At 72.6% G+C, this 56,640-nt stretch carries 46 protein-coding genes and 4 pseudogenes (2 of these 50 cut by a window edge); 26 read left to right on the top strand and 24 right to left on the bottom strand.

The genetic code is table 11. The annotated features are described in order from the left end of the window. The 3 genes in view from meaB to A8W25_RS00960 are tightly spaced (at most 6 nt apart) and all read right to left on the bottom strand, a layout consistent with a single transcriptional unit that may run on beyond the window. On the bottom strand, window positions 1–866 hold the 5' portion of the coding sequence (gene meaB, locus A8W25_RS00970; RefSeq protein WP_067154203.1) for a methylmalonyl Co-A mutase-associated GTPase MeaB. It extends 127 nt beyond the left edge of the window; the window shows 866 of its 993 coding nt (coding positions 1–866); the start codon lies at window positions 864–866; its stop codon lies beyond the left edge, outside the window. Window positions 867–872: 6 nt separating this feature from the next. Continuing rightward, on the bottom strand, window positions 873–3,062 hold the full coding sequence (scpA, locus tag A8W25_RS00965) for a methylmalonyl-CoA mutase (RefSeq protein WP_067154200.1): 2,190 nt from the start codon (window positions 3,060–3,062) through the stop codon (window positions 873–875). Next, window positions 3,059–4,909 carry a methylmalonyl-CoA mutase family protein gene (locus tag A8W25_RS00960; RefSeq protein ID WP_067154197.1) on the bottom strand — a complete coding sequence of 617 codons (1,851 nt, stop codon included), beginning with the start codon at window positions 4,907–4,909 and terminating at the stop codon, window positions 3,059–3,061. The genes scpA and A8W25_RS00960 overlap by 4 nt, the downstream gene beginning before the upstream one ends. Before the next feature lie 273 nt (window positions 4,910–5,182). On the opposite strand from A8W25_RS00960, the gene A8W25_RS00955 reads away from it, so the two are divergent. From A8W25_RS00955 to A8W25_RS00940, 4 genes are all read left to right on the top strand, one after another. Next, window positions 5,183–5,869, top strand: coding sequence for a FadR/GntR family transcriptional regulator (locus A8W25_RS00955; protein ID WP_067154194.1), 687 nt, complete (start codon window positions 5,183–5,185; stop codon window positions 5,867–5,869). After that, complete coding sequence (locus A8W25_RS00950; protein ID WP_079125724.1) at window positions 5,866–7,239, top strand: hypothetical protein; 1,374 nt, start codon at window positions 5,866–5,868, stop codon at window positions 7,237–7,239. The genes A8W25_RS00955 and A8W25_RS00950 overlap by 4 nt, the downstream gene beginning before the upstream one ends. Then, on the top strand, window positions 7,236–8,498 hold the full coding sequence (locus tag A8W25_RS34630) for a right-handed parallel beta-helix repeat-containing protein (RefSeq protein WP_234386086.1): 1,263 nt from the start codon (window positions 7,236–7,238) through the stop codon (window positions 8,496–8,498). Before A8W25_RS00950 ends, A8W25_RS34630 begins: the two co-directional genes overlap by 4 nt. Window positions 8,499–8,666: 168 nt before the next feature. Further along, the gene (locus A8W25_RS00940; protein WP_067154190.1) at window positions 8,667–9,239 is read left to right on the top strand and encodes a dihydrofolate reductase family protein; all 573 of its coding nucleotides are present in this window, start codon (window positions 8,667–8,669) and stop codon (window positions 9,237–9,239) included. Window positions 9,240–9,309: 70 nt separating this feature from the next. Here the strand turns inward: A8W25_RS00940 and A8W25_RS00935 are convergent, their stop codons facing one another. Continuing rightward, window positions 9,310–9,774, bottom strand: a complete 465-nt coding sequence (locus tag A8W25_RS00935; RefSeq protein WP_067154187.1) for a Crp/Fnr family transcriptional regulator — start codon at window positions 9,772–9,774, stop codon at window positions 9,310–9,312. A 279-nt stretch (window positions 9,775–10,053) separates the two neighbouring features. On the opposite strand from A8W25_RS00935, the gene A8W25_RS00930 reads away from it, so the two are divergent. After that, entirely contained in the window at window positions 10,054–10,596 is a 543-nt protein-coding gene (locus A8W25_RS00930) for an RICIN domain-containing protein (protein WP_234386083.1), read from the top strand. Window positions 10,597–10,660: 64 nt separating this feature from the next. Here A8W25_RS00930 and A8W25_RS00925 read toward each other — a convergent pair whose 3' ends face one another. Both A8W25_RS00925 and ppk2 read right to left on the bottom strand, forming a co-directional pair. Beyond that, entirely contained in the window at window positions 10,661–11,368 is a 708-nt protein-coding gene (locus tag A8W25_RS00925) for a response regulator (RefSeq protein ID WP_067154183.1), read from the bottom strand. A 243-nt stretch (window positions 11,369–11,611) separates the two neighbouring features. Next, the gene (gene ppk2, locus A8W25_RS00920; RefSeq protein ID WP_067154180.1) at window positions 11,612–12,415 is read right to left on the bottom strand and encodes a polyphosphate kinase 2; all 804 of its coding nucleotides are present in this window, start codon (window positions 12,413–12,415) and stop codon (window positions 11,612–11,614) included. A gap of 51 nt (window positions 12,416–12,466) precedes the next feature. Here ppk2 and A8W25_RS00915 point away from each other — a divergent pair, with 51 nt between their 5' ends. Beyond that, entirely contained in the window at window positions 12,467–15,469 is a 3,003-nt protein-coding gene (locus tag A8W25_RS00915) for a phosphoketolase (protein ID WP_267890358.1), read from the top strand. On the opposite strand, the pseudogene A8W25_RS35385 reads toward A8W25_RS00915, so the two are convergent. The 4 genes and pseudogenes from A8W25_RS35385 to A8W25_RS00895 form a co-directional block, all read right to left on the bottom strand. Continuing rightward, a pseudogene (locus tag A8W25_RS35385) lies at window positions 15,409–16,260 on the bottom strand (PLP-dependent cysteine synthase family protein); the annotation flags it as partial. The gene A8W25_RS00915 and the pseudogene A8W25_RS35385 sit on opposite strands and share 61 nt — an antisense overlap. Window positions 16,261–16,345: 85 nt before the next feature. Further along, a complete protein-coding gene (gene melC2 / locus A8W25_RS00905; protein ID WP_067154175.1) occupies window positions 16,346–17,170 on the bottom strand; it encodes a tyrosinase MelC2 in 825 nt (274 codons plus the stop codon). A 49-nt stretch (window positions 17,171–17,219) separates the two neighbouring features. After that, a complete protein-coding gene (melC1, locus tag A8W25_RS00900) occupies window positions 17,220–17,648 on the bottom strand; it encodes an apotyrosinase chaperone MelC1 (protein ID WP_067154172.1) in 429 nt (142 codons plus the stop codon). A gap of 487 nt (window positions 17,649–18,135) precedes the next feature. Then, window positions 18,136–19,179, bottom strand: coding sequence for a zinc-binding dehydrogenase (locus tag A8W25_RS00895; RefSeq protein ID WP_067154168.1), 1,044 nt, complete (start codon window positions 19,177–19,179; stop codon window positions 18,136–18,138). Window positions 19,180–19,404: 225 nt separating this feature from the next. Here A8W25_RS00895 and A8W25_RS00890 point away from each other — a divergent pair, with 225 nt between their 5' ends. Further along, window positions 19,405–20,037 (top strand): TetR/AcrR family transcriptional regulator, encoded by a 633-nt coding sequence (locus A8W25_RS00890; RefSeq protein ID WP_067154165.1) that lies wholly within the window; start codon window positions 19,405–19,407, stop codon window positions 20,035–20,037. Window positions 20,038–20,066: 29 nt separating this feature from the next. On the opposite strand, the gene A8W25_RS00885 is transcribed toward A8W25_RS00890, so the two are convergent. Beyond that, the gene (locus tag A8W25_RS00885) at window positions 20,067–21,392 is read right to left on the bottom strand and encodes a CAP domain-containing protein (RefSeq protein WP_067154162.1); all 1,326 of its coding nucleotides are present in this window, start codon (window positions 21,390–21,392) and stop codon (window positions 20,067–20,069) included. 259 nt (window positions 21,393–21,651) lie between these two features. On the opposite strand from A8W25_RS00885, the gene A8W25_RS00880 reads away from it, so the two are divergent. Next, a complete protein-coding gene (locus A8W25_RS00880) occupies window positions 21,652–21,852 on the top strand; it encodes a hypothetical protein (protein ID WP_067154159.1) in 201 nt (66 codons plus the stop codon). Between the two features lie 31 nt (window positions 21,853–21,883). Here the strand turns inward: A8W25_RS00880 and A8W25_RS00875 are convergent, their stop codons facing one another. After that, the gene (locus tag A8W25_RS00875; protein ID WP_067154157.1) at window positions 21,884–22,303 is read right to left on the bottom strand and encodes a CBS domain-containing protein; all 420 of its coding nucleotides are present in this window, start codon (window positions 22,301–22,303) and stop codon (window positions 21,884–21,886) included. Window positions 22,304–22,510: 207 nt separating this feature from the next. Between A8W25_RS00875 and A8W25_RS00870 the strand changes: the two genes are divergently transcribed. The 3 genes and pseudogenes from A8W25_RS00870 to A8W25_RS00860 all read left to right on the top strand — a co-directional run. Continuing rightward, window positions 22,511–23,689 carry an acyl-CoA dehydrogenase family protein gene (locus tag A8W25_RS00870; RefSeq protein ID WP_067154155.1) on the top strand — a complete coding sequence of 393 codons (1,179 nt, stop codon included), beginning with the start codon at window positions 22,511–22,513 and terminating at the stop codon, window positions 23,687–23,689. A gap of 27 nt (window positions 23,690–23,716) precedes the next feature. Beyond that, window positions 23,717–24,631 (top strand): oxygenase MpaB family protein, encoded by a 915-nt coding sequence (locus tag A8W25_RS00865; protein ID WP_067154146.1) that lies wholly within the window; start codon window positions 23,717–23,719, stop codon window positions 24,629–24,631. Window positions 24,632–24,649: 18 nt separating this feature from the next. Beyond that, window positions 24,650–25,726: pseudogene (locus A8W25_RS00860) on the top strand (serine/threonine-protein kinase); the annotation flags it as partial. A 287-nt stretch (window positions 25,727–26,013) separates the two neighbouring features. Here the strand turns inward: A8W25_RS00860 and A8W25_RS00850 are convergent. Beyond that, window positions 26,014–28,320: a family 20 glycosylhydrolase gene (locus tag A8W25_RS00850; protein ID WP_067154144.1), complete on the bottom strand. Its 2,307-nt coding sequence runs from the start codon at window positions 28,318–28,320 to the stop codon at window positions 26,014–26,016. A 289-nt stretch (window positions 28,321–28,609) separates the two neighbouring features. After that, a complete protein-coding gene (locus A8W25_RS00845; protein ID WP_067154141.1) occupies window positions 28,610–29,230 on the bottom strand; it encodes a TetR/AcrR family transcriptional regulator in 621 nt (206 codons plus the stop codon). A gap of 127 nt (window positions 29,231–29,357) precedes the next feature. Between A8W25_RS00845 and A8W25_RS00840 the strand changes: the two genes are divergently transcribed. Next, entirely contained in the window at window positions 29,358–30,416 is a 1,059-nt protein-coding gene (locus A8W25_RS00840) for an aldo/keto reductase (protein ID WP_067154139.1), read from the top strand. A 30-nt stretch (window positions 30,417–30,446) separates the two neighbouring features. Here A8W25_RS00840 and A8W25_RS00835 read toward each other — a convergent pair whose 3' ends face one another. Next, on the bottom strand, window positions 30,447–31,043 hold the full coding sequence (locus A8W25_RS00835; RefSeq protein ID WP_234386075.1) for a nucleosidase: 597 nt from the start codon (window positions 31,041–31,043) through the stop codon (window positions 30,447–30,449). 228 nt (window positions 31,044–31,271) lie between these two features. Here A8W25_RS00835 and A8W25_RS00830 point away from each other — a divergent pair, with 228 nt between their 5' ends. After that, window positions 31,272–31,742: a Dps family protein gene (locus tag A8W25_RS00830; protein WP_067156515.1), complete on the top strand. Its 471-nt coding sequence runs from the start codon at window positions 31,272–31,274 to the stop codon at window positions 31,740–31,742. A 9-nt stretch (window positions 31,743–31,751) separates the two neighbouring features. Here A8W25_RS00830 and A8W25_RS00825 read toward each other — a convergent pair whose 3' ends face one another. Next, a complete protein-coding gene (locus A8W25_RS00825) occupies window positions 31,752–32,015 on the bottom strand; it encodes a DUF6479 family protein (RefSeq protein WP_067154133.1) in 264 nt (87 codons plus the stop codon). Window positions 32,016–32,247: 232 nt separating this feature from the next. Between A8W25_RS00825 and A8W25_RS00820 the strand changes: the two are divergent. Continuing rightward, window positions 32,248–32,520: pseudogene (locus tag A8W25_RS00820) on the top strand (FAD-binding protein); the annotation flags it as partial. Between the two features lie 68 nt (window positions 32,521–32,588). After that, entirely contained in the window at window positions 32,589–32,978 is a 390-nt protein-coding gene (locus A8W25_RS00815) for a hypothetical protein (protein WP_067154127.1), read from the top strand. Between the two features lie 180 nt (window positions 32,979–33,158). Here A8W25_RS00815 and A8W25_RS00810 read toward each other — a convergent pair whose 3' ends face one another. Continuing rightward, a complete protein-coding gene (locus A8W25_RS00810) occupies window positions 33,159–34,169 on the bottom strand; it encodes an SDR family oxidoreductase (protein WP_067154124.1) in 1,011 nt (336 codons plus the stop codon). Between the two features lie 215 nt (window positions 34,170–34,384). Here A8W25_RS00810 and A8W25_RS00805 point away from each other — a divergent pair, with 215 nt between their 5' ends. The 3 genes from A8W25_RS00805 to A8W25_RS00795 all read left to right on the top strand — a co-directional run bounded on the left by A8W25_RS00805 (window position 34,385) and on the right by A8W25_RS00795 (window position 37,880). Next, the gene (locus A8W25_RS00805) at window positions 34,385–34,546 is read left to right on the top strand and encodes a hydrophobic protein (RefSeq protein ID WP_067154121.1); all 162 of its coding nucleotides are present in this window, start codon (window positions 34,385–34,387) and stop codon (window positions 34,544–34,546) included. Between the two features lie 150 nt (window positions 34,547–34,696). After that, window positions 34,697–35,053 (top strand): PRC-barrel domain-containing protein, encoded by a 357-nt coding sequence (locus A8W25_RS00800; RefSeq protein ID WP_067154118.1) that lies wholly within the window; start codon window positions 34,697–34,699, stop codon window positions 35,051–35,053. Window positions 35,054–35,483: 430 nt separating this feature from the next. Next, window positions 35,484–37,880, top strand: coding sequence for an ATP-binding cassette domain-containing protein (locus A8W25_RS00795; RefSeq protein ID WP_067154115.1), 2,397 nt, complete (start codon window positions 35,484–35,486; stop codon window positions 37,878–37,880). 48 nt (window positions 37,881–37,928) lie between these two features. Here the strand turns inward: A8W25_RS00795 and A8W25_RS00790 are convergent, their stop codons facing one another. Continuing rightward, window positions 37,929–39,020: a carboxylate-amine ligase gene (locus A8W25_RS00790; RefSeq protein ID WP_067154112.1), complete on the bottom strand. Its 1,092-nt coding sequence runs from the start codon at window positions 39,018–39,020 to the stop codon at window positions 37,929–37,931. 177 nt (window positions 39,021–39,197) lie between these two features. On the opposite strand from A8W25_RS00790, the gene A8W25_RS00785 reads away from it, so the two are divergent. The 5 genes and pseudogenes from A8W25_RS00785 (at window position 39,198) to A8W25_RS00765 (ending at window position 45,943) form a co-directional block, all read left to right on the top strand. Beyond that, complete coding sequence (locus A8W25_RS00785; protein ID WP_079125720.1) at window positions 39,198–39,833, top strand: 2Fe-2S iron-sulfur cluster-binding protein; 636 nt, start codon at window positions 39,198–39,200, stop codon at window positions 39,831–39,833. After that, on the top strand, window positions 39,830–40,816 hold the full coding sequence (locus A8W25_RS00780; protein ID WP_067154110.1) for an FAD binding domain-containing protein: 987 nt from the start codon (window positions 39,830–39,832) through the stop codon (window positions 40,814–40,816). The genes A8W25_RS00785 and A8W25_RS00780 overlap by 4 nt, the downstream gene beginning before the upstream one ends. 22 nt (window positions 40,817–40,838) lie before the next feature. Beyond that, window positions 40,839–42,921, top strand: a pseudogene (locus A8W25_RS00775) (xanthine dehydrogenase family protein molybdopterin-binding subunit). A gap of 140 nt (window positions 42,922–43,061) precedes the next feature. Then, window positions 43,062–43,565, top strand: coding sequence for a DUF6328 family protein (locus A8W25_RS00770; protein WP_067154108.1), 504 nt, complete (start codon window positions 43,062–43,064; stop codon window positions 43,563–43,565). A 122-nt stretch (window positions 43,566–43,687) separates the two neighbouring features. Then, window positions 43,688–45,943 (top strand): SpoIIE family protein phosphatase, encoded by a 2,256-nt coding sequence (locus A8W25_RS00765; protein ID WP_067154105.1) that lies wholly within the window; start codon window positions 43,688–43,690, stop codon window positions 45,941–45,943. A 22-nt stretch (window positions 45,944–45,965) separates the two neighbouring features. Here the strand turns inward: A8W25_RS00765 and A8W25_RS00760 are convergent, their stop codons facing one another. After that, window positions 45,966–48,914 carry a HAMP domain-containing protein gene (locus A8W25_RS00760; protein ID WP_067154102.1) on the bottom strand — a complete coding sequence of 983 codons (2,949 nt, stop codon included), beginning with the start codon at window positions 48,912–48,914 and terminating at the stop codon, window positions 45,966–45,968. 166 nt (window positions 48,915–49,080) lie between these two features. After that, on the bottom strand, window positions 49,081–49,497 hold the full coding sequence (locus A8W25_RS00755) for an ATP-binding protein (RefSeq protein WP_234386047.1): 417 nt from the start codon (window positions 49,495–49,497) through the stop codon (window positions 49,081–49,083). Between the two features lie 169 nt (window positions 49,498–49,666). Here A8W25_RS00755 and A8W25_RS00750 point away from each other — a divergent pair, with 169 nt between their 5' ends. Further along, window positions 49,667–50,611, top strand: a complete 945-nt coding sequence (locus tag A8W25_RS00750) for a SigB/SigF/SigG family RNA polymerase sigma factor (RefSeq protein ID WP_079125718.1) — start codon at window positions 49,667–49,669, stop codon at window positions 50,609–50,611. 6 nt (window positions 50,612–50,617) lie between these two features. Here the strand turns inward: A8W25_RS00750 and A8W25_RS00745 are convergent, their stop codons facing one another. Continuing rightward, entirely contained in the window at window positions 50,618–51,070 is a 453-nt protein-coding gene (locus A8W25_RS00745) for an ATP-binding protein (protein WP_067154098.1), read from the bottom strand. Between the two features lie 11 nt (window positions 51,071–51,081). Beyond that, a complete protein-coding gene (locus A8W25_RS00740) occupies window positions 51,082–51,483 on the bottom strand; it encodes an STAS domain-containing protein (RefSeq protein WP_067154096.1) in 402 nt (133 codons plus the stop codon). A gap of 269 nt (window positions 51,484–51,752) precedes the next feature. Between A8W25_RS00740 and A8W25_RS00735 the strand changes: the two genes are divergently transcribed. Continuing rightward, on the top strand, window positions 51,753–52,034 hold the full coding sequence (locus A8W25_RS00735) for a hypothetical protein (protein WP_067154095.1): 282 nt from the start codon (window positions 51,753–51,755) through the stop codon (window positions 52,032–52,034). 160 nt (window positions 52,035–52,194) lie between these two features. Further along, entirely contained in the window at window positions 52,195–54,276 is a 2,082-nt protein-coding gene (locus A8W25_RS00730) for a SpoIIE family protein phosphatase (protein ID WP_067154093.1), read from the top strand. Between the two features lie 24 nt (window positions 54,277–54,300). Here the strand turns inward: A8W25_RS00730 and A8W25_RS00725 are convergent, their stop codons facing one another. Together A8W25_RS00725 and A8W25_RS00720 are read right to left on the bottom strand one after the other, a co-directional pair. Beyond that, on the bottom strand, window positions 54,301–55,989 hold the full coding sequence (locus tag A8W25_RS00725; protein WP_067154091.1) for a sigma-70 family RNA polymerase sigma factor: 1,689 nt from the start codon (window positions 55,987–55,989) through the stop codon (window positions 54,301–54,303). Between the two features lie 163 nt (window positions 55,990–56,152). Next, on the bottom strand, window positions 56,153–56,640 hold the 3' portion of the coding sequence (locus A8W25_RS00720; RefSeq protein WP_067154088.1) for an ArsR/SmtB family transcription factor. It continues 379 nt past the right edge of the window; 488 of the gene's 867 nt are visible here — the last part of the coding sequence; its start codon lies off the right edge, out of view; the stop codon is at window positions 56,153–56,155.

The raw sequence follows: 56,640 nt of genomic DNA, 5'->3' as shown, positions 1-56,640 counted from the left end.
CGCAGCCGGTCCAGCAGCTCGTCCTGGACCATCGTCCACGTCCAGTCGACCTGCTGGTCACGACGTTTGGCGGCGAGCCGTCCCGTGGAGTCCAGGAGCGTACGGTGCTGGTCGATGCGCTCCCAGACGGTGTCCAGGCCGCTGGACTCGCGGGCGCTGCAGCACAGGACCGGCGGTGTCCAGGCCGCGTCCGCCGGGTGCATCAGCCTCAGTGCGCCCGCCAGTTCGCGCGCCGCCGACCTGGCGTCGCGCTCGTGCGGCCCGTCCGCCTTGTTGACGGCGATCACGTCGGCCAGTTCCAGGACGCCCTTCTTGATGCCCTGGAGCTGGTCGCCGGTGCGCGCGAGGGTGAGCAGCAGGAACGAGTCGACCATGTTGGCGACCGTCGTCTCGGACTGGCCCACCCCGACGGTCTCCACCAGGACGACGTCGTAGCCCGCCGCCTCCATCACCACCATCGACTCACGGGTCGCCTTGGCGACGCCGCCGAGGGTGCCCGCGCTCGGTGAGGGCCGCACGAACGCCGCCGGGTCCACCGCCAGGCGCTCCATCCGCGTCTTGTCGCCGAGGATGGAGCCGCCGGTACGGGTGGACGACGGGTCGACGGCGAGTACCGCCACCCGGTGGCCGAGCCCCGTCAGCATCGTGCCGAAGGCGTCGATGAAGGTGGACTTGCCCACCCCCGGCACCCCGCTGATGCCGATCCGCCGGGCGTTGCCGGTGTGCGGCAGCAGCTCGGTGAGCAACTGCTGCGCCAGCGTCCGGTGGTCGGGCCGGGTGGACTCGACGAGCGTGATGGCGCGGGCCACGAAAGCCCGCTTCCCGTCGAGCACACCCTTGACGTAACTGTCGAGATCGATGCGCACGGGCGGCTACAGCTCGTCGTGGCCCAGCGCCGCGCCGAGCCGCGTCACCAGGTCGTACGCCGCGTCCGGGATGACCGTCCCCGGCGGGAAGACCGCCGCGGCGCCCATCTCCAGGAGGGTCGGGACGTCCTGCGGCGGGATCACACCGCCCACGACGACCATGATGTCGTCGCGGCCCTCGGCGGCCAGCTCCTCGCGGAGCGCCGGTACGAGGGTGAGGTGACCGGCGGCGAGCGAGGACACCCCGACGATGTGCACATCCGCCTCGACCGCCTGGCGGGCCACCTCGCCCGGCGTCTGGAACAGCGGGCCGACGTCGACGTCGAAGCCGAGGTCGGCGAAGGCGGTGGCGATCACCTTCTGGCCGCGGTCGTGGCCGTCCTGGCCCATCTTGGCGACCAGGATGCGCGGACGGCGGCCCTCCGCCTCGTCGAAGCGGTTCACCAGGGCGCGGGTGCGCTCCACGGAAGGCGACTCTCCTGCCTCGTTGCGGTACACGCCGGAGATCGTACGGGTCTGCGCCGCGTGGCGTCCGTACACCTTCTCCAGGGCGTCCGAGATCTCGCCGACCGTCGACATGGCGCGGGCCGCGTTCACGGCCAGCTCAAGGAGGTTGCCGGTGCCGGAGGCGGCGGCGTCGGTCAGCGCGCGCAGCGCGTCCTGGCAGACCGCCTCGTCGCGCTCCTCGCGCAGCCGCCGCAGCTTGGCGATCTGCTGGGCGCGCACCGAGGAGTTGTCGACCTTGAGGACGTCGATCTGCTCGTCGTTCTCCACCCGGTACTTGTTGACGCCGATCACCGGCTGGCGCCCGGAGTCGATGCGCGCCTGGGTGCGGGCGGCCGCCTCCTCGACGCGCAGCTTCGGGATACCCGCGTCGATGGCCTGCGCCATACCGCCGGCCGCCTCGACCTCCTGGATGTGCTGCCAGGCCCGCCGTGCCAGGTCGTAGGTGAGCTTCTCCACGTACGCGCTGCCGCCCCAGGGGTCGATGACCCGGCAGGTGCCCGACTCCTGCTGGATGAGCAGCTGGGTGTTGCGGGCGATGCGCGCCGAGAAGTCGGTCGGCAGGGCCAGCGCCTCGTCCAGGGCGTTGGTGTGCAGCGACTGGGTGTGGCCCTGGGTGGCGGCCATCGCCTCCACACAGGTGCGCGTGACGTTGTTGAACACGTCCTGCGCGGTCAGCGACCAGCCCGAGGTCTGCGAATGGGTGCGCAGCGACAGGGACTTGGTGTTCTTCGGGTCGAACTGCTTGACCAGCCGCGCCCACAGCAGCCGGGCCGCCCGCATCTTCGCGATCTCCATGAAGAAGTTCATGCCGATCGCCCAGAAGAAGGAGAGCCGGGGCGCGAACGCGTCGACGTCGAGACCCGCCTCCTGCCCGGCCCGCAGATACTCCACGCCGTCCGCGAGGGTGTACGCCAGCTCCAGGTCGGCCGTCGCGCCCGCTTCCTGGATGTGGTAGCCGGAGATGGAGATCGAGTTGTAGCGCGGCATCTTCTGCGAGGTGTACGCGAAGATGTCGGAGATGATCCGCATCGAGGGCTTGGGCGGGTAGATGTAGGTGTTGCGGACCATGAACTCCTTGAGGATGTCGTTCTGGATGGTCCCGGCCAGCTTCTCGGGCGGTACGCCCTGCTCCTCGGCCGCCACGATGTAGAGCGCCAGAACGGGCAGCACCGCGCCGTTCATCGTCATCGACACCGTCATCCTGTCCAGCGGGATACCGTCGAAGAGCTGACGCATGTCGTAGATGGAGTCGATGGCCACGCCCGCCATGCCGACGTCGCCGGTGACTCTGGGGTGGTCGCTGTCGTAGCCGCGGTGGGTCGGCAGGTCGAAGGCGACCGAGAGGCCCTTCTGCCCGGCGGCGAGGTTGCGCCGGTAGAAGGCGTTGGACTCCTCGGCCGTGGAGAACCCGGCGTACTGCCGGATCGTCCAGGGCTGGTTGACGTACATCGTCGGGTAGGGGCCGCGCAGATACGGCGCCACGCCCGGGTAGGTGCCCAGGAAGTCCAGGCCCTCCAGGTCGCGCTCGGTGTAGAGCGGCTTGACCGCGATGCCCTCCGGGGTCTCCCACAGCAGATCGCCGTCGGCCTTCCCGGTGGACTCCTTCACGGCGGTGCGCCACTGGTCTTCGGAGCCGTCGGCGCCGGCGCCCGGAGCCAGCGGCAGCTCCGAGAAGTCGGGGATCGTCATGACGCCACTCCCATGCGGTCGAGGGCGGAGGAGAGCACGGCCACCGCGTCGCAGCCGGCGAAGACACCACTGTCGACACCGGTGTACTCGCCGCGGCCGGCGAGGTGGACAGTGCGCGCACCGGCCGACTTGAGCGCGGCGGCGACCGCCTCGGCCTGCTCGGCGTAGAGCGCGTCGCTGGAGCACAGACAGGCGATGGTGGCACCGCTCGCGGCGAACGCCTCGGCGGCCGTGGCCGCGTCCACCGACACCGGGTCGTGCACGGGCTCGATGCCGCCGGCCTGGAACAGGTTGGAGGCGAAGGTCGCCCGGCCGGTGTGCGCGGCGGCCGGGCCGAGCGCGGCGAGGAAGACCCGCGGGCGGGTCCCGGTCGCGGCGAGGTGGGCGTCCGAGCGGGCGCGCAGCTCCTCGAACGCCTCGTCGCGCCGCACCTTCGGCAGCCCGCCCGAGGGCTCGGCGGGGGCCGCCTCGCGCTCGACGGGACGCTCGGCGAGGTGCGGGAACTCGCTGACACCGGTGACCGGTTCGCGCCGCCGCGCGAGCTCGGCGCCGCGCTCGGCCCAGGTCGCGGCGAGCCGCTCGCGGATCAGCCCGGAGCGCAGCGCGGCCGCCTGGCCGCCCGCGCGCTCGATCGTCCGGAAGAACTCCCAGGCGCTGTGGGCGAGTTCGTCGGTGAGTCGCTCCACGTACCAGGAGCCGCCCGCCGGGTCGATCACCCGGGCCAGGTGCGACTCCTCCAGAAGGATCGAGGAGGTGTTGCGCGCGATACGGCGAGCGAAGCCGTCGGGCAGGCCGAGGGAGTGGTCGAAGGGGAGGACGGTGACGGCGTCCGCGCCACCGACGCCCGCGCCCAGACAGGCCACCGTGGTGCGCAGCATGTTCACCCACGGGTCGCGGCGCGTCATCATCACCGGCGAGGTCACCGCGTGCTGGCGCTGCGCTCCGGCGGCGGGGGCCCCGCTCGCCTCGGCGACCCGCGCCCACAGCCGCCGCGCGGCGCGCAGCTTGGCGATGGTCAGGAACTGGTCGGCGGTGGCCGCGTAGCGGAACTCCAGCTGGGCGCAGGCCGCCTCGACGGACAGGCCCGCCTCGGTGAGCGCACGCAGATAGGCGACACCGGTGGCCAGCGACGCGCCGAGCTCCTCGGCGGCCGAGCCGCCCGCCTCGTGGTAGGGCAGCGCGTCCACGGTAAGGGCGCGCAGCCGCGGGAACCGCTCGTCGCAGAGCCGGGCGAGGCCGACCGCGGGGGCCGGATCGAGCGCCTCGCCGGTACGGGCCTCGTGGCCCAGCGGGTCGGCGCCGAAGGAGCCGCGCGCGGAGTCGGCGGGGACGCCGCGCTCCTCGTACAGCCGGAGCAACTCGCGTGCGGCGGGCTCGAATTCGGCGCCCGCGTCGAGGACGACGGGCGCGAGGTCGAGGTAGACGCCGTCGAGGGTGCGGGCGAGCGAGGAGACCGGCACACCGCCCTGGCCTACGGCCAGCCAGAGCGAGGTGACGCCGTTCTCCAGATCGGCCAGCACGGCCTCGTTGACCCGGGCGGGGTCGGTTCCGGCGTGGCGCTGTCGTACGCCCCAGCCGTCCGCCGCGCCGCCCTCGGGCCGGCTTCCCCGGACAAAGGGGGCGAAGCCCGGATAACCGGCATCGGGCGCGGAGTCTCGCGCGGTGTACAGGGGCCGGGTGGTGAGCCCGGACTCGACCGGGGTGGACAGTGCCTCCTCGGCAGCCGTGCCCGAGACATCTTTACCCGATTTGCGCAGCACGCCTTCCACGAGGCGCTGCCACTGCTCATGGGTTGCATCAGGGAACTCGGCGGCCAGCGAAAGCCCGTCGTCAGGCAGGACCGTCATGCTCAGATGCTAGGGCAGTGGCGCAAAGGTGCAGCAGGGGGAAGGGCTGTGACCTTGCCCTCTCCGGAACGCTCTTGATCCTTTACGGGCGGTGCCGTATCCGGCGCGGACACGGGGGCGCGTTCGTGGTCGCAACGGTCCGTATCGGCCTCTCCGGACGTATCGGCCCGTCTCGGCGCACGCCTCTTGACGGTGCCGGAAGGCCACTGGTTCAGTGGCTCAGCCACTGAACCACATACCTGCTTCGGTACCGCCACCCTGGGGAGGGACTTCGTGGAGACGCTGCCCCGCGAGACCATCGTCGACGTCCTGGAGAACCGGCTGCGCGAGGACATCCTCACCGGCCGCCATCCGGCGGGCAGCTATCTGCCACCCGAACGCAGCCTCGCCGACGGCTACGGCGTCACCCGGACCACCCTCAAGCACGCCTTCGGCCGACTCGTCCAGGCCGGGCTCCTGGAGACCCGCCACGGTGTCGGCACCCGGGTCCGTGACTACGCGCGCCTGGGCGGCGCCGATCTGCTGCCCATGCTGGTGCGCCACAGCCCCGACTGGATCGGCGAGATCTTCGAGGTGCGGCGCGGCATCGGCGCGCTGATCGCCGAGCGCGCGGCGGCCCGCCGCGACGACCGGGCCGTCACTGAGCTGCGCCGACTCCTCGATGCCGTACGGGAGTCGGAGGGCGGTGACGCGGTGCAGCTGGCCGACGCGGAGGTGCACCGGGCGCTGGCCCGGGCCACCGGCAACCGGGTCTACGGGCTCCTCACCAACACCCTCTTCAACGCCTATCTGCCCGTGCGGGCCGCCCTGGTGGGGCCGTTCACCGATCCCGAGGCGGCGTACGCGCGGCTCGCCCCGGTCGTCGAGGCGGTCGCGGCGGGCGACGGCGCCGCGGCACACGCGGCGGCGGACGCCTATCTCACCGCCACCGAGCGGATCATGCTGGAAGGCCTGGTGTGAGCGGCCGGGGCACGGAGTTCCGGGAGACCCTGCTCGGTACGTTCCGGCTCGACGGCGAGGGCCGCACCCGCGCGGCCCGCCTCGGCCTTCGGGCCTTCGCCGACACCGTCCTGCGCCCGGCCGGCACGACCGAGGCCCGCCTCACCGGCCGGATCCGGATCGAGGGCTGGGCCGACGACCCCTGCGCGGTGGGCGAGTTGGAGATCTCCCCGCTGGCGCGCCGCCGCATCCGCTACCGCCTCGCCTTCACTGTGGACGGACGCCGGCTGACCCTGGACGGCTGGAAGTCCGTCACCCCGCTGCGCCCGGTCCGCTCGATGACGGTCCTGCCCTGCACCCTGTACGAGGAGGGCGAGCGGGTCGGCGTCGGCGCCCTGCGCTTTCCCCTGGTCACGGGCCTGGCCCCGTTCCTGGCGAGCTTCCGCTTCCCGCGCCGCGAGGACGCCGACGCCCTGGCCGCGCCGCGCTGGAAGGGCGAGCCCGGCCGTACCGAGGTCTGGTACACCACCGCGACCGACCCGGCCACCGGCGACGGCCTATGGCTCCACCACGAGCTGGTCGCGCCCACGGACGGCTCGGGCGCCCACGCCCACGGCTGGGTCGCGGTGTTCCCCGAGGACGGCCCCGTCGAGTACGCCCGCTTCGGCCCCGAGCCCTGGAAGGGCGATACGGACGGCTTCAGCGCCGAGGGCGTCTCGGTCCGGCCGGGCCGACTGACCGGAACGGCGGGCGCGTTCACCTGGGACCTGGCCGAACAGGCCCAGGACACCCCGCTGTTCACCTTCCCGCGCTGGTCCTGGCGCCGCCCGCTGCTGCCCGCCGCCCAGATCCTCCCGGCGGCCCGCGCCACCTACGACGGCACGGTCACCCACGGCGGGCGGACCCTGACGCTGAAGGGCGCGCCCGGCGCCTCCGCCCGTATATACGGGCACGGCAACGCCCGCCGCTGGTCCTGGCTGCACGCGGACCTCGGCGGCGGTGACGTCCTGGAGGTCGTGGCGGCGGTCTCCACGCGGCCCGTGCTGCGCGCGCTGCCGCCGCTGGTCTTCCTGCGGCTGCGGCGGCGCGGTCGCACCTGGCCCCGGCGGGCCGAGCGGTCGGCCCTGGGCCGTTTCCGGGCGGAGATCGGGCTGCCGGTGTGGACGGTGACCGGACGCGCGGGCCTGCGCCGCATCCGGGTCGAGGTGACCCAGCCCGAGGAGCGCACCCTGACCCTCGGCTACACGGACCCCGACGGGAGCGAGGCCGTCTGCCGCAACAGCGAGGCGGCCGACGCGGTCGTCCGCCTGGAACGCTGGTGGGGGCGATGGCGGCCGGAAGCGCAGTGGACGCTGGAGGGTACGGCCCACGCGGAGGTGGGCGGCCGATGAGCCGGGACGGCAGCCGGACCGCGTCCGGCCTTGTGGCCGCGCTGCTCGCCGACGACGGCACCCGGCCCTGGACGGCGACCGTGCCGCGCAGGCTCGACGACGTCCTCGCCTCGATGCCGGCGCCGGCCCGGGCGGGGCTGCGGGGGGCCGCGGCGGCCGTGGACGCGTACGCGCTCGCCCGGACGGGACGGCGGCTGGCCGCGCTCGGCACCGGGGAGCGCGAGCGGGTCATGGCGGCGCTCGGCGCCCGCCCCGCCCTCGCCCCGGTCCTCGACCTGCTCAAGGTGCCGGTGCTGCTCGCCGCCGGAACCGAGCGCATGCTCCACGAGGGCGCGCGGGGGCCGCTCCTGGCGCCGCCCGACGATCCGCCGCTCGACTGCGTACCGGCCGAGGAGTGGCCCGCGCGGACGACCGCCGACGCCGTGGTGATCGGGTCCGGCGCCGGGGGAGCGATGGCCGCGCGGACGCTCGCGCGGGCCGGGCTGCGCACGGTCGTCCTGGAGGAGGGGCACCACCACACCACCGCGTCGTTCGGGCGCCGCGCCCCGCTCGACCGGTTCGCCGAGCTCTACCGCGACGGCGGGGCGACGGTGGCGGCGGGCCGCCCGCCACCGCTGCTCCCCACCGCGGACCCCCGCAAGAACGGCGAGAGCGCGGACGGGCTCGCGATCAAGGAGGGCAGCGGTACGGGCAACGTGGTGCGCGGCGCCCGGCTGTGGAACAACGTCGACGACGGCTTCGACGCCTGGAAGTTCACCTCCCCGGTCCTGATCGAGAACACGATCGCGTACGGGAACGGATTCAACCGCTGGAACTTCCCCGACTTCGCGGGCGACGGCAACGGCTTCAAACTCGGCGGCGGCACCCCGGCCCCGGCTGCCGCGCACACGCTGCGCACCACCATGGCGTTCCGGAATGCCGCCAAGGGCATCACCGACAACGGCAACCCGGGCGCGATCGCCGTGAGCCGGAGCACCACCTTCCGCAACAAGGAGACGGGCTTCGACTTCGACACGGCCTCGGCCCGCGCCACGCTCACCGCCAACCTGTCCGTCGCGGACGGCCGTCCTGCCACCGTCGGAAGCGGCACGGTCGCGAGCGGCAACTCGTGGAACCTGGGCGGGACATGGGGCGAATCCTCCGTCCGGAGTACGGACCCGAGCACGCTCACGGGCCCGCGCGCTCCCGACGGCTCCCTCCCGTCCGCCCCTGCCTTCCTCACTCCGCGCGACGGCACACCGGTCGGTGCCCGCATGTGACATCACGCGCTTCCGGAAAACGTTTCCAGGAAATCGGACGATGACCGATGAGTTTCCTCGTGGCCCCCGGTCAGAGATCATGGTTGGTGCGCCGCGGCCGCGCGTGTGGCGGATGCGCGCACCGACCTGACCTGCCGAGAACGCGTTACCGAACACCGAGGAACTCAGATGCGTACCCTGATCAGCACTGCTTTCATCTCGCTCGACGGCGTTGTCGACTCCCCGGGCGGTGAGCCCGGATACCGCAACGCCGGGTGGACCTTCAAGGACATCGAGTTCCTCCCCGAGGCGTTCGACATCAAGGGCCGCGAGCAGCAGGAAGCCACCGCGATGCTGCTGGGCCGGACCAGCTACGAGGCCTTCAGCCAGGTGTGGCCCGACATGGCGGAGTTCGCCGACTACAAGGTGATGCCGAAGTACGTCGTCTCCACCACGCTCACCGAGGACGACCTGGTGACGAACTGGGGCGAGACCACGATCCTGCGCTCGCTCGACGATGTCGCCGCCCTGAAGGAGACCGAGGGCGGCCCGATCATCGTCCACGGCAGCGCCGGCCTGAACCGGAGCCTCGCGGACGCCGACCTGATCGACCGCTACCACCTGCTCGTCTTCCCCCTCCTGCTGGGTGCGGGCAAGCGCCTGTTCAGCACCACGGACAAGGACACCCAGAAGCTGAAGCTGGTCGAGCACGAGGCCTACGCCAACGGTCTGCAGAAGAACGTGTTCGACGTCGTCCGCTGACGCAGCTCCCGCCCTCGTACGGCCACCGCCTCAGGGACGCGCGAGGGGGTGGCCCGCGAGGCCGACGGGGTCACAGGACGCTGTCGCTGCCACTGCCGTGCGGGGCGTACAGGTCGAGCAGCCGGATACGGGCCGCGTGGAGGCGGTGCGCCAGGACGCGGCCCACCCAGGAGGAGATCGCGGCGCTGAAGGCGGGGTCGCCGTCCATCATGGCCCGCACGGCCGCCGCGTCGAACTCGTACGTCCGGACCGGTGTCATCGCCTCGGCGCCCAGCTGCCACACGAACGGCCGGAACATCCACGACCAGCCGACCAGCTCACCGGAGCCCAGCTGCCCGATCACGGCCGCGCGTCTGCCGGGGACGTGCATGTCGAGGGTCACGGTGCCGGAGCGCACGATCCAGAACCGGTCGGCGTGGCCGCCCTCGTTGAAGAGCCGGGTTCCGGCGGCGAAGTTGATCTCTTGGGCGATACCCATGAGGCGGTCGCGGTAGTCGACCGGAAGTGCGGTGGTGATCGAGGTCGGATTGCTCATGGAGGGCCTCCTTGTCCGGGTCCCCTTCCAGTGTCGCCCAGCCGCCGCTTCCACGCGGGATCGGCATGTGCATGGCGGCTCGTACAGTCGGCCTTCGCCGGAGGCTCGGCTTCCTTGTGCGGACGCTGTCGGGGGTGCCAGGTTCCGAGTAGCGTGGCGTGCTGCTCCGCCGTGCCGATGACGGAGTTCCGTACCACCTGGACGACTGCCCTTGCCACGGAGTGGCAGCCAGGGGGGCGCCTTCCCCCGGGACGCCACGCTGACCCGGAAGGAATGCCAGTGATCCTCGAACGAGACACCCGCAGCAGACCCAGGTCCCGAAGACGAGGCCTGCTCGGGCTCGTCACCGCCGTTTCCGCGGTGCTGGTGACCGGCCTGACCGGCCCACCCGCGCAGGCCGTGGGCTTCACCCGGATCAACGTCTGGAACTCGACCCACTGTCTCGACAACGCCACCCAGAACGCCGCGAAACTCCAGATGTGGTCGTGCGGCAGTGGTTCGGAACAGAAGTGGCTCGAAGGGTTCAACACCCAGACCGCTCTGTTCACCTTCACCAACCAGCGCACGGGACGGTGCATCACCGCACCGGCCTGGGGGCCGGGGACGGTCACCGTGCAGTTCTGCAACGCGGCCGACCCCACCCAGCAGTGGCGCGTCTTCGCCGCGGACAACCCCAACGGGCCGCCCTCGGGCTGGTACGACGTCTGGCAGAACGCGTCGAGCGGGTACTGCCTGTCCACGCCGAGCGTGGGCAACGGCACGCTCGTGCAGACGACGGTCTGCGATCCCTCGGACCAGTACGACAGGTGGCATACGCAATAGCCCCTCGTCCCGCCGGGCCGCCCGCCCCGGGCGGCCGGCTGATCCTTCACGGCCTCGCCCTTCGTCACGTTGTCGGGGGTTCGCTCTTCTCCGGCTGTTCCAGCTGCGAGGCGAGGACGGCGGCCTGGACCCGGCGCTGTACGCCCAGCTTGGCCAGCAGACGGGAGATGTGGTTCTTGACGGTCTTCTCGGACAGATAGAGCCGCCGGCCGATCTCGCGGTTGGTGAGCCCGTCGCCGATCAGCGCGAGGATGTCTCTCTCCCGCGGTGACAGGCTCGCCAGCTCGGACGGCACGGCGGGGCTTTCCACGGGGTCCGCCCGCAGCGAGCGCATCAGCCGGGCCGTGGTGGCGGGGTCCAGCATCGACTGGCCCGAGGCCACCGTGCGTACCGCCGAGACCAGGTCGGATCCCTTGATCTGTTTGAGGACGTACCCGGACGCGCCTGCCATGATCGCGTCGAGCAGGGCCTCCTCGTCGTCGAACGAGGTCAGCATCAGGCAGGCCAGCTCCGGCATCTGGTCGCGCAGCTCCCGGCAGACCGCGATGCCGTTGCCGTCCGGCAGCCGTACGTCCAGGACGGCGACGTCGGGGCGCAGGGCTGGGCCTCGCGCGAGCGCCTGGTCGACGCTGCCGGCGTCACCAACCACGCGGATGTCCGGCTCGGCGTCGAGCAGATCGGCCAGCCCGCGGCGAACGACCTCGTGGTCGTCCAGCAGGAACACACGGATGGGGTTCTGCTCGGTGAACGTGCGTGCGGCTGACTCTGGCATGGCGCCCCTTCGCTGCCCGGCGGAGGACGGCCCGCAGACCACCGCGGACAGTCCTTGAGCCGATCATCACGTGCCCGGGGCCGAACGCACTAGGGCCGACAGGCCCTACTCGGACCGGGGCAGCGGCCCTGTCGGCCCCGGCTCGGGACCTGTGGCCCCTGCCCGGCGCACCCCTTCGCCGACGACGCTGGAACCGGACCCCTCGCGCCCCGGAGGCGCGATGTCCGGGCCATGGCCTGCTGGTCAGAGGCTCGCCGCGTGGTCGGGGACGTAGCTCTGCAGATTGCGCGGCGGGCGCTCGTAGCCGGTCGACGGCGGCCGTCGCGGCAGCCGCAGCACTTGCGGTGCCGCCTCCTCGTACGGAACGGAGGACAGCAGGTGGGCGATCGTGTTCAGCCGCGCCCGGCGCTTGTCGTCGCTCTCCACGACGTACCAGGGCGCCTCGCGGATGTCGGTGTGGATCAGCATGTCGTCCTTGGCCCGGGAGTAGGCTTCCCAGCGGGTGATCGACTCCAGGTCCATCGGCGAGAGCTTCCAGCGCCGCAGTGGATCCTCCAGTCGGCGCCGGAAACGTTCCTGCTGCTCGGTGTCGCTCACCGAGAACCAGTACTTGCGCAGCAGGATCCCGTCCTCGACCAGCATCCGCTCGAAGATCGGACACTGACGCAGGAAGCGCTGGTACTCCTCCTGAGTGCAGAAGCCCATGACGTGCTCGACCCCGGCCCGGTTGTACCAGGACCGGTCGAACAGCACGATCTCCCCGGCGGCCGGCAGCTGCTCCGCGTAGCGCTGGAAGTACCACTGGCCGCGCTCGCGCTCGGTCGGTTTGGGAAGCGCGACGATCCGTGCGACACGCGGGTTGAGGTGCTCGGCCACCCGCTTGATCGTGCCGCCCTTGCCGGCCGCGTCCCGCCCCTCGAAGACCACCACGAGGCGGGCGCCGGTCGCCCGCACCCACTCCTGCAGCTTCACCAACTCCGTCTGCAGACGCAGCAGTTCCTTCTCGTACGCCTTGCGCGGCAGCGCCGCCTTCTTCTTGTCGGCCATGCCGCCTCCACCGCCCGATGACCCGTCCCGACGACTCATGGAGTTCCACCCATGTCCAAGGTCGAACACCAGGACGCCACCGTACTTTCCGACGACGAGCTGCGCACCCTGGACGCGCACTGGCGCGCCGCCAACTACCTTGCGGCGGGCCAGATCTATCTGATGTCCAACCCGCTGCTCACCGAGCCGCTCAGGCCCGAGCACATCAAGCCCCGGCTGCTGGGTCACTGGGGCACCTCGCCCGGTCTCAACCTCGTGTACACCCACCTCAACCGGGTGATCAAGGCGCGCGGGCTCGACGCGCTGTGCGTCTGGGGGCCGGGGCACGGCGGGCCGTCCGTGCTGGCCAACTCCTGGCTGGAGGGCAGCTACAGCGAGACCTGTCCGGACGTCCCGCGTGACGGGGAGGGCATGGCCCGGCTGTTCCGGCAGTTCTCCTTCCCCGGCGGCGTGCCCAGCCACGTGGCCCCGGAGACCCCCGGTTCCCTCCACGAGGGAGGCGAGCTCGGCTACTCGCTCTCCCACGCGTACGGCGCCGCCTTCGACAACCCCGGTCTGCTGGTCGCCTGTGTGATCGGCGACGGAGAGGCGGAGACCGGGCCGCTGGCCGCCGCCTGGCACTCCAACAAGTTCCTCGACCCCGTGCACGACGGCGCGGTGCTCCCGATCCTGCACCTCAACGGCTACAAGATCGCCAACCCGACCGTGCTCGCCCGTCTCCCGGAGGAGGAACTCGACGCGCTGCTACGGGGATACGGGCACGAGCCGGTCCACGTCAGCGGCGACGACCCGGCCCAGGTGCACCGGGCGATGGCCCACGCCCTCGACGTCGCGCTGGACCGGATCGCGTCGACGCAGCGGACCGCCCGTGAAGAGGGTGTCGCCGAGCGTGTGCGCCGGCCGGTGATCGTCCTGCGTACGCCCAAGGGCTGGACCGGCCCCGCCGTGGTCGACGGCCTGCCCGTCGAGGGAACCTGGCGCGCCCACCAGGTCCCGCTGGCCGGTGTGCGCGAGAACCCCGAGCACCTGCGCCAGCTGGAGGTCTGGCTGCGCTCGTACCGGCCCGAGGAGCTGTTCGGCCCGGACGGGCGCCCCGTCGCCGATGTGCTCGCCTGCGTCCCCGACGGCGCCAGGAGGCTCGGCGCCACCCCGCATGCCAACGGCGGACTCCTCGTCCGGGACCTGCCCCTCGCCTCGCTCGACGACTTCGCGGTGCCCGTCGACAAGCCCGGCACGACGTCGCACGAGCCCACCCGCGTCCTCGGGGACCTGCTCGCCCAGGTGATGAGGGACACCGCCGGGCGCCGCGACTTCCGTCTTGTCGGCCCCGACGAGACCGCCTCCAACCGGCTCCAGGCCGTCGTCGACGTCACCGGCAAGGCCTGGCAGGCCCAGCGTCTGCCCGTCGACGAACACCTCGACCCGCACGGCCGGGTCATGGAGATCCTGTCCGAACACACCTGCCAGGGCTGGCTGGAGGGGTATCTGCTGACGGGGCGGCACGGACTGTTCTCCTGCTACGAGGCGTTCGTGCACATCGTCGACTCGATGGTCAACCAGCACATCAAGTGGCTCAAGACGTCCCGCGCGCTGCCGTGGCGCGCCCCGATCGCCTCCCTCAACTACCTGCTGACCTCGCACGTATGGCGCCAGGACCACAACGGCTTCTCCCACCAGGACCCCGGCTTCGTCGACCACGTCCTCAACAAGAGCCCCGAGGTCGTACGGGTCTACCTGCCGCCGGACGCCAACACACTGCTGTCGGTGGCCGACCACGTCCTGCGCAGCCGCGACTGCGTCAATGTCGTCGTGGCGGGCAAGCAGCCCTGCTTCGACTGGCTGTCCATGGACGCCGCCCGTGCGCACTGCGCCCGGGGCGCGGGAATCTGGGAGTGGGCGGGCACGGAGAACGGCGGCGAGCCGGACGTCGTCCTGGCCTGCGCCGGCGACGTGCCCACCCAGGAGGTGCTGGCCGCCGCGCAACTGCTGCGCCGACACCTCCCCGACCTCGCCGTCCGGGTGGTCAACGTCGTCGACATGGCCCGGCTCCTGCCGCGCGAGGAACACCCGCACGGGATGAGCGACTTCGAGTACGACGGGCTGTTCACCCGGGACAAGCCGGTGATCTTCGCCTACCACGGCTATCCGTGGCTGATCCACCGTCTCGCGTACCGCCGCACCGGCCACGCCCAGCTGCACGTACGCGGCTACAAGGAGTCCGGCACCACGACCACACCCTTCGACATGGTCGTCCGCAACGACCTGGACCGCTACCGCCTGGTCATGGACGTCGTCGACCGCGTCCCCGGCCTCGCCGTGCGCGCCGCCGCCGTACGCGAGCAGATGGCCGACGCGCGCACCCGCTGCCGCGTTGCTGCTCGGCTTCGGTCTGCCGGGTGTCTAGGACGGGCCCCGGACGCGGGGGCCGGGTGTCACAGCAGAGCCCGAAGCGCGGAGCGCCGCACAAGACCCACCGCGTGCCCGTCCCGGACCGCCACGGCCAGTTCCCCGCCGCGCTCCTCCAGCTCGGCGAGCGCCGTGTCCGCCCGCTCGCCCACCCCGAAGTGGGGGAGCGGCGCGCCTAGGTGGTCGCGTACCGGGTCGTCCGGCTTGAGCGTGCCGTCCTCGACGGCGGCGGCCAGCGCGTCCAGGGAGAGCGAGCCCGCCAGCTCCGGGACGGTCGGCGCGCGGTCCGGGCCCACCGGGCACGGCCCGGCCGGGAGGAGCGGCGGCAGTCCGAGGTCGCGCCGGGCCCGCAGCGCGGCCAGTGCCTCGGCGGCCGTGCTGAGCCGGTTCACATACGGCAGCGGCTCGGATCCTGCCGTCGACGCCACCGTGTCCCCGACCCGGGCCCCGCCCTCCTCGCCGTCGAGGAACCCCAGCCGCAGCAGCCATGCGTCGTTGAAGTACTTCGAGAGGTACTGGCGCCCCGAGTCCGGCAGGATCACCACGACCAGTGCGTCGGGGCCGAGTCCGGCGGCCACCCGCTGTGCGGCCGCCACCGCGAGACCGGCCGAGCCGCCGACCATGAGGCCCTGCTCCCGAGCGAGTTGACGGACCGTCAACAACGCGTCGCGGTCGCTCACCGAGAGGAGCTCGTCGACCACGTCCTGCTGGTAGGAGGTGGGCCAGACGTCCTCCACCGTCTCCGGGTGGCGCACATGTCCGGTCGCCTCCACGAAGTACGGACGGCCGTCGCCGCCCGAGTACACCGACGCCACCGGATCGGCGCCGGTCACCCGCACGGCGCCCCCGCTCACCTCCTTGAGGTAGCGGCCCGTACCGCTGATCGTGCCGCCGGTGCCCACGCACGCCACCAGATGCGTGACGCGGCCGTCCGTCTGGCGCCAGATCTCGGGGCCGGTCGTGGCGTAGTGCGCCCCGGGGTTGGCCGGGTTGTCGTACTGGCCGGCGAGCCAGCTGCCCGGCCGCTCCTCGGCGATCCGCGCCGCCGTGTTGAACACGTTGTCCGGGTCCTCGGCGGTCAGCCCGCTGCGCCGCACGACCACCTCCGCGCCGAACCCCCGCAGCGTGGCGATCTTCTCGGTGCTCGTCTTGTCGGGGACGACGAGGACGGCCCGGTACCCCTTGGCCGCCGCCACCATCGCGAGCCCGGCCCCCGTGTTGCCGGAGGTCGCCTCGACGACGGTGCCGCCGGGGCGCAGCAGCCCGTCCCGCTCCGCCTCCTCGATCATGTGCAGACCGATGCGGTCCTTCACACTGCCGCCCGCGCTGAGGTATTCGAGCTTCGCGTACAGCGCGGCCGACCCCTCGCCGCCGGGCGTGCGCAGCCGTACCAGCGGGGTCCCGCCGACGAGTTCGAGCACTGATTCGTGAACGTCCATGAGGCCGAGCTTACGAGCCCCGCGGACCCCGCCACGCCGGTGCGGCCCCGGCGCGGAACCTCCCGCCGGGGCCGCACCCACACCGCTACGCGGCGTCGAACGTATAGAACTTCTTGTGGTCCAGCATGTCCGCCGGCGTCACGTTGTTCCACGGGCGCATGGTGTCGCGCAGATCCACCACGTTCGCCGTCCCGGCGGCCGGGAGGTACGGCGAGGCGGGGTGGCGCTCCTGCCACTGCGCCCAGAGCCGGTCTATGAACGCGTGGTGCAGCCAGAACACCGGGTCGTTGGGGGAGACGCCGGTGGCCATCTGGCCGCCGACCCAGACGTGCACCCGGTTGTGCAGGTTGACGCCGCGCCACCCCTCCAGGTGGTTGCGGAAGCCGTCCGAGGCGCTGTTCCAGGGGGCCATGTCGTACGTGGCCATGGCGAGGACACTGTCGACCTCGGCCTTGGTGGGCAGCTGCGGGACGCCGGCGCCGAGTGCGCGGCGCAGGTAGTTGCGGCCGTCCACCCGGACGTTGACGGTCCACTTGCCGCCGCTGGAGGCGAACGGGCCGTCCATCACCTGGCCGTCACGGCTGCGGCCGGTGCCGCCCAGGAAGTCCGCGGCCCAGAGCGAGGAGGCCGTGGTGCGGTCGGCCGTCCAGTCCCAGTAGGGCAGCGCGACGGTGGAGTCCACCGCCTGCAGGGCCTGCTCGAACTCCAGGAGGAATCTGCGGTGCCAGGGAAGGAACGACGGTGAGCGGTGGCCGACGCGGTCGCTGTCGTCGGTGTCGCTCATGATGAACGCGTTGTGCGTGGTGACGAACGTGTCGTACGTGCCATTGCGCTTCAGCGTCAGGATCGCGTTGACGAAGCGTCGCTTCTCGTCCGCGGTGAGCGTCGCCTGGTTCTTGCGTACGGTCATGGAAGTGCTCCAGATGTGGTGCTAGTGCGGGTGCGGTGCCGGGACGGGATCAGGCGAGCGGGACGAGGGTGGCGCCCTGGAGCTCCACCACGGCCGCACGGGCCACGGCGCGCGGGTTCGCGAACGTCTCGTAGTGGTTGACCACGCTGATCCAGGTGCCGTCGGCGTTGCGCATCACATGCAGTTCCTTGCCGTCTATCCGTACGCCGTAGCCCCCGTGGTGGCCGCCGTGGGCGCCGCCGTGCGCGGGCGCTCCCTGTATCCGGCGGCCCTGGTAGACCTCGTCGAACGGGGCGGGCGCGTCGTGCCCCGTGTGGTCCATGCCGTCCATGCGGCCGGTGCCGCCGTCGGCCGCGGCGGGGACGACACCGTTGGTGGATCCGCTCGCGGTCGCCGCGTACGCGGTGCCGGCCAGGCCGAGGCCGGCCACCGCGCTCGCGGTGAGGCCCAGCGCGCTGCGGCGGGTGAGTCGGGACATGGGTAACCCCCAGTGGTTCGCATTGCTCGGTAGTGGTCCAGCGGCGTCGAGGGCGCGGAAGTGTGAAGTCGCTGCCCTGTCGACGCGCTTGACGGGTCGTCGGCGGACTCGCGTCCGGCTGGTCAGTGCCGGACGTCCGTCGGACCGTCCTGGCAAATGCCTACAGCCCGGCAACGGAACGGCAAAGCGCCGCCCAAAGGGTTGGCCTCAATGCGGACATGTCCAGATTCGAAGTGCAATGTTGAACAGAGATGATCTTGCTGTCCACGCACATCCGGCCCACTGAAAGTGCAGATCCTTCACAAAATCTGTCGATCCCGTGAAGATTTTGCTGTCTGGGTGGCGAAGGTGTGGCGGCCCTCACCCGAGAAACCTGGCCGGTTTCGCGCCCCGTGTGCGGCAGGTGACGGGGCGTGGACGTGCGACGCCGCCCACACCTGAGCGGTAGGTGTGGACGGCGTCCGGGGGCCCCGTGGGGACGGGGTGTTCAGGGGCGGACGAGGATCCGGATCGGGTTGCCCTCCTTGTGCTCCAGACGGCGCACGCCCTCCGCTATCTCCGAGAGCGGGAGTTCGGCGCTGATCGAGCGGCTGATGTCGAGGCGGCCCGCGGCCACCAGATCGACGAGCTGCTCGATGTGCTCCTTGCGGTAGCCGAGATGACCCGTCACCGAGTGCCGGTCGCGGGTGAAGGCGGCCAGCGGGCCCAACTCGACCCTGTCCAGGGACATGCCCACCAGCACCAGCCGGCCCCGGTGGCCCAGGGCGCGGTTGGCCTGGGCGATGGTGTCCGCGCGGCCGACCGCGTCGATGGCGACCTTCAGGCCTCGGCCGCCGGTGAGTTCGGCGATCCGGTCGAGGGCGTCCTCGGCGGTGGGGTCCACGGTGTGGTCGGCGCCCAGCTCCAGGGCGCGCTCCCGAGCGGCGGGCAGCGGGTCGAGGCCGATCACCGGGGCGGCCCCGGCCAGCCGGGCGGCCTGGAGGGCGTGCGTACCGATGCCGCCGAGGCCCCAGACGCCGACGCTCTCGGCCGGGCGGACGGCGGCCGTGTCGATCACTGCCGCGTAGGGCGTGGAGACGGCGTCCGCGAGGATCGCCGCCCGCTCCAGCGGGATGGATTCGGGCACCCGGACCAGGGCGCCGACCGGCACCAGGACGTACTCGGCCCAGGCGCCGTCGTAGTCGAACGCCATGATCTGTACGCGCTCGCAGTCGTCGATCGCGCTGCCCGAGACACAGGCCGGGCAGGAGCCGCAGGCGCGTCCGGCGTGGACCACCACCCGGTCGCCCCGCTGCCAGCCCGGGACCGGCGAGCCCAGCTCGTCGATGGTGCCGGAGGCCTCGTGCCCCGGGGTGATGGCGGGGAGGTCGGTGTGGAAGACGCCGTTCAGGAGGCTCAGGTCGGAGTGGCAGATCCCGCAGGCGACGACCTTGACCAGGGCCTCGCCGGGGCCGGGCCGGGGGACCGGCACCTCCTCGACGCCGAGCTTGCCGGAGGCGGGGTGGAATCGTGCGGCGCGCATGGTGCGCATGACGGTCTCCTCAGTGCCCGGAGAACCCGTCCGGGGCGCCCGGACGGGGGTGGGCTCGGCAAGTGGCGGGCGGCGGATCGGGTCGTCGTCGAGCGATGCTGTTAAGCGATGCTCAATAAGGTTGTACGACTCTTGTTGAGCGATTGTCAACAGCGCCGCCGGTCCGCCCTCCACCCGCCGTCCGGCCTCGGCGCACGGCGCCCCCACCGCTCGTACACTGCGGGCATGTCCGGAAAGCGCATCACCCGCCTGACCCCCGACCAACGCAGGACCCAGCTGGTCGACATCGGACTGGAGATGCTCGCCGACCGCTCGCTCGACGAGCTGTCCACGGACGAGGTCGCCCGCCGGGCGGGCATCTCCCGGGGCCTGCTCTTCCACTACTTCGACTCCAAGCGCGACTTCTACCGCGCGGTGGTGGCCAAGGAGTGCGCCCGCTTCATCGAGGCCGTGGAGCCCGACCCGGCGCTGGCGCCGGTCGCCTGGCTGCGGTCGTTCATCGACGGGTTCGTCGCCTACGTACTGGAGCACCGGGAGATCTATCTCGCCCTGGTCAGGGGCGCTTCGGGCAGCCATCCGGCGGTCGCGGACATCCTCGGCGAGACCCGCGAGGCGGTGGCCCGCCATGTCGTCGACGCCCAGCGGCGCACGGGCATGCCGCAGTCGCCCCGGTCCGGCATCGCCTCCCGGGCCTGGATGGCGTTCGCGGAGGAGGCGGTGACCGGCTGGCCGCTGGGGGAGCCGGGCGCGCGGGAGGAACTGACGGCGTTCCTGGAGTCCAGCTTCGTCAGCCTGCTGGGCACACTGGACCGCCCCGCCCGCCTGGCGGACCTGGCGGCCGGGCAGGCGGGCGGCTGAGAGCCGCCTCCCCCCCCGTACAAGGCCCGTCAGGCCAGGCCGAAGAGCTGTGTCCAGTACGTGCCCGCGCGCCCGCCGCCCGCGAAGCCGACGCCTATGTGGGTGAAGTCGGGCTTGAGGATGTTGGCGCGGTGGCCCGGGCTGTTCATCCAGCCCTCCACCACCTCGGCCGCCGTGCGCTGCCCGCAGGCGATGTTCTCGCCGATGCCCCGGTGCGCGGCCCCGGCCGCGCGGGCCCGGTCCCACGGCTCCAGGCCCTCCGGCGAGGTGTGGGAGTAGAAGCCGCGCGCCGCCATGTCCGCGCTGTACGCCTGGGCCGCCGAGACCAGGTGGGTGTCGTCCGCCAGCGGGCGCAGCCCCGCCGTGGCGCGGCGGCCGTTGGTGAGCGCGACCACCTCCGACACCGTCCGGTGCAGCCCGTCCCCGCTGAACGGCCTGGCCCACAGCGCCGTCCAGTACACCTCGCCCGTCCGGTCGTCGGTGGCGCGGCCGATGCCCGCCTCGGTGAAGGCGGCGTCCCGCAGCGGGCGGCGGGTGTGCGCGTCCTCCAGGCAGTACGCGAGGAACTCCGCCGGGGTGCGCGGCCCCGACACCAGATGCTCGGCGATGCCCAGATACGCGTACCCCCGCGTCGTCACCCGCTGGAAGACCGAGACCCCGTCCGGGCTCTCCACGCTGAGGCGGCCCTGGGCGGCCATGGTGGCGGCGTGCGACTCGGCGGCCGAGGTCAGCCGTCCGTCGATCGTCACCGGCGGGGCCCCGGCCCGGACCCGCTCGGCGTTGACCAACTGGCCGAAGCCGTCGCTCTGTTCAGGCTCCGGCCGCCGCGCGGCGGGGATCACCGTGGCCACGGTGGGCGCGTGCGGCGGTGGGTCCTCGTCGGCCACGTCCACCCCGAAGTCGCGGGCCACTCCCGCCAGGCCGTCCGCGTACCCCTGCCCCAGCGCGCGCACCTTCCAGCCGGTGCCCCGGCGGTAGATCTCGGCCAGCAGCAGCACCGTCTCCCGCTCCGGCTTCGGCGGGGTGAAACGGGCCACGACCTCGCCGCCGGGACCGCTGACCCGCAGGCTCGGCACCGGCAGCCGGCCCAGCGGCACGCCCGGCTCGGCGGGGCTGACGACCACGGTGAGCCGGCTCGCCCCGGCCCGCAGCCGGCCCGGGTCGACCGTGATCACCTCGTCGTCGAGGCGGGTGCCGGGCGCGGACGGCTGGTTGTAGAAGACGAAGTCGCCGTCGCCGCCCACTTTCCCGGTGTCATCCGTGATCAGCACCGACAGGTCGAAGGGCCCCGGGACGCCGATCGTCAGAACGCCGTCCGGAAGGGGCTGGTTGCCTCCGGGAACCAGCTCGCTCATCGACACCACCTGTCCACGGGCCCGCCGCGGTCCGCCACCGCGCCGCGCTGTCCTGCCTGCGCTGCTGTGGGGAGAACGCGGTGGGCGCGGTGGCTGGTTCCCGGCTCCGGCGTGTCGTGGGGATGACTTTCGCGGACCTGGCCGGAAGGCCCGCCGGGAGCCCCTCGGAGGCCGCCGGACGGGTGACATTTCCGGGGCGGATGCGTTCTGCGGGACCGGGTACCAGAATGGAGCCACGCCGGACTAACGAGGAGGCGGTATGAACGCTCAGTCCGAGCCCGCGCCGAAGCGGGAGGGGATCACCCCGGACGCACTGCTCCACACCGGAGCGGGCGGTGATGTCACCGCCGAGGACCTGGTACTGGCCTCGGGGCGCGACATCACGCCCAAGACCCTGGAGTGGGCGGAGCGCCGTCTGGCGCAGGACGGCCCCGCGGCGATCGACAAGCTGCTGCCCTGACCCGCTCGCGGAGGCCAGGCCCCTTCGGGGCTCAGCCCCTCGCGTAGACGCTGCTCGCGAACGAGGCGAACTGGTCCGCAGGGAGGTGCCGGGCCAGATCCGCCTCGGTGATCACACCGACCGGCTCGCCGTCGTCCACGACGACGAGGCGCCGGATGCGTGCGTCGCTCATCACCCGCACCGCCTCGGCCGCGTCCGCGTCGGCGGAGACCGTACGCGGTCTGCCGTCGGCGAGGTCGCCCGCCGTCACCTCGGCCGCCTCCTTCCCGGCCGCGAGCACCTTCACCACGATGTCGCGGTCCGTGACGATGCCGGTCAGCGTGCCGTCGCTGCCCCTCACCGGAAGCGCGCCGATGTTGAGGTCCCGCATCAGCTGGGCGGCGCGGTCGAGCGTCTCGCTCGCCGGGACGCAGCGGACGTCGACGGTCATCAGGTCACGGGCGGTGGTCATGGGGCCTCCGGAGGGCGGTGGGTACGCCCTCGCCATGCTGGCCGCGCCCCGGGTGCGCGGCGACCGTATGGAGACGAACGGGTGAGCCGCCCGCCCTTCCAGATTCTTGGAACACGTTCTACTGTGTGCCCGCCCGCGCGGCGTACAGCCCTGCGCGACCACGTGCGGCGACGCACAGCGACGGACCGTGACCCGCCTGGAGGGCCCGTGCACCTCGAATACACGCCCGAGCAGCAGCGTCTCCGCGCCGAGCTGCGCGCCTACTTCGCCGGGCTGGTGCCCGACAACGCGTACGCGCGGTACGCCGACCCCGCCACCCAGAAGCGCTTCTACCGCGACACCGTGCGCCGCCTCGGCGCGGACGGCTGGCTGGGGGTGGGCTGGCCCGAGGAGTACGGCGGGCGCGGGCTGAGCCCGATGGAGCAGTTCATCTTCTTCGACGAGGCGGCGCAGGGCGGGGTCCCGCTGCCGCTGATGGCGCTGAACACCGTCGGCCCGACCCTGATGCGGTTCGGCACGGACGAGCAGAAGGCGTACTTCCTGCCGAGGATCCTCTCCGGCGAGATCGACTTCGCGATCGGCTACAGCGAGCCCGACGCGGGCACGGACCTGGCCGCGCTGAAGACCCGGGCGGTGCGCGACGGCGACGCCTACGTCGTCAACGGCCAGAAGATCTGGACCACCAACGGCGACACCGCGGACTGGGTCTGGCTCGCCGTGCGCACCGACCCCGGCGCGCCGCCGCACAAGGGCATCTCCATGCTCCTGGTGCCGACCTCCGACCCCGGCTACTCCTGCACCGTCATCAACACGCTCGCCTCGCACGACACCACCGCCAGCTACTACGAGAACATCCGCGTGCCCGTCTCCCGCCGCGTCGGAGAGGAGAACAACGGCTGGCGGCTGATCACCAACCAGCTCAACCACGAACGCGTCACGCTCGCCGCGCACGGCACCATGGCGATCCGCGCCCTGCACGACGTCCAGCGCTGGGCCGCCGACACCAAGCTCGCCGACGGCCGCCGCGTCATCGACCTCGGCTGGGTGCGCGGCCGGCTCGCCCGCACCCACACCCGGCTCGACGCGATGAAGCTCCTCAACTGGCAGATGGTCAACGCCGTCCAGGAGGGCACCCTCACCCCGCAGGACGCCTCGGCGGTCAAGGTGTACGGCTCCGAAGCCCGCCGGGACGCGTACGCCTGGCTGATGGAGGTCGTCGGTGCCGCGGGCCCCATGAAGGAGGGCTCGGCCGGAGCGGTGCTCCACGGCGAGCTGGAGCGCGGCTACCGCTCGGCCGTCATCTTCACCTTCGGCGGCGGCAACAACGAGATCCAGCGCGAAATCATCTCCTGGATCGGCCTGGGGATGCCGCGCGTACGCCGTTAGCCTGACCCGTACAGGAGGTGGCGGCAGATGGGCGACGGCAGTCCCGGACCCGTTGGGGCCGACCCCGGGTACTTCGGGCCCGACTCGGTGACCTGGCAGATGCACGCCGACCCGATCATGTGGATCGCCGGGGTGCGGGCGCTGTACCTGCAGGCCCTGCACCCGCGCGCGGTGCGCGGGGTCATGCAGAACAGCGACATCCGCGAGGACACCTGGGGGCGGCTGCTGCGCACCGCCAACTTCGTGGGCACGCTCTCGTACGGGACGAAGGCCGACGCGGAGCGCGCCGGCGCGCGCGTGCGGCGCATCCACGGGTTCCTCAAGGCCGACGACCCGGTGACCGGCGAGCGGTTCCGGATCGACGACCCGGCGCTGCTGATGTGGGTCCACTGCGCGGAGATCGACAGCTATCTGCACGTCGCGCGGCGCTCCGGCTTCCCGCTCAGCGACGCGCAGGCCGACCGCTATGTGGACGAGCAGCGCGAGTCCGCCCGGCTCATCGGCCTCGACCCCGCGCTCGTCCCGGCGTCCACCGTGCGGCTCGCCGCCTACTTCGCGGACGTACGGCCCGAGCTCGCCGCCGGTGCCGACGCGCGCGACGTGGACGACTTCCTGCGCAGACCGCCCGTCCACCCGCTGCTGGCACCGGCGCGCGCGGTGGTGTGGCGGCGCGTGGCCCGGCTCGCCTACGACACGCTGCCCCCGTACGCCCACGAGTTGTACGGGCGGCCCGCGCCCGAGCCGCACGAGGTCACCCGCCGGCTCACCGCCGCCGGGCGGCTGCTGCGCCGCATACCGGACACCGTGCGCTGGCAGCTGCCGCCGAAGCACGTCCTGCGCGCGGTGGCCCGGCTGGGGCCGGGAACACGTCCGGCACCGTACACACTCCGCAGACAGGCAGCCATACTGGACGGAGCCGGGGAGGGCGCAGCAGCGGAGTGACGGGGGCGACATCGCGCGATGGCGGACACCAGGCTGATCCACGGCCGGTACCGGCTGCTGGAGCTGATCGGGCGCGGCGGCATGGGCGAGGTGTGGGCGGCCCGCGACGAGTCACTGGGGCGGCGGGTCGCCGTCAAGTGCCTCAAGCCGCTGGGGTCGCAGCACGACAACGCCTTCGCCCGGGTGCTGCGCGAGCGGTTCCGGCGCGAGGCGCGGGTCGCGGCGGCGCTCCAGCACCGGGGCGTCACCGTCGTCCATGACTTCGGGGAGTTCGAGGGCGGGCTCTACCTCGTCATGGAACTGCTCGACGGCCGCAATCTGAGCCAGCACCTCCAGGACCACAAGGGCCACCCGCTGCCGGTGGCGCACGTCGTGGACATCGCCGAGCAGGTGGCGTCGGCCCTCGCCTACACCCATCAACAGGGCATCGTCCACCGCGACTTGAAGCCCGCCAACATCATGCTGCTCGCGGACGGCACGGTGAAGATCCTGGACTTCGGGATCGCCCGCCTCGGCGCCGACATCGGCTTCACCTCCCGGCTCACCGGCACCGGCATCGCCATGGGCACCCCGCACTACATGTCGCCCGAGCAGATCGGCGGCGCCCCCGTCGACCACCGAAGCGACCTGTACTCACTGGGCTGTGTGCTGTACGAACTGGCCACCGGGGCGCCGCCGTTCGACCTCGACGACGCCTGGGCGATCCTCGTCGGCCACCGTGACACCGAGCCCGTGCCCCCGCGCGCCCGGCGCGTCGAACTCCCCGAGTTCTTCGAGGAGATCGTGCTCGACCTGCTCGCCAAGGACCCCGGCTCGCGCCCGCAGGACGCCGGGGAGCTGGTGCGGCGGCTGGCCGCCGGGCGCGGGCCCGTCCCGGAGCCGGCCGCCTCCTTCGCGCTGGCGCCGCCGCCCGTGCCGTCGCGCGGGCTGCCGTCCTGGGCGCGCGGGATGACCACCGGCCACAAGGCGACCGGCTCCACACCGCCGGACCCCGCACCACCCGACCCCGACGGCAGCCTCACCGGTGCCTGGACCACCGCGTCGTGGCGGCGGGTATCCAGGCACCCGCCGCCACCACGGCCACCCTGGCCGGACTCACCGTCTTCATCGGCGGGTTCCGGCAGGTGTTCAACCACGCCGAGCGCCATGTGCTCGCCGCGGAGGCCTGGTCGAGGCTGCGGCTGGCGATCCGGCGCTATCGGCTGATCCCGGAGGGAGAGCGGGACGAGGAGCCCCGTCGCCGCCTCCAGGAGGAGATGGACGACGTGGCGACCACCGAGCTGCGGGACTGGGCGGCGGGCCGCCGTGGACTGCGGCCGGGGCCGATGCCCGGTGGCGGGCTGCCGCAGTGAGACCGCCGGACCCGCTTGCGGACGGGCTCGTCAGACGACCTGCCACTGCTGATACGCCGAGCCGTCGGCCGTCTGCTGGGTGACCTGCGCGCCGTCGGCGGCGGACGCGGTGGTCAGCAGGAGCGCGCTGTTCTTGTTGGCCACCGAGTAGCGGCCCGCGCCGAGTGCGGTGAGCTGCCAGCGCTGGCTGTCGCGGCCGGTGCAGGTGGCCTGGACGACGGCGGCGCCCGCGGTGGTGGCGCCCCCGGCCACGTCCGCGCAGAGCTTGGAGGCGCCGTTCACCATCGTGTAGCCGCCGTCGCCGTTGAGGGTCAGCTGCCACTGCTGGTTGGGGCCGCCGTGCGGGGTCCAGGTGATCAGCTGGGTGCCGGAGGTGCCGGAACTCGCCGGGTCGTCGAGCGCCTTGCCGCTCGCGGTGAGGGTCCGGGTGCCGCTCAACTGGCCGCCGTACACCTCGAACTCGTACAGCGAGTACCCGTACGAGGTGCCCCGCTGGGTGGCGTAGAGGCGGATGTACCGTCCGGAGCCGGACAGCCCGGTGAGATCCTGCACCCCGCCGCTGCCGCCGGTGGTGGAGTGGAGCGTGCGCCAGGTCGCGGCGTCGTCGGAGATCTGGATCTGGAAGGCCTTGCCGTACGCCGCCTCCCAGCGCAGCACCACGCGGTTGACGCTCTGGGTGGAGCCGAGGTCGACCTGGAGCCACTGCGGGTCGCTGTACGCGCTGGACCAGCGGGTGGCCGGGTCGCCGTCGGTGGCCGAGGCGGGCGGGAAGTTCGGCGTCTCGGTGCTGGAGGCGGTGGTGGGGCGGTTGCGGGCGAGGTTGCCGGGCTGGGCGAGGCCCGGCCAGGCGGGGTTGTGGCCGACGGCGGCGACGATCGGGGTGAACGCGGCGTAGCCGCTCACCGGCTTCGGGGAGCCCCAGGTCTGCTGGGCCAGGCCGCGCAGCGGATACATGATGCCGCCCGCGATCTGGTCCTCCGTCTCGGCGTTGGGGTTGTCGCACCACACATGGATCAGCGAACCCGGGTTCCTGGCGGGGTCGCTCAGGGTGTTGCCGCCCTGGAAGAGGTCCGGGGTCCACGTCTCGTACATCCACCTGGTGTCGGGTTTGGCGCCCCCGAGGACGTAGTAGGTGGGTGTCCAGGACTCGTTGGCCACGGTGTGCCCGGCCGCCGCCAACTGCTGGGGGGTGAGGCCGTAGTTGTACCAGTACTCGACGAGGATGTCCGCGTTCGGGGTGACGGTGCCGTCACCGGACTTGATGCCGTCGTTCCACATCCGGGTGGTCTTCCCGGCCGCGCGCACCAGCGCGTCGGCCCAGTTGACGTATCCGTAGTAGGTGTCCTTGGCGGTGGCGTTGGCCCCGTAGTGGGCGCGGGCGTAGCTGAGCAGTTGGGGGTAGCTGTTGTAGTCGGTGACGTACTCGTCCGCGCCGATGTGCCAGTAGCGGGCGGGGAAGAGCGGCAGGTACTCGTTGACCAGGTCCTTGATCAGGGTGTACGAGCCGGGCAGCGAGAGGTCGATGAACTCGGCGCTGGCCGTGCCGGAGCTGTTCTTGAGCTTGAGCTCGGGGTGGGCGGCCAGGATCGCGTTCATGTGCCCGGGGGTGTCGATCTCGGGGACGATGGTCACGTGGTATTTCTGCCCGAGCGCCACCAGGTCGGCGATGTCCTGCTTGGTGTAGTGGTCGGCGGAGACGATCTCCGGGTGGGTGGAGCTCTCCAGCCGGAAACCGAAGGTGTCCGAGAGATGGAAGTGGAAGTAGTTGAGCTTGAGGTAGGCCAGCTCCTTGATGTGCTGCTTCACCCAGGCGACCGTGAAGAACTTCCGGCCCTGGTCGATCATGAGGCCGCGCTCGGGTTTGGTGGGCCAGTCCACCGCCGTCCCGGCGGGCACCGAGGCGGACTGGTGCAGCAGTTGGAGGAGCGTACGGGTGCCGTAGAAGGCGCCGGTGTCGGATCCGGCCCGGATGGTGACGGCCTGGCCGACGGTCATCCGGTAGCCCTCGGCGGGCAGGGTGGTGTCGCCGAGCGTGAGGCCGATGTCGCCGGTGGCGGGGGTGCCGCTGACGACGGACACGGTCCGCCCGGTCTGCGCGGCCAGGTCGTCCGCCAACGTGGCGGCCTCGTCGGCGAGTTGGGTGGTGTAGGCGGGGTCGACGGCGATCTTGCTGGTGGCGGTGAAGGTGTACGTGCCGGAGCCGGCCGTCCACTGCCGCAGCGCGGGAACGGTCTGCGGGGGTGCGGCGGCCGCCCGTGCGGGAGCGGCGGCGACGCCGGGCAGCGCGAGCGCGGCCAGCGCGCAGACCGCGGCGATCAGGACTCTGAGCAGTCGCATGGCGTATCCCTGGTCATGGGAGGGGCAGGGGGCGTGCGAGGCAGATGGCGCGGCGCACCAGTGCAGCGCAGCGACGCGCACATGTCAATAGATGCTCGAAACCTCGCCGTAATGAGCGCAATCGAGCAGGGTGCGTCGTCGGGGACCGGCTGCCCGGACGTACGAAACCCAAGGAGCGGCGACGAAAACGACGAAAACACAGCCCTCGCGGCCGCGGGCATCCCCCTGCTGTCCGGCCTCGTACTGGCCCCAGGCGGGGCGTCGGCGGCCGCGCCCGAGGCCGCGCGCCTCACCCCCGCGCGGCCGTGAACACCCCCGCGTGTGCGGCGGCGGCCGCGGCCTCGGCGGCGCGGTCGGCGGCCGCCTCGTCGAGCGGGGTGCCGGTGGTCAGGAGGCGGTAGTAGAGGGGGGCCGAGACGGCGCGGATCACTTCGTGCGGGTCGGTCCCCTTCGCCAACTCGCCGCGCTCGACGGCCTGTTGGACGCACGGGGCCCATTCGTCGACGCGTGTCTCGTAGAAGCGGTGCAGGGCGGCGGCCGTCTGCTCGTCGCAGGTCGCGGCGGCGATCACCGCCTTGAAGAGGGCGCCCTGGCGCTCGTCGGCCAGAGTGCGCTGGACGAGCCGGGCGTTGGCGCGCAGATCACCCAGGAGCGTGCCCGTCTCCGTGCGCGGCAGCGACTGCTCGGCCATGTCCGCAAGCAGGTCCGCGACCAGCCCGGCCGGAGTGCCCCAGCGCCGGTAGACCGTGGTCTTGCCGACCTCGGCGCGGCGGGCCACATCGGCGAGGTCCAGCTGGGCGAGGCCGCCCTGCGCGAGTGCGTCACCGGCGGCGGCGAGCACCGCCGTCCGTACGCGAGCCGTCCGACCGCCCGGCCGGACCGTCCCCGGGTCTGCGTCTCCGGAAGTCATAACGGGACTCCTGTTCCATTAATGGCTGACGCTCTGCTAGGTTGAGGGCACATCCTAACGGAACCACAGAACCGTTAGCGGTCGCCACTCGGCGGCCGCACCGGCTGTGCACGGAGAGGAATCTGTCATGGAATACAGGAGGCTGGGCGCGTCGGGACTGCTGGTGCCGGCACTGAGCTTCGGCGCCGGAACGTTCGGCGGGCAGGGAGAGCTCTTCGGCGCCTGGGGCGACACCGACGCCGAGCAGGCGCGCCGGCTGGTGGACATCTGCCTGGAGGCCGGGGTCACCATGTTCGACACCGCCGACGTCTACTCCGCCGGTGCCTCCGAGGAGGTGCTCGGCGCGGCGGTCAAGGGCCGGCGCGACGAGGTGATCATCTCCACCAAGGCCGGACTGCCGATGGGCGACGGGCCGGGTGACGCGGGCACCTCGCGCTCGCGTCTCATCCGCAGCGTCGAGGACGCGCTGCGCCGCCTGGGCACCGACTACATCGACCTCTTCCAGCTGCACGCCTTCGACGCGGGGACCCCGGTCGAGGAGGTCATGTCCACCCTCGACGACCTCGTGAGGGCCGGAAAGATCCGCTACACCGGAGTCTCCAACTTCTCCGGCTGGCAGCTGATGAAGTCGCAGGCCACCGCGGACCGGTACGGCTACCAGCGCTACGCGGCGCACCAGGTGTACTACTCCCTCGTGGGCCGCGACTACGAGTGGGAGCTGATGCCGCTCGGGGCCGACCAGGGCGTGGGTGCCGTGGTGTGGAGCCCGCTCGGCTGGGGCCGGCTCACCGGGAAGATCCGCCGCGGGCAGCCGCTGCCGGAGCAGAGCCGGCTGCACGCCACCGCGGACTACGGCCCGCCCGTCGAGGACGAGCTGCTCTACCGGGTGGTGGACACGCTCGACGAGTTGGCGGAGGAGACCGGCAGGACGATCCCGCAGATCGCCCTCAACTGGCTGCTGCGCCGCCCCACCGTCTCCTCCGTCATCATCGGCGCCCGCAACGAGGAGCAGCTGCGGCAGAACCTCGGCGCGGTCGGCTGGAGCCTGACCGACGACCAGGTCGCGCGCCTCGACGCGGCGAGCGCCCGGACCGCGCCCTACCCGTACTTCCCCTACGAGCGCCAGGAGGGGTTCGCCCGGCTCAACCCGCCGATGACCGGCCGGATCGCGGGCGGGGCGGCGTAGGCGGGTCCGCCGGGGGTCATCCGCCGGGGATCAGACGGCGTACTCGGGGATGTTCGCCCCGGCCCAGGCCGCCAGGACGCGGGCGCAGTCGGCCACCGACTCGCGCCACGTCCTGGCCGCGCCCTCGCCCGCCTCGTCGCTGACGTGCTTCACCATGTGGAGCGGAACGCCGGCCCGCTGGGCGACGGCCGCGAGCGCGTAGCCCTCCATGTCGACGAGGTGGGCGCGCAGCGCGAGGCGGGTGCGCGTCTCCTCGTCCGCGATGAACGTGTCGCCGGTCGCCAGCGTCGGCCCGTCCTGCCCGTCCTGCCCGGACAGGTCGAGCGGCGGGCCGTAGAGCTCGCCGGTCAGCGCGGCGAGTACGTCGCTGTCCAGGTCGTGCTGGAGCACCGAGGCGATGACGTGGGTCCCCGTCCACCCCGGGCGCAGCGCGCCGGCCGTCCCCAGGTTGACGATGCGGGAGGGGTACGGCCCGCGCTCCAGGACGGTGGCCAGCGCGGTCGCCGCGTTCACCTTGCCGATACCGGTGAGGAGGACGGGCAGATCCGTGTCGAGGAACTGCGCCTCTTCCTTGACGGCCAGCACGAGCAGCGGGCGGTTGGTGGCTATGTGTCCTGAGAGCTCCATGGGGACCAGGGTATTTCCGCAGGGTGGGAGCCCCGGCAGCGGGTCGGGTGTGCGGAGGTGTGCCCGTGGGCGTGTCCGATGCGGGTGTGCCGGTGGCCTGTGCCGGTGATCTGCGCCCGGTTTGATCCTCGCGTTTCAAGGAAGGCGCACCGAAGGGAGACCACACGCCTCCCGCTCACCTCCCGCACACCGGGATCAGTACTCAGGACTCAGGGAATGGAGAACGCCGTGGCTGCCGTGAAGAGCTCGCTGCCGGATGCCGACCTGAAGGTGGTGGGGACCGCGCTGCAGGGCGCCCTGGTGGATCTGGTGGATCTGTCGCTGGCGGCCAAGCAGGTGCACTGGAACGTGGTGGGCCCGCGCTTCCGCTCGGTCCACCTCCAGCTCGACGACGTGGTCACCACGGCCCGTCTGCACTCCGACGTGGTGGCCGAACGCGCCTCCGCGCTCGGAGTCACCCCGGACGGCCGGGCCGCCACCGTGGCCGGATCCTCCGCCATCGGCACCGTTCCGGAGGGCTGGATCAAGGACACCGAGGCCGTACAGGTGCTGGTCGTCGCCCTGGGCAGGGTGGTCGAGCGCATGCGCGAGCGGATCGCCGCGACCGAGAAGCCGGATCCGGTCACCCAGGACCTGCTCATCGGCCTGACGGGGGAGCTGGAGAAGCACGCCTGGATGTTCCAGGCGGAGAACGCCTGACCCCTCGCCCTAGATGTGGTGGTCGTGCTCCGGCGCCTCCGGCCCCTGCCCCGGCGGCCCCTGCCCCGGCGGGGCGTCGGGGGTGTCGGGCGTCTGCCACGAGTCCGCGCGCGGCTGGGGCTCCTGCGGGGGCATCGGCCGTCGCGCGGCCCGGCGGCTGCCGTACCAGAACGCCGCGATCAGTACGGCGACGACGAGGACGCCCACGATCACGAACAGCCAGGAGGCCGAGGTGCTCGCGGCGAGCGTCTGGGAGAGCGTGACGGTGTTCATGGGTGGCTCCTGATCGGGCGGTGGTCCTGGGGGTGACCTGCGGTTCTTCACTCGGTCATGGACCGCTCCTTCGGACGTGCCGGTGTACGCCGGGTGACCGGTGGGCGCGAAAGAAAACATCCACCGGGCGGCCGTGTGAGGTTCCCTGGCAGGGGTACCGGGCCAAGCGCGTCGGACGGGCCCGCGGTGGGGCCGGGCCGATGCCGCAGAGGTGTCGACGGAGAGGTTTCCCATGGGCGCGACCGGCCGGACCGCCGCACGTGACGGCGAGCGGCGGGAGCGCCCCTCGCTGGAGCGGGCGCTGCGTGACCGGGTGGACGGCGAGGTGCGCTTCGACGAGGGCAGCCGCGCGGCCTACGCCACCGATGCCTCGAACTACCAGCAGGTGCCGATCGGTGTCGTGGTGCCGCACACCGTCGAGGCGGCGGTCGCCGCGATCGCGGTGTGCCGGGAGTACGACGCCCCGGTGCTCTCGCGCGGCGGCGGCACCAGTCTGGGCGGCCGGCCGGGTGCCGGGCCCCGGTGACCGACGCACGAGCGGCCCGCGGGGGCCGAGGCAGGAGGAGTGACCCCATGAAACCCACCGCGGCAGACCAGGCGCCGCCGGAACAGCGTGTCCAGGTGGTGCTCAGCGCGTGTTCGGCGGCCGACGCCGAGACGGTGCTGGCCGCGCTGTGCCGGTACTTCTCGGTGGACGCGGGTGCCGAGGGAGCCGGTCATGGGCCCATGGGCCCGGATCCGGCGCGTCCGACCGTGTGGACGGCGAGCTTCGACACCTCCCGGGTGCCGGAGGAGGTCAGCCGGTCCGCACTGGGCGACACGGTGACCGTCGACGTTCAGGGCGGCCCGGTCGCGGTGGCCCGGCTGCGCGATGTCCTGCACCGGACGTACGAGGTGGAGGACGCGGGCACGGCCTCGGGCGACCAGGAAGTGGATCTGCAACTGCGGCTGCGGGGGCGGTAGGAGCCGCGAGGGACCGGCGGCGGACGCGGGCGTACACGGAACGCTCGCCAGCCACTCCCCACCGAGCCCCGCCCGTCCAGCGCCCGCAGGAGATCCGCGGCGCCCGCGACCGGGGTCAGGCGCTCGAAGTAGGTGGTGTACAGGGCCGTGTGCGCGGAACTGAGTTAAGGGGCGAGCGGCTCAGCCGCCCGCGCGGCGTGCCTTCGACCACCGCCGCGCGGCCGCCACGGCCAGGGCGCCCGCCCCGGCCGCGAGCGCGGGGTGGCGGGCGAGGGCCGCCTGGGGCGAGCGCGGGGTCGCACTCCCGTCGAAGGCGCCGTGGGCGCCGTGGTCCTCGCCCGGACGGTCGTCGAGGGGCCGCCACAGGTTGCCCGGCCCGGTGGTGGGCGCGGGGGAGTCGGTCTGCTGCGCCGAGTAGCCCGTACGGGCGAGATAGCGGTCAAGGGCGGCCGGGGCGAACCGGTTGGCCCAGAGGGTGGCGACCGTGGAGGCACCGACGTAGTACTGCTTGCGGCCGGGGTGGTCCGCCGCGTACGCGATGGTGCGGGCGACGACCTCGGGCTGGTAGATCGGCGGCACCGGCCGCGGGTGCTTCGGCAGCCGCGAGCGCACCCAGGAGAACTGCGGGGTGTTGACGGCGGGCAACTGCACCACGGTGACGCGCACGTGGCTGCCGTGGTGCAGGAGTTCGGTGCGCACCGACGAGGTGAAGCCGTTGACGGCGTGCTTCGCGCCGCAGTAGGCGGACTGGAGCGGGATGGAGCGCTCGCCGAGGGCGGAGCCGACCTGGACGACGGCGCCGCGGTCGCGCGGGACCATCCGGTCGAGGGCGGCGCGGGTGCCGTGGACGAAGCCCAGGTACGACACGTCCGTCACGCGCTGGAACTCCTCGGGCCCGATCTCGGCGAAGGGGGCGAAGACGGAGGTGAAGGCGACGTTGATCCATACGTCGATCGGGCCGAACTCGGCCTCCGTCAGCTCCGCCGCCTTCTCCACCTCCTGGTGGTGGGCGACGTCGGTGGGCAGGACCAGGGCCCGTCCGCCGGCCTCCTCCACCTCCGCGGCGGCGGCGTCGAGCCCCGCCCGGCCGCGTGCGAGGAGTGCGATGTTGGCGCCGCGCCGCGCGAACAGCCGGGCGGTGGCACGGCCGACCCCGGCGCTGGCACCGGTGATCACCACGGTCTGCGGCATGATCCCGTCCCGTACTCTTCCTGTCCCCGGCCCGGCTTCCCCGGGGTGGCCGGGAGGCCGCGGGGCGGCCCTGCGGTGGGGTACCCCTCAGAAGCCTCCCCATTCCCCTGAATGGGTGCCGTGTGAAGGCCGGGAATGCGGCCGCTGATAAATCGGCTGGCGAAATGTGTGTGGGTACCCAATGGGGGCACACGGAGGGCTGGAGGTTGATTTCCATGGTCCCCTTGCTCCTCGTTCTACTGCTGGTTCTGATCCTTTTCGGCGCCGGCTTCGCACTCAAAGTCCTGTGGTGGATCGCGATCGCGGTACTGGTCCTGTGGCTGATCGGCTTCGTCGCCAGGCCGCGGGGCGGATCCGGCCGCTGGTACCGCTGGTAGCGGTGTTCCGCGCGGGAGGTTCCGTCACGGCCGAAAACGCGATGTGTCGGCCGGGAGAACCCGGGCACCCGGTCCGTCGGGAGAGAGCGTCACCGAAGGATTTACGCGGAGGCGCTCTTCCGACGCACCATACGAAAGGAATCACGTTTCATGACGGAGAACATCTGGGGCTACCCGGAAACCAGTGGCCATCTCGCGGGCGCGGATCTGCGGGGCTGGAGCGTCGAGGCGACCGACGGGAGCATCGGCAAGGTCGACAAGCACTCTGACGAGGTCGGCTCCGCGTACATCGTGGTCGACACCGGAGTGTGGATCTTCGGCAAGCACGTGCTGCTGCCCGCGGGTACCGTGACACAGCTCGACGCGGCCGAGAAGAAGGTCTACGTGGACCGTACGAAGGCTCAGATCAAGGCCGCCCCCGAGTTCGACCGGGAGAAGCACCTCGGCGACACCGGCTATCACGACCAGGTCGGTGGCTATTACAGCGGTCGCCCGCCGGTCGTCTGACATCGGCATCAGGAACATCCAGCAAGAGACATGAGTAAGAGCACGAGTAAGAGCACGAGTGAGAGAAAGCCTTGCCTCAGCGGGGCCGCCCTGGGCCAAGAACCCGGGCGGCCCCGCTGCATGTGCACCGGAATTCGCCAACTCCGAGGAATGGGGCGGAGGGCCGGGATGCGGGCCCGTGTGCGTTCATTTCGTGGCGCCGGTTTTCCCTCGACCGGGGCTGTATGTATGCGGCGGGCGCAATTCGAAGGAATTCGCGGTGTGTTCGAGGGGCGGCTCGCGGTGCGAGGCCTGGTGAATGCCCGGAGCCTGCCCGCACCGGGTTCCGTCATCGGGGGCGACGCCGTCCGCCGAAGCTGGTTAGATCGGTCCGGGCGCGGCCCCGGAGTGGATCGCGAAAGGCGCCCCCCATACGGCAGAGGGAGACACGATGAGCACCGCCAGGAGGACGGAGACGCGGCCGCCCGCGCCGGGAGGTGGCGACAGCCACGATCTGCTCCGTGTGCACGGCGCGCGCGTGAACAACCTCAAGGACGTGAGCGTCGAGATCCCCAAGCGGCGGCTGACGGTGTTCACCGGCGTCTCCGGCTCCGGCAAGAGCTCGCTGGTCTTCGACACGATCGCCGCGGAGTCGCAGCGGCTGATCAACGAGACGTACAGCGCCTTCGTCCAGGGCTTCATGCCCACGCTCGCTCGGCCCGAGGTCGACGTCCTCGAAGGGCTGACCACCGCGATCATCGTCGACCAGCAGCGGATGGGCGCCGACCCCCGCTCCACGGTCGGCACCGCCACCGACGCCAACGCGATGCTGCGCATCCTCTTCAGCAGGCTCGGGCAGCCGCACATCGGCTCGCCCAACGCGTTCGCCTTCAACGTCCCCTCGGTCCGGGCCAGTGGATCGATCACGGTCGAGCGCGGTGCCGGCAAGTCCCAGGCCGTGAAGGCGACCTATCAGCGCACCGGCGGCATGTGCCCCCGCTGCGAGGGCCGAGGCTCGGTCTCCGACATCGACCTCACCCAGCTCTACGACGACTCCAAGTCGATCGCCGAGGGCGCGTTCACCATCCCCGGCTGGAAGTCGGACAGCTTCTGGACCGTACGCGTCTACGCCGAGTCGGGCATCCTCGATCCGAACAAGCCGATCCGGCGGTTCACCAAGAAGGAGATGCACGACTTCCTCCACGGGGAGCCGACCAAGGTCAAGGTCGAGGGCGTCAACCTCACCTATGAGGGGCTGATCCCGAAGATCCAGAAGTCGATGCTCTCCAAGGACCGGGAGGCGCTGCAGCCGCACATCCGGGAGTTCGTGGACCGGGCGGTCACCTTCACCGACTGCCCCGAGTGCGACGGCACCCGGCTCAGCGAGGCGGCCCGGTCGTCGAAGATCGCGGGGATCGGCATCGCCGACGCCTGTGCGATGCAGATCAGCGACCTGGCCGAGTGGGTCCGCGGCCTCGACGAGCCCTCGGTGGCGCCGCTCCTCACGACCCTGCGGCGCACCCTCGACTCGTTCGTGGAGATCGGCCTCGGCTACCTCGCCCTGGAGCGGCCGTCGGGCACGCTGTCGGGCGGCGAGGCGCAGCGCGTCAAGATGATCCGCCACCTCGGCTCCTCGCTCACCGACGTCACCTACGTCTTCGACGAGCCCACCACGGGTCTGCACCCCCATGACATCCAGCGGATGAACGAGCTGCTGCTGCGGCTGCGCGACAAGGGCAACACCGTGCTCGTGGTGGAGCACAAGCCGCAGACGATCGCGATCGCCGACCACGTCGTCGACCTCGGCCCCGGCGCGGGCACGGCGGGCGGCACCGTCTGCTTCGAGGGCACGGTGGAGGGGCTGCGCGCGGGGGACACCGTCACCGGTCGCCATCTCGACGACAGGGCCGGCCTCAAGGAGAAGACACGCACGCCCGGCGGCACCCTGGAGATCCGCGGCGCGACCGCGCACAACCTGCGCGAAGTCGACGTCGACCTCCCGCTGGGCGTGCTCTGTGTCGTCACCGGCGTGGCGGGCTCCGGCAAGAGCTCCCTCGTCCACGGCTCGATCCCGCCCGGCGCGGGTGTCGTCTCGGTCGACCAGAGCCCCATCAAGGGGTCCCGGCGCAGCAACCCGGCCACGTACACCGGGCTGCTCGACCCGATCCGCAAGGCGTTCGCCAAGGCCAACGGTGTGAAGCCGGCGCTGTTCAGTGCCAACTCCGAGGGCGCCTGCCCCGGTTGCAACGGTGCCGGAGTCGTCTACACCGACCTGGCGATGATGGCCGGTGTCGCCACCACCTGCGAGGACTGCGAGGGGAAGCGGTTCGAGGCGTCGGTCCTCGACCACCACCTCGGCGGCCGTGACATCAGCGAGGTGCTGGCGATGTCGGTGGGGGAGGCGGAGGAGTTCTTCGCCGACGGCGAGGCGCGCACCCCGGCCGCGCAGCGGATCCTCACCCGGCTCTCCGACGTCGGGCTCGGCTATCTCACCCTCGGCCAGCCGCTCACCACGCTGTCCGGCGGCGAGCGGCAGCGGCTCAAACTGGCCACCCATATGGCCGAGAAGGGCGGCGTATACGTCCTCGACGAGCCGACCACCGGCCTGCACCTGGCCGATGTCGAGCAGTTGCTCGGCCTGCTCGACCGGCTCGTGGACTCCGGCAAGTCGGTCATCGTCGTCGAACACCATCCGGCGGTCATGGCGCACGCCGACTGGATCGTCGACCTCGGCCCGGGCGCGGGCCACGACGGCGGCCGGATCGTCTTCGAGGGCACCCCCGCCGACCTGGTCGCCGCCCGCTCCACCCTCACGGGAGAGCACCTGGCTGACTACGTCGGCGCGTGAGCGCTTCGCCGCCGTGCCGGCCGGCGAAGCGCGTTCAAAGACAGGCTCTCAGACCCTGACGCTCTGGCTGGTGACCAGGTCGATCACTGCCGGAATGCCGCCTTCCGTGAAGGCCCGGTGCTGCCGGTCGGCGCCCGTTCCCCGGCGCAGCAGACGCTGCATCAGGGAGTTCACCTCAAGCCCGTCGCCCGCCGCCTCCAGTGCCGGACCGATGTGCCGCGCCAGCCGGCACAGCACGTCGCCGCAGCTGCGGCGCTCTCCGGCGGGGTCGAGGAGTACACCGTTGAGTCCTTCCCGGGCCGCGCGCCAGGTCGCGGCCTGGAGCAACTCGAGCGGGCATTCCGGTACGGGGTCGCCGTCCTTGTGCTCGCGGATGGCGGTGGCGACCAGGGCGCGGATGATCCCGGCGAGCATCACCGCCTCGTCCACCCGCACCTGTACGTCCAGACAGCGCACCTCGATGGTGGGGTAGCGCTCGGAGAGGCGCGCGTGCCAGTAGAGCTGTCCGCTGTCGCTGACCGCACCGGCCGTGATGAGGGCCTCCGTGCGGCTCTCGTAGTCGTCGAGGTCGGCGAACCGCGGCGGGGGGCCGCTGACGGGCCAGCGGCTGAAGACCAGGGTGCGCCAGCTGGCGAATCCGGTGGTACGGCCGTCCCACAGCGGTGAGTTGACCGACATCGCGAGGAGGGTGGGCAGCCAGACGCGGATCCGGTTGAGCACGGCGACGCCGACCTCGCGGTCGGGCACGCCGACGTGCACATGCATGCCGTTGATCAACTGCTCGTCGACCAGCTGCCCCGCGTTCGTCTGCATCGCCAGATAGCGGGGCCGCGGAGTGACCGGGACGGGGCCCGCGCCGTTGACGGGGGCGGCCCCCACGGCGGCGACTCTGCAGCCCAGCTGCTCCGCCGCGGTCCCCACCGTGTGCCGCAGCCGCACCAGATGGCCGCCCAGCTCCGCCAGCCCCAGGCAGACCGGGGTCGCCACCTCCACCTGAGCCTGGAGCAGCTCAAGCTGCACCTCCGGCTCCTCGACCGTCTCCGGTCCGGTCAGCGCCCGTACTTCTTCCGAACGGGGCAGGGGCCGGCCGGTCACGGGGTCCACCAGCAAATACTCTTCTTCGACCCCAAAGGTGAGCATGACACTTGGTTACCCGCCTCCGGACCGCGCGAACCGGCGTGGGTTTGCGCCAGTCGGCCGGTACGGGCCCGGTGCGAGGGTGCCGCCGAGATGCCGCGGGGCCCCGGCTGTACGAGGGTGGAGACTCCGCCGACCCGTCAGACCGCCACCGACCCGCCAGAACGAGGAGCCGTGAGGATGGAAGCAAGCGATGGCCCGCGTGACCCCGGTCCCGGACCCGGCTCCGACCCGGTCGACCGGGGCGGCGTGCTCCCGCCGACGCATTCGCGCGTGACCCTGCGGGTGAACGACACCGTCCACGTCCTCGAACTCGACCACCGCACCACACTGCTCGACCTGCTGCGCGAGCACCTCGCCCTGACCGGGTCGAAGAAGGGCTGCGACCAGGGCCAGTGCGGGGCGTGCACGGTGCTCGTCGACGGCAGACGGGTCAACAGCTGTCTGCTGCTGGCCGTCGCTCAGGAGGGGTGCGAGGTCGTCACCGTGGAGGGGCTCGCCGACGCGACGGGCGTGGACGGTGCGCTGCATCCCCTGCAACAGGCGTTCCTGGACCGGGACGCGCTCCAGTGCGGCTACTGCACACCGGGCCAGCTCTGCTCGGCCGTGGGCATGCTGGAGGAGGCCAGATCCGGCCGGCCCTCGGTCGTCACCGACACCGAACGGCCGAACGACGCCCCGGTGCATCTGACCGCCGAGGAGATCAGGGAGCGGCTCAGCGGCAACCTGTGCCGCTGCGGGGCTTATCCGCACATCGTGGAGGCGGTGCAGGAAGTGGTCGTACGGGACATGGCCGCCAGGGAGGTGACCGCGTGAAGCCGGTGACCTATGTGCGCGCCCGGAGCGTCGCGGAGGCCGCCGCCGCCCACGCGGGCCGCCCCGAGGCCCGGTACCTGGGCGGCGGCACCAACCTCGTCGACCTGATGAAGCTCGGTGTGGAGCGGCCCGAGGTGCTCATCGACATCAGCCGGCTGCCCCTCGACCAGGTGGAGGAGCTGCCCGACGGCGCGCTGCGGATCGGCGCGACCGTACGCAACAGCGACCTCGCCGCGCACCCGCTGGTCCGCGAGCGGTATCCGGTGCTGTCGCAGGCGCTGCTCAGCGGCGCCTCGGGCCAGTTGCGCAATGTGGCCACCACGGCGGGAAACCTCCTCCAGCGCACCCGCTGCGCCTACTTCCAGGACCTGGGCAAGCCCTGCAACAAGCGGGTGCCGGGCAGCGGCTGCGGCGCGCTGACCGGAGTCAATCGCGACCACGCGGTGCTCGGCCACTCGGAGCACTGCGTCGCCACCCATCCCTCCGATCTGGCCGTCGCGCTGGCTGCCCTGGACGCGGTGGTGGAGATGGCCGGGCCGGGCGGCGGCCGGACGGTCGAGCTGACCGAGTTCCACCGGCTGCCGCAGGACAGCCCGGACCAGGACACCGTGATCGGCCCGGGTGAACTCATCACCGGGGTGCTCCTGCCGCCCCTGCCCGGCGGCGCCGTCTCGCGCTACCGCAAGGCGCGCGACCGGGCGTCGTACGCCTTCGCGCTCGCCTCGGTCGCCGCCGTGGTCCATGTGGAGGGCGGAGCGGTCCGGCACATCGGGGTCGCGTTCGGCGGTCTGGCCCACCGCCCGTGGCGGGCCCGGCGGACGGAGGCCGCGCTGCTCGGCGGGGCGGCCACCCCCGAGGCGGTCGCCCGGGCCGTGGAGGCCGAGTTGGAGGCCGCCGTACCGCTGCGGGACAACGCGTACAAGGTGTCGCTCGCCCGCGACCTCGCGAGCGAAGTCCTCGGTTCGCTCGTCGCGCGGCCCTGAACACCCCGAGAGGAGAGCCGCCGTGGGACCGACCCCGAGCGCACTGGGCGCGTCCGTCGAGCGCCGGGAGGGCCGCGCGAAGGTGACCGGCACCGCCAAGTACGCGACGGAGTACGGGCCGCCGGGGCGGGTCCACGCCTGGCCGGTGCACGATCGCGCGCGGCACGGTCGTCTCCCTCGACACCTCGGCCGCGCTCGCGCTGCCCGGTGTGCTGGCCGTGCTCACGCCGGACTCCGCGCCCCGGCTCGCCGACGCGGGCGATCCGACGCTGGCCGTGCTCCAGGACTTCCGGGTGCCGCACCACGGCTGGCCCGTCGCGCTGGCCGTCGCCGAGACCCTGGAGACGGCCCGGGCGGCCGCCCGGGCGGTGGGGGTCCGCTACACGAGCGAGCCGCACGACGTGACCCTCACCAGGGACCACCCGGCGGCCTACCACCCCGACGAGGTCAACGGGGGCCATCCCGGGGAGCGTCGGCAGGGCGATCCCGAGGGCGCGTTCGCCGACGCGGCGGTACGGGTGGACGTGTCGTACGCGGTGCCCCCGCTGCACAACCACCCCATGGAGCCGCACGGGGCGACCGCGATCTGGCGGGACGGTGTCCTCACCCTCTACGACACCAGCCAGGGCGCCGACACCGTGCGCTCCATCCTGGCCAGGCTCTTCGCCCTGCCCGAGGAGCGGGTGAGCGTGGTCTGCGAGCACGTCGGCGGCGGCTTCGGCTCCAAGGGCACACCCCGCCCGCATGTCGTCCTCGCCGCACTGGCCGCCCAGCACACCGGACGTCCGGTCCAACTCACCCTTCCCAGAAGGGAGTTGACCGAGCTGGTCGGCCATCGCGCCCCGACCCTGCACCGCCTGCGGCTCGGTGCCCGGCCCGACGGCACCCTCACCTCGCTGATCCACGAGGTGACCACGCACACCTCGCGGGTCAAGGAGTTCGTCGAGCAGGCGGCGGTGCCCGCCCGGGTGATGTACGCCAGCGGGAGCAGCCTGACGAGCCACCGGGCGGTGGCCCTGGACGTGCCCACCCCGTCGTGGATGCGCGCACCGGGCGAGTCGCCCGGCATGTACGCGCTGGAGTCCGCCGTCGACGAACTGGCCTGCGCCCTCGGGATGGACCCCGTCGAACTGCGGGTGTGCAACGAGCCCCCGGCCGAGCCCGACAGCGGACACCCCTTCAGCAGCAGGCACCTCGTGGAGTGCCTGCGCGAGGGCGCGGCGCGCTTCGGGTGGGCCGGGCGCGACCCCCGGCCCGGAGTGCGCCGCTCGGGGCCGTGGCTGACCGGCACCGGGGTCGCGGCCGCCACCTATCCGGTCCTGGTCTCGCCCAGCCACGCCACGGTCACCGCCCACTTGGACGGGCTGTACGTCGTACGGATCAACGCCACCGACATCGGCACCGGCGCCCGTACCGTGCTCGCCCAGATCGCGGCCGAGGCGCTCGGCGTCGGTGTGGAGTCGGTCCGCACCGAGATCGGAGTCACCGGGCTGCCCAGGGCCCCGCTCGCGGGCGGCTCGGCCGGTACGGCGTCCTGGGGCTGGGCCGTGCACGAGGCGTGCCGGGACCTGGTGCGCCGACTCGCCGACGGGCCCGGCCCGTTGCCGCCCGGGGGACTGATGGCGTCCGCCGACACGGAGGGCACGGCCGACGCGGACTCCCCGTACGCGCGGCACGCGTTCGGCGCCCACTTCGCCGAAGCCGCCGTCGACACCGACACCGGCGAGGTACGGGTGCGCCGGCTGCTCGGGGTGTACGCGGCGGGGCGGATCCTCAACGCCCGCACCGCCCGCTCCCAGTTCATCGGCGGGATGGTCATGGGCCTGGGCATGGCGCTCACCGAGGGCGGCAGCGTGGACCCCGCCTCCGGCGCCTTCATCGGCAGCGACCTCGCGGGCTACCACGTGCCCAGCCACGCCGACGTGCCCGCGATCGAGGCGCACTGGATCGACGAGGAGGACCCCCACCTCAACCCGATGGGCAGCAAGGGCATCGGGGAGATCGGCATCGTGGGGACGGCCGCCGCGATCGGCAACGCGGTCCACCACGCCACCGGTATCCGCTTCCGGGAGCTGCCGCTGACCCCGGACCGCGTACACCTCTGAGGCTCATCCGCGGCGGCGGTGGCCCTCCGGGGTCTGCCCGCCTGATTGCGATCCGTGAGAGCGGGTACCGATGCGTGACCGCTCGCGCGGCGCGGGAGCGGGCGGCCGTTCCGGGACGCGGACAGCGGCAGGAGGATGTCATGGACAGCGACGGCGGGGGCAGGCGGCGTTCCGGTGACGGGCGCGACGAGAGTCCCGAGGACCGCGCCGACCGCAAGTGGGGCGACCTCCTCCAGGAGATCAGGGTGGCCCAGACCGGTGTGCAGATCCTCTTCGGCTTCCTGCTGACCGTCGCCTTCACCCCGCTCTTCCACGAACTGGGCCATGTCGAGAAGGGGATCTACGTCTGCACGGTCGTCCTCGGATCGGCGACCACGGGCGCCCTGGTGGCCCCGGTCTCCTTCCACCGGATCCTGGCCGGCCGCCACATCAAACCGACCGCCGTCGCCTGGGCCTCCCGGCTCACCGTCATCGGCCTGGTGCTGCTCCTCGCCACGATGACCTCCTCGCTGGTGCTGGTGCTGCGGGTGGCGACGCACGGCGGGTACTGGCCGTGGCTGGTGGGCGCGGTGGTGGTCTGGTACCTGGTGTGCTGGTTCGTACTGCCGCTGTGGGTACGCCACCGGCACACCACACAGGAGTGACGGCACCGGGCGCATGACCGGCCCCGTGCCCGGTGCCAGCGCGAGAGCCGAAGAGGCCGCGCGGGTAAAATCCGCAGGGGACCCATTGGCCCGCTCTCCGACCGTTCGGGACGGGAGAAGCCGTGATCAGACCGGTGCCGGACACCTCGGGGACGGGGGGCGCGCAGACCGCCTCCACCATCGCCGCGCTGTCCGCCGAGGCCGACCGGCTCCGCGCCGAAGGCGCCCGCCGGCACCTCCTCGACCTGGCCACCGGGGTCCTCGCGGCACAGTTGCAGGTCGGCCCGGCGCAGGCGCGCGAGCATCTGGAGAAGCTCTCCCAGGACACCGGGGTCAGCCCGCAGGACCTGGCCGCGGACGTGGTGAACGGCGTCGCGGGCGACCCCGACGCCGCAGGGAGCGCACCGCCCCTCGCCGAGGCCCGCAGGGCCCGCCGGGCGCTGGCGGCCGCCGAGACGTACGAGCGGGTCGACGAATCCGCCCGGGCGCTGCTGGAGGGCGGTCTCGCGCCCCTGGGCGCCCAGAGCCTGTGGCTGTGGCGCCTCACGGAGACGGGCTGTCTGCGGCTCGCCGGGCACGCGGGGGTCGGCGCCGCCGAAGCGGTGGTGTGGCAGTGGATCCCGCCGGGCGCTCCCGCGATGTTCCACGCGGCCGTGGTCGACGGCAGCCCCTGCTGGCTCGGCTCCGGCCCGCCGCTGGGCGAGGTGCTGCCTGGCCCCGGGAGGCGGGCGGGCCGGGCGCTGGTGCCGCTGAGCACCCAGGGGACGGTCGTGGGCCTGGCGCTCGCCGTGTGGCCCGAGCCGGTGGACTTCGACCCGAGGCTGCGGCGCGCCCTCACCGGGCTGATGGAGGTCGCCGGAACCGTACTCGCCGGGGACGACAGCGAGCCGTCCGAGATGCCCGCGCTGATGGACGTACTGGACGCGCTCGGCCATCCCGCGATGGTGCTGCGGGGAGCGCCCGAGTCGCTGGCACTGTCGGTCGAGTACACCAACGGCGCCGCCGACCGGAGCCTGGGCGGCTCCGCGCCCCCCGTCGGCCGGCCGCTCGCCCTCGCCTTCCCCTACGTCCACGCCGAGCTGTCCCGGCTGGCCCGGGGCGCCCACGGCTCGGCCCGGCGGCAGAGCGTGGCCCGGCTGCCCCGGATCGCCGACGAGGCGAGGGCCGCACCGCTGCTCGACGTCCGGGTCCTGCCCGCCGGCACGGACCGGACCGTGGTGCTCTGGCACGCCGTCAGCGACCCCGAGATGTCCGAGAGCCGGGCCGTCGGCCACCTCGAAGGGGTGGCGCTGTTCCGGGACAGCCTGGTGGGCGACGACACGGTGTGGTCGGCGCCCGCCTACCGCATCTTCGGCGTCGACCGGGACAGGGCGCCCGTCCCGCTGCTCGCCATGCGGCCCTGGCTGCACCCGGAAGACGGCGACGTCCTGACCCAGCTGCTCACCACGCTCACCGAACGCCAGCGGGGCGCGCTCGCCGTGCTGAGGATCATCCGTGCCGACGGAACCCTGCGCCATGTCCGGGTCGCCGCGGAACCGCTCGTCGACGACGGGGTGGTCACCGCCATCACCGGCGTCTACCAGGACGTGTCCGCCAGCCGGCGCACCGAGGCCGCGCTGACGGCCACGTTCGACCAGCTCACCGCCGTACAGAAGCAGGCGGCGCTCAGCGACGAGATGGCCCTGCGGCTCCAGCAGGCCATCGTGCCCGAGGCACTGGGGATCCAGGAGCTGCCCGGACTCTCGGTCGCGGCCCGCTACCGGCCGGCCGCACAGGAGTACCGCGTCGGCGGCGACTGGTACGACGCGCTGCCGCTGCCCAGCGGCGGAGTGCTGTTGGCGGTCGGCGACATCGCCGGACACGGCATCGACTCCGCGACGGGCATGGTGGCGCTGCGCAACGCACTGCGGGGACTGGCCTTCAGCGGCCACGCCCCGGGGCGGCTGATGGAGTGGCTCAACGAGGTGACCCTCCGTACGAGCGGAGCACCGACCGCCACCGCGGTGTGCGCCCTCTACGATCCGGCCGACCGCTCACTGCGGTGGGCGAGCGCCGGGCATCTGCCCCTGCTCCTGCTGCGCGAGGGCCGCGCACGGCTGCTCGACGGGCCGCACGACCTGCTGCTCGGCGCGACGCCGTCCGTGACGTACCAGGAGCTGCGCACGCCGCTGCACCCGGGCGACACCCTGCTGCTCTACACGGACGGCCTGATCGAGCGGCGCCACGACGCGCTCGACCAGGGGCTGGAGACACTGGTGGGCCTCGCCGAGCGGTGGAGCGGGTGCGAGGTCGACGAGCAGGTGGAGCGGCTGCTCGAAGCGGCGACCGGCGACACGGACGACGACACCAGCGTTGTCGCGATAAGGGTACGGGAGTGAACTTCCTCTGTATGTGCGGGAGTTATGGCGTCGATCCCTTGAGGTGATCGCGGATGACGGCCAGCAGTCCGTCCGCGTCGACGGGTTTGGCGACGTACTCGTCGACCCCCGCGGCGAGTGCCTTGGCGCGCTCGCCGGGCATCGCCTTCGCGGTCACCGCGATGACGGGGAGGGTGGCGAAGCGGGGTATGCGCCGGATCGCGGCGGTGGCCGCGTAGCCGTCCATCCCGGCCATCATCACGTCCATCACCACCAGGTCGATGTCCTCGCGGGCGGTCAGCAGGTCGATCCCGGCCTGGCCCCCGGCCGCCGTCAGCACCACCATTCCGGCGTGTTCGAGGATCTGGGTGAGCGCGAAGACGTTGCGGGCGTCGTCGTCGACCACCAGGACGGTGTGTCCGGACGGCGCGGGCTCGGCAGCCGCCTCGTCGCGCGGTACGGGCGGCTCCTCGGCGTCGTGGTCCGCGCGCCGGCCGGGAAGCCCGTCGAGCGGCAGATAGAGGGTGAAGGTGCTGCCCCGGCCCACCGAGCTCTCCGCGACGATCACCCCGCCGAGCAGCCGGGCCACCTCGCGGCTGATGGACAGACCGAGGCCGGTGCCGCCGTAGCGCCGGGCGGCGGTGCCGTCGCCCTGCTGGAACGCGCCGAAGACGCTCTCCAGCCGGTCCTCGGGGATGCCCACCCCGGTGTCGGTGACCCGGAAGGCGAGCGCGGGGCTTGAGGGGCCCAGGACGTGCGGGAGTTCATCGGCGGTGGCGCGGTGGATGTCGAGCCGGACATGGCCGGTCTCGGTGAACTTCAGGGCGTTGGAGAGCAGGTTGCGCAGGATCTGGCGCAGCCGGGCCTCGTCGGTGGTGAGCTCCTCGGGGAGGCCGGGGGCGGCCACGACCTGGAAGTCCAGGGCGCGTTCGGCGGCCACCGGCCGGAACGTCGCCTCCAGGTAGTCGAGCAGCTGCCGCAGCGAGAACGGCTCGGGTCGGATGTCCATCTTGCCGGCCTCGACCTTGGAGAGGTCCAGGATGTCGTTGATGAGCTGGAGCAGGTCGGAGCCCGCCGAGTGGATGACCTCGGCGTAGTCGACCTGCTTCTCCGTCAGGTTCCCGTCCGGGTTCTGGGCGAGCAGCCGGGCCAGGATGAGCAGGCTGTTGAGCGGGGTACGCAGCTCGTGGCTCATGTTGGCCAGGAACTGCGACTTGTACATCGACGTCCGCGACAGCTGCTGGGCCCGGACCTCCAGCTCCTGGCGGGCCTGCTCGATCTCCAGGTTCTTGCCCTCGATGTCCCGGTTGCGGTCGGCGAGCAGCGCGGCCTTCTCCTGGAGCTCGGCGTTGGAGCGCTGGAGCTCCTGCTGCTGCTCCTGCAACTCCTGGGAGCGGGTGCGCAGTTCGGAGGTGAGCCGCTGCGACTCCCCGAGCAGCTGGTCGGTGCGGACGCTGGCGATGAGCGAGCCGACGTTGACGCCGACCGTCTCGATGAACTGGTCCAGGAAATCGCGGTGCAACTCGCTGAACGGGCGCAGCGCGGCCAGTTCCACCACGCCGAGCACCTGCTCCTCGACCACCACCGGCAGGATGATCAGCTGGCCGGGGTCGGCGGATCCGGCGCCGGAGGCGATCCTGACGTAACCCGGCGGGACCCGGTCCACCACGACCGGGCGTTTGCTGCGGGCGGCCTCGCCGACCAGCGACTGGCCGAGGAGGAAGCGGCGCGGGCCCGCGGCCGGGTCGTCGGGGGAGCCGTAGGCGGCGGTCATGACGAGTTCCGTGCCGTGCCGGTCCTCGTGGGTCAGGAAGAAGGCGCCGTACTGCGCGGACACCAGCGGCGGCACCTCGCTCATGATCAGCGCGGCGAGGTCGGCCAGGTTGCCGGTGCCCTGGACGAGCCCGGAGACCCGGGCGAGGTTGGTCTTGAGCCAGTCCTGGGCCTCGTTGGCCCGGGTGGTGGCCCGCAGGGACTCGACCATCGCGTTGATGTTGTCCCGGAGGTCGCCCACCTCGCCGGGCGCGTCGACGGTGATCGAGCGGGTGAGGTCGCCCTCGGCGACGGCGCTGGTCACCTCGGCGATCGCGCGGACCTGCCGGGTGAGGTTGCCGGCCAGCTCGTTGACGTTCTCGGTGAGCCGCTTCCACGTGCCCGAGACGCCCTCCACCTCAGCCTGGCCGCCGAGCCGCCCCTCGCTGCCCACCTCCCGGGCGACCCGGGTGACCTCGGCGGCGAACGACGACAGCTGGTCGACCATCGTGTTGATGGTGGTCTTGAGCTCCAGGATCTCGCCGCGCGCGTCCACGTCGATCCTGCGGGTGAGGTCGCCGCCCGCCACGGCCGTGGTGACCTGGGCGATGTTGCGCACCTGGCTGGTCAGGTTGTTCGCCATGAAGTTGACGTTGTCGGTGAGGTCCTTCCAGGTGCCCGACACACCGCGCACGGTCGCCTGGCCACCGAGCTTGCCGTCGGTGCCCACCTCCCGGGCCACCCGCGTGACCTCCTCGGCGAAGGACGAGAGGCGGTCGACCATCGTGTTGATGGTCTCCTTCAGCTCAAGGATCTCGCCGCGCGCGTCCACCCGGATCTTCTGGGTGAGGTCACCGCGCGCCACCGCCGTGGCCACCTGCGCGATGGAGCGCACCTGTGAGGTGAGGTTGTCGGCCATGGTGTTCACACCGGAGGTCAGCTCCAGCCACACCCCCCGTACCCGCGGCTCCCTGGCGTGACCGCCGAGCAGTCCCTGGCCGCCCACCTCCCGGGCCACCCGGGTGACCTCGGAGGTGACCAGGGACAACTGCTCCACCATCCCGTTGTAGATGGTCGCGATCTCGCCGAGGAGGCCGCCCGCGTCGTCGGGCAGCCGGGCCGACAGATTTCCGTCCCGTACGGCCGTGAGCCCCGCGAGGAGCCTGCGCAGCGCGTCCTCGGCCGGCTCCGCCGCGGTGTGGGGGGAGCCGTCGCCGGGGGTGCGGGCGGGCACATCCATCGCAACCTCGCATCGGGCCGTCGTGGCGCAGCCCATGAGCGGCTCGCGGGCGCGGTGGCGCGCGGGTGCGGCCGACTCGACGGGCGCCTCCACTCTGGCACGATCGGCCCGCGCCGACATCCCGGGGCGGGAGCCCTACGGGAGGCCTGGACGTGCGGGAGGCCGTTCAGAGGGCCATCCCGGGCGGGCGGGGCACCGGCACCTCGAACCACACGGTCTTTCCGCGCCCCCGCGGCACCCAGCCCCAGGCCGAGGAGAGCCTCTTCAGCAGATACAGACCGTGGCCGGAGGACCGGGCGGGGCGGTGTTTTCCGTGGGGGTGCGGCCGCTCGGGGCTGTTGTCGCTGACCTGCACCCACAGCTTGCCGGCCGTGCGGTCGAGGCGGAGCTCGTAGGGAGCGCCCCCGTGGGTGCACGCGTTGGTGACCACCTCGGAGACCAGCAGCAGCACGTCCTCCACCGCCGCGCGCTCGTGGACGCCGCGGGTGCCGAGCCACTCGTCGAGGACCTCACGGGTGAGATCGCGGCACTGGCCCACCACACCGGGTCCCTTTTCCAGGCTGAACCGGCGACTGTCCGTCACACGTTCCCCGGCCTGCGCACGATGCATACCCGGCGGGTGCCCGGACCTCCGGCCGTCAATCATCATCCGCATCAAACCACTGAAAAACGGGCATCACCCCTTCAGGACGCTCGGACGACGGACCCGCCGCCACCTGGCGGCGCAGGCCCCCGCCCCGTCGAGGAGCCCCATGCCCACCGCCCGTGAGGACACGATCCGTACGCAGCCGCCACCGGCGGCGTCGGCGGTGCGGCGCCGCGCGCTGGACGGCATAGCCGAGACGGCCCGGCCCCAGGACCTCAGTACCCGCGACGCGCAGTCGCTCTCGGAGGCCATGTTCCGCCGGCTCGCCGAGCTCGACGAGGGCACGCCGGAGCACGCGTACGTACGGAACACGCTGGTCGAGCTCAACCTCAGCCTGGTCAGGTTCGCCGCGCGGCGGTTCCGCAACCGGGCCGAGCCGACGGAGGACATCGTCCAGGTCGGCACCATCGGCCTGATCAAGGCGATCAACCGCTTCGACGTGGAGCGGGGTGTGGAGTTCTCCTCGTTCGCGCTGCCGACGATCACCGGCGAGATGAAGCGGTTCTTCCGGGATACCAGCTGGGCGGTCCAGGTGCCCCGCAGGCTCCAGGAGCTGCGGCTGCGGCTGGCCGGGGCGCTGGAGTCGCTCGGCCAGGAGCTGGGGCGCCCGCCCACGACGGGGGAGCTCGCCGCCCGCCTCGGGGTGACGGAGGCCGAGATCATCGAGGGCGAGAAGGCGGCCAACGGGTACATGGCGCGTTCGCTGGACTACCCGGACGACGACTCCGGAGCCGCGCCCGGGCCCCTGCGCAGACTGGGCGAGGAGGAGGGCGCGTTCGAGGTGGTCGAGTCGCTGGAGTCCCTCAAACCGCTCATCGCGGGCCTCACGGACCGTGAGCGCACGCTGCTGTCGCTGCGCTTCGGCGAGGAGCTGACACAGGCCGAGATCGGCGCCAGGGTGGGGCTCTCGCAGATGCACGTCTCGCGTCTGCTGGCCCAGCTCCTGGAACGGCTGCGCGCGGGACTGCTCGAAGACGAACCGGCCTCCGAACCGGCCTCCGAACCGGTCGGTTCGCGGGCGTCCGCGGCCCGGTCAGCGGCTCGCGGGTGAGCGGCGCTACCCCGGCGACCGCGTCCGTTCCGCCCACGACGGCAGCGCGACCTCCAGCCAGACCACCTTGCCCGTCCCCAGCGGCGTCGAGCCCCAGTCCTCGGCGAGCCGGTCGAGCACCATCAGACCGTGGCCGCCGGGCAGCGAGGGCGCCCTGGGGCGGCGTGCGGGCATGACGGGGCTGCCGTCGGCGACCTCCACCCGCAGGCGGCCGTCCCGGTGGCGCAGCACCAGCTCCTGCGGCCCGCCCGCGTGCAGACAGGCGTTGGTGACGACCTCGGAGACGAGCAGGAGCACGTCGTCCACGCGCTCGCGGTCGTCCCCCGCCGCGGCCGTGGCCCACCCCCAGTCGGCCAGCGCCCGCGCGGTGAAGTCCCGGCAGCGGGTCACCACGCCCTTCGTACCGAAGAGCTCAAGGCGGCGGATCTGGCTCCGCCCGGCCCGGCCCGTGTCGCCCATCGCTCTCTCCGCTACCCGGGCGGGCGGCCCGCGAGCGCCTCGTCCAGGTCGGTGTGGATACGGAACACCGCGTCCGCACCGGTGATCTCGAACATCCGGGCGACGGGCGGCTGGAGCGCCGCGAGCTCGATGTCGGCCCCCGCGGTCTGCGCGGCCGCCGACCGGGCCCGCAGCAGCACGTTCAGACCGGTCGAGTCGCAGAACCGCAGACCCGTGCAGTCGACCACGATCCGCGCCGGAGCGGCGGCGATCTGCTCGGTGAGCGCGGTACGCAACGGCTCGACCGTGTCGTGGTCCAGCTCGCCGGTGAGCGAGAGCACCGCCGCCCCGGCGATCCGCCGCGCCGCGACGGTGAACCGTCTGTCCCCGGCGGTGTCCCCGTCGTGCGAGCCGTCGGTGGTGTCCGATGCCATGGGTTCACCCGTCCTTCGCCACTGCTCGGTGGTGCTGCGCACCGGGCGCCGAGGGCGCCTGTAGGAAGAGTGCCCAATGATCGGCGCTCTAGTGCGTGGGCGGGGCGCGGGCCCAGCCCACCCATCCTCCCCGGCCCGGCCGGCTTCCGCGATCGGTGCGGCCGGGCCGGGCGAGTGTGCCCGGTATCGGCCACGTTCTGGTTTGAGCCACTGATCCGGGGTGACCCGGCAGACAGCGTGAGAACCCGGCGAACGAGAGAGAGGCACCGATGGGTATCACCGACAGCGCGGCCAGGCTCGCGGCCGAGGCGGATCTGAAGGGACGCGCGACCCACGCCACGCACCGCACGGGCACGGCGGCGGCCGGGGTCCGGACGGCGGCGGGCCAGGCGGCCCGCACGGTCCGGGACCACACCCCCGCGCCCGTACGCCGGGTGACGGCCGCGGCGGCGATGGCCGGGCGCGCCCGCCCCCGCAGGCTCGTCTCCGCCGTGGCGGCCGTGGCAGCGGCGGCGCTCGTTCTGCGGCGGCGGCGCGACCGGAGGAAGTGACGGCGGGCGGCGGAGGCGGCTCCCCGCACCGTTCGACGTACCCCCGGTCGCACGCCCGGGCGTCCGGGCGCAGCATGGAAGGCGGAAAGTCGTGCCGATCGGCCTGGGCCTGGCCAGCGGGCGTGTCCCGCACAGGGGCGTACGGGTGAGGAGGCCGGTGATGGCTGGTGCGCAGTCCTTCCCGGCCGGTTCGGGGGCGAGAGACCCGTCGCTGGTGGCCGGCGGTCTGCTGGACGTGCTCGGGGTGGCCGCGGTCGTGCTCGACGCCGAGGGCCGCATCCGGCTGTGGAGTCCGCAGGCCAAGCGGGTGTACGGATACACCGCCGCGGAGGCACTCGGGCAGTACGCCGCGAAGCTCCTGGTGGACGAGGAGCACCGCCATGTGGTGCTGGAGCTGTTCGCCCAGGTGATGTCCGGCGAGGGCACCTGGGCGGGGGTGTTCCCGGTCCGGCACAAGGACGGCAGCACGCTGCTGGTGGAGTTCCGCAACGTACGCCTCGAAGCCGACAACGGCCGGATGTTCGCCCTGGGACTGGCCTCCGAGCAGGCGACGCTGCGGCGGGTGGAGCGGGATCTGGCCCTCTCGCTGCGGCTCGTGGACCAGTCGCCCATCGGCCTGGCGGTCCTCAACACCGAGCTGCGGTACGTCCTGGTGAACCCCGCGCTTGAGCGCATCAACGGCGTTCCGGCCGACGAGCACCTCGGGCGCCGGATCGTGGACGTACTGCCGTTCCTGGACGGCGCCGGTGTCGAGGCGCGGATGCGCGAGGTGATGGCGTCCGGGCGCCCGGTGCTCGACGAGTTCACCACCGGCCGCACCGCCGCCGACCCCGGGCGCGACCACGCCTGGCTGGTGTCGGTGTACCGGCTCGACGACCAGGCAGGTCATGTCCTCGGCGTCGCGGTGTCCGTCGTCGATGTGACCGAGCAGCACGAGGCCGCCGTCTCCGCCGCCCAGGCCCGGCGCCGGCTCTCGCTGATCGCGGACGCTTCGGTCCGTATCGGCACCACCCTCGACCTGGAGGTGACGGCCCGCGAGCTGGCCGACGTCGCCGTCCCGGAGGTCGCCGACATCGCGGCCGTCGACGTGCTCGACACCGTCCTGGCCGGTCCCCGGCCGGGGGAGGCGGACGGCGGCGCCGTGCGCTTCCGCGCGTTGGCGCTCAACGCGGCCTACCCCACCGAAGCCACCTCCGCCGCCGACCCGGTCGGCGACGTCGCCCTGTACGGCCCCACCCGGCTGGTGACCCAGTGCGCCCGCACGGGCCGCCCCGTCCTCGTCCCCCGGGTACGCCCCCAGGACCTGCCGCGCATCGCCCGCAACGAGGACGCCGTCCACCTCCTGGCCGCCGCCGGAGTGCACTCCTATCTGGCCGTCCCCCTCATCGCGCGCGGCCAGGTCCTCGGCGCGCTGGACCTCAAACGGGCCCGCAACCCCGCGCCGTTCAGCAAGGACGACGTCCTGCTCGCCACCGAACTCGCCGCGCGCGCGGCCGTGTCCATCGACAACGCCCGCTGGTACCAGCGCCAGCGCGAGACGGCTCTGATGCTGCAACGCCACCTGCTGCCCCAACGCCCGGCCGCCCCCAGCGGGCTGGACATCGCCTACCGCTACCAGCCGGCGGCGGCCGACGACGAGACCGGCGGCGACTGGTTCGACGTCATCGCCCTCAGCGGCGACCGTACGGCACTCGTCGTCGGCGATGTGATGGGCAGCGGCATCAACGCCGCCGCCACCATGGGCCAACTGCGCGCCACGGCCCGCGCCCTGGCCCGGCTCGACCTGGACCCCGCCACCGTACTGACCCATCTGGACGCGGCCACCGCCGATCTGGGGGATGCGACGGCGACGTGTGTGTACGCGCTCTACGACCCCCATACGCATCTGTGCCACATCGCGGTCGCCGGTCACCCGCCCCCGGTGCACCTGCGGCCCGGCCGCCCGCCCCGGCTGCTCGACCTGCCCACCGGAGCGCCGCTCGGCGTGGGCGGTGTCCCGTTCTCGACGACCGCCGTCAGCCTCGACCCGGGGGACGACCTCGTCCTGTACACGGACGGCCTGATCGAGACCCGTGACCAGGACATCGACACCCGTCTTGCGACCCTCACCGACCTGCTGACCGGCCCCAGCCGCCCGCTGGAGGACACCTGCGACTTCCTGCTCGCCGCTCTGCGCCGCCCGGACACCCACGACGACGTCGCCCTGCTCATCGCCCGGGCCCACGCGCTCGCGGCCGGCTGACCGGGCGCGCGGGGCTGCGGTGTCTCACATCTGGGTGCCGAAGTCCTGGGTCCACCACGGGCCCCCGGGGCCGTTGTGGATCCCGACCCCCAGCTCCTTGAAGGCGCAGTTGAGGATGTTGGCGCGGTGTCCGGGGCTGTTCATCCAGGACTTCATGACGTCGGCCGGGGTCTGCTGGCCCCGGGCGATGTTCTCGCCGTAGGTGGACCACTGGTAGCCGGCGGCGTGGATGCGCTCGCCGGGGCCCGCCCCGCTGGGGTCGGTGTGGTCGAAGAAGTCCTGTGCCGCCATGTTGTCGGAGTGGCGCTGGGCGGCCGTGGCGAGCCGGGAGTTGTCGCTCACCGGGCCGCAGCCGTTCTTGGCCCGCTCGGTGTTGACCAGCGCGATCACCTGCTGGGCGCCCGACCCCTGCTTGGCGAGGCCGTTCGGAGTGCTGGGGGAGCGCTGTGCGGGAGGCCTGGCGGCGGCGCTGTGCGGCGCGGGGCTGTGTGCGGTCGGCTTCGGCGAGGCGGCCGAGCGACTCGGCGACGGCGAGGAACTCGGCTTCGGGGAGGCCGGGTTGGGTGACCGGGTGGGTGAGGGGCCGGTGGCGGTGGCGCTGTCCGGGCTCGCCGCCGTGACGGAGGCGTCGGCCGGGGCGTCGGCGACGGTGCGGCCGGGCCCGGACGGATCGTTGGAGAGGTGGATGACCACGGCCAGGCCGCCTATCGCGGTGGCGCCCGCCAGCACCGCCGCCGCACGGCGACGCCGCCTGGCACGGTCCCGGTCGCGGCGCAGCTCGCCCCGGGTGGCCGCCTCGTCCTGCCCGGCGCGGGCGCCCCGGCCACGCGGTGCCTGCCGGTGGCGGCCGGGCGCCTGCGGTCGCGGGGGTTCCGTCGGGCCCCCTTCGGCCACCCCGTGCGCCATGGGCGCGGCACCCGGCACCCGGTGTGCGGCCAGGGCCGCGAACAGACCGGCCGCCGAGGCCACCGGCACCAGGGCGAGCCCCGCCAGCAGGCCCTCGGGCGGTACGAGCCCGCTGCCCAGGCCCGAGCAGAGCGGGCACTCACGGGTGTGCCGGGTGATGCGCTTGCGCCACAGCGCGGAGGGCACACCGTCCCAGAGCGAGAGCAGCCCGGCGAGTTCCCGGCACTGCGGGGCGCCCGCGAGGGTCCGTACCACCTGGCGCGACGCGTCGAGCCGCTCCTTCATGCGCTGGACGCGTACGGCGGTGTGCTGCGGGGAGAGTTCGAGGGACGCGGCCACCTCGGCGCGGGTCAGACACCCCGCCGTCTCCAGCCACCACAGCGAGAGCAGCCCCCGGTCCTCGGGCTCCAGCCAGCGGGTGGCCTCGGCGGCCTCCCTGCGCTGCCCGGACAGCCCGAGCCGCAGGATCGTCAGGTCCACGAAGTCGGCGCCCGGGTCGGGCAGATCGCTCGGCTCGTGGATGCCGGTGCCGTCCGGCCGGGTGTGGGCGCGCTGCCAGTACTGGCGCAGCTGGTTCATGGTGATGGCCACCACCCACGACCGGAAACTGGCCGGATCCCGGAGCCCCGCCAGTCCGTCGAGCATCCGCAGCACGCTCTCCTGGACCACGTCGTCGACGTCGGCGTGACCGTTCAGCGCCCGCCCGACGATGTTGTACACCAGTGGCAGACAGGCCGCGACGAGCTCGTCCTGGGCCTGCTGGTCACCGGCTCGCGCGGCCGCGACCGTCGCCGTCCCGTACTCCATGTTCACGCCTCGTCCACTCTCCCCGGGTCCCGGTGGTCTCCGGGCTCCAACCGACTGCTTCTCCACCGTGGGAGATCGGCGGGGAACCGGCGGATAACGAAAACGTGGAGAGTTTTTTTCCGGCCCCACCGTCCCACACCGTGCCGCGCCGCCCCTGGCCGGGTCACCCCGTCCGCTGCCCGAGCAGCAGGAGGCCCATGTCGGTGGCCGTGTAGTGGACCTCGCGCCGGTAGCGGTGGCCGGTGACCAGACCCGCGTCGCGCAGCACCGCGAGGTGCTGGGACACCGCGCCCAGGCTGAGGCCCGTACGCGCGGCCAGCTGGGTCGTGGTGGCCGGTGAGCTCGTGTCGGCGAGCACCCGGGCGCGGCTGCGGCCGAGCAGCCGGGCCAGGCCCTCCCCGGCGGACCCGCGCCGCTCCCACAGGGTGCCCACGGCGCGCGCGGGATAGAGCACGCCGGGCGGTGTGGTGCCCCCGCCGCGCAGCAGCCGGCAGCGGGTGGCGAAAGCGGTGGGCACCAAGGTGATCCCGTTCCCGTCGAGCCTCGGCTCGCCCGGCGGCAGATCCACCGGCACCAGCCGGTCCCGCGTCCACTTCAGGGTGGGGTGGAGGTGGGCGAACACCTCCTGGATGCCGTCCTCGGCCAGTTGGC

Origin of the sequence: Streptomyces sp. ERV7, assembly GCF_001653515.1 — a bacterium.
Classification (GTDB): Bacteria; Actinomycetota; Actinomycetes; order Streptomycetales; family Streptomycetaceae; genus Streptomyces.
The sequence above is the reverse complement of the archived record's forward strand: the minus strand, read 5'-3'. Positions and strand labels throughout refer to the sequence as shown.

Excerpts from the sequence above, each read along its gene's own strand:
- scpA (WP_067154200.1), bottom strand. The coding sequence starts at position 3,062 with ATGACGATCCCCGACTTCTCGGAGCTGCCGCTGGCTCCGGGCGCCGGC.
- A8W25_RS00960 (WP_067154197.1), bottom strand. The coding sequence starts at position 4,909 with ATGACGGTCCTGCCTGACGACGGGCTTTCGCTGGCCGCCGAGTTCCCT.
- A8W25_RS34630 (WP_234386086.1), top strand. The coding sequence starts at position 7,236 with ATGAGCCGGGACGGCAGCCGGACCGCGTCCGGCCTTGTGGCCGCGCTG.
- A8W25_RS00940 (WP_067154190.1), top strand. The coding sequence starts at position 8,667 with ATGCGTACCCTGATCAGCACTGCTTTCATCTCGCTCGACGGCGTTGTC.
- A8W25_RS00935 (WP_067154187.1), bottom strand. The coding sequence starts at position 9,774 with ATGAGCAATCCGACCTCGATCACCACCGCACTTCCGGTCGACTACCGC.
- A8W25_RS00925 (WP_067154183.1), bottom strand. The coding sequence starts at position 11,368 with ATGCCAGAGTCAGCCGCACGCACGTTCACCGAGCAGAACCCCATCCGT.
- ppk2 (WP_067154180.1), bottom strand. The coding sequence starts at position 12,415 with ATGGCCGACAAGAAGAAGGCGGCGCTGCCGCGCAAGGCGTACGAGAAG.
- A8W25_RS00915 (WP_267890358.1), top strand. The coding sequence starts at position 12,467 with ATGTCCAAGGTCGAACACCAGGACGCCACCGTACTTTCCGACGACGAG.
- melC2 (WP_067154175.1), bottom strand. The coding sequence starts at position 17,170 with ATGACCGTACGCAAGAACCAGGCGACGCTCACCGCGGACGAGAAGCGA.
- melC1 (WP_067154172.1), bottom strand. The coding sequence starts at position 17,648 with ATGTCCCGACTCACCCGCCGCAGCGCGCTGGGCCTCACCGCGAGCGCG.
- A8W25_RS00895 (WP_067154168.1), bottom strand. The coding sequence starts at position 19,179 with ATGCGCACCATGCGCGCCGCACGATTCCACCCCGCCTCCGGCAAGCTC.
- A8W25_RS00890 (WP_067154165.1), top strand. The coding sequence starts at position 19,405 with ATGTCCGGAAAGCGCATCACCCGCCTGACCCCCGACCAACGCAGGACC.
- A8W25_RS00885 (WP_067154162.1), bottom strand. The coding sequence starts at position 21,392 with ATGAGCGAGCTGGTTCCCGGAGGCAACCAGCCCCTTCCGGACGGCGTT.
- A8W25_RS00880 (WP_067154159.1), top strand. The coding sequence starts at position 21,652 with ATGAACGCTCAGTCCGAGCCCGCGCCGAAGCGGGAGGGGATCACCCCG.
- A8W25_RS00875 (WP_067154157.1), bottom strand. The coding sequence starts at position 22,303 with ATGACCACCGCCCGTGACCTGATGACCGTCGACGTCCGCTGCGTCCCG.
- A8W25_RS00865 (WP_067154146.1), top strand. The coding sequence starts at position 23,717 with ATGGGCGACGGCAGTCCCGGACCCGTTGGGGCCGACCCCGGGTACTTC.
- A8W25_RS00850 (WP_067154144.1), bottom strand. The coding sequence starts at position 28,320 with ATGCGACTGCTCAGAGTCCTGATCGCCGCGGTCTGCGCGCTGGCCGCG.
- A8W25_RS00845 (WP_067154141.1), bottom strand. The coding sequence starts at position 29,230 with ATGACTTCCGGAGACGCAGACCCGGGGACGGTCCGGCCGGGCGGTCGG.
- A8W25_RS00840 (WP_067154139.1), top strand. The coding sequence starts at position 29,358 with ATGGAATACAGGAGGCTGGGCGCGTCGGGACTGCTGGTGCCGGCACTG.
- A8W25_RS00835 (WP_234386075.1), bottom strand. The coding sequence starts at position 31,043 with ATGGAGCTCTCAGGACACATAGCCACCAACCGCCCGCTGCTCGTGCTG.
- A8W25_RS00825 (WP_067154133.1), bottom strand. The coding sequence starts at position 32,015 with ATGAACACCGTCACGCTCTCCCAGACGCTCGCCGCGAGCACCTCGGCC.
- A8W25_RS00815 (WP_067154127.1), top strand. The coding sequence starts at position 32,589 with ATGAAACCCACCGCGGCAGACCAGGCGCCGCCGGAACAGCGTGTCCAG.
- A8W25_RS00810 (WP_067154124.1), bottom strand. The coding sequence starts at position 34,169 with ATGCCGCAGACCGTGGTGATCACCGGTGCCAGCGCCGGGGTCGGCCGT.
- A8W25_RS00805 (WP_067154121.1), top strand. The coding sequence starts at position 34,385 with ATGGTCCCCTTGCTCCTCGTTCTACTGCTGGTTCTGATCCTTTTCGGC.
- A8W25_RS00800 (WP_067154118.1), top strand. The coding sequence starts at position 34,697 with ATGACGGAGAACATCTGGGGCTACCCGGAAACCAGTGGCCATCTCGCG.
- A8W25_RS00795 (WP_067154115.1), top strand. The coding sequence starts at position 35,484 with ATGAGCACCGCCAGGAGGACGGAGACGCGGCCGCCCGCGCCGGGAGGT.
- A8W25_RS00790 (WP_067154112.1), bottom strand. The coding sequence starts at position 39,020 with ATGCTCACCTTTGGGGTCGAAGAAGAGTATTTGCTGGTGGACCCCGTG.
- A8W25_RS00785 (WP_079125720.1), top strand. The coding sequence starts at position 39,198 with ATGGAAGCAAGCGATGGCCCGCGTGACCCCGGTCCCGGACCCGGCTCC.
- A8W25_RS00770 (WP_067154108.1), top strand. The coding sequence starts at position 43,062 with ATGGACAGCGACGGCGGGGGCAGGCGGCGTTCCGGTGACGGGCGCGAC.
- A8W25_RS00760 (WP_067154102.1), bottom strand. The coding sequence starts at position 48,914 with ATGGATGTGCCCGCCCGCACCCCCGGCGACGGCTCCCCCCACACCGCG.
- A8W25_RS00750 (WP_079125718.1), top strand. The coding sequence starts at position 49,667 with ATGCCCACCGCCCGTGAGGACACGATCCGTACGCAGCCGCCACCGGCG.
- A8W25_RS00745 (WP_067154098.1), bottom strand. The coding sequence starts at position 51,070 with ATGGGCGACACGGGCCGGGCCGGGCGGAGCCAGATCCGCCGCCTTGAG.
- A8W25_RS00740 (WP_067154096.1), bottom strand. The coding sequence starts at position 51,483 with ATGGCATCGGACACCACCGACGGCTCGCACGACGGGGACACCGCCGGG.
- A8W25_RS00735 (WP_067154095.1), top strand. The coding sequence starts at position 51,753 with ATGGGTATCACCGACAGCGCGGCCAGGCTCGCGGCCGAGGCGGATCTG.
- A8W25_RS00730 (WP_067154093.1), top strand. The coding sequence starts at position 52,195 with ATGGCTGGTGCGCAGTCCTTCCCGGCCGGTTCGGGGGCGAGAGACCCG.
- A8W25_RS00725 (WP_067154091.1), bottom strand. The coding sequence starts at position 55,989 with ATGGAGTACGGGACGGCGACGGTCGCGGCCGCGCGAGCCGGTGACCAG.